Below are 55,004 nucleotides of genomic sequence, written 5' to 3' on the forward strand. Positions count from 1 at the left end.
CCTCGGCGGCGGCGGTGATCATGATGACCCCCGCGCGGTGCCCGGCCGCGCGCAGCCGCTCCAGGACGTCGACGCCGTTCGCGTCCGGCAGGTGCACGTCCAGCAGGATCAGGTCCACGGGCTCGGCCGCCAGGAACGGCTCCACCTCGGCCCCGCGGCCCAGCGTCCCTGCGACCTCGAATCCGTCGGCCGCCTCGACGAAGAGCCGGTGCATGCGCACCACATCGGGGTCGTCGTCGACGATCAGCGTCCTGATCGTCGACTCGTCCTCCGCTCCGGTCACTGCCGCTCACCCGCTTCCCCTGGTCCGTTCGAGATGCCGCCGGTCGGCCCGCCCCCGGTCCGTTCGCTCTCGGCCGGGGCGTCGCCCCAGCGGGCGGTCAACCGCGCCCCGCCGAGCTCGGAGCGGTCGACCTCGATGCTCCCGGACCGCCGCTTGATCATACGGTCCACGAGCGCCAGGCCCACCCCGCGCCCGGCCGCCTCCTCGCTGGGCTTGGTGCTGACGCCGCGCTGGAAGACGCGCTCGACGTCCTCCGGGGCGATGCCCGGCCCGGAGTCCTCCACGCGGATCAGGAAGGCGTCGCCCGTCCCGCGCACCAGGACGCGCACCTCCCCGCCGTCGCCCGCGGCGTCGATGGCGTTGCTGAGCAGGTTCCCGGCCACGGTGAGGACGTCGTCGTCGGCCTCGAAGCCGCTCCCGGTGACGGACTCCGGTGCGACGGCGAAGCCCACGCCCCGCTCGCGCGCCACCGCCGCCTGGGCGGCGAGGACCCCCGCGAGCCCAGGATCGGAGACGACGACGGCCGAGCGGTCCGTGGGCCCGGCGATCCGCTGGATGTACTCGAGCGCGGCCTCGTGCGCGCCGACGGACAGGTACCCGGAGAGGACGTGGAGCCGGTTGGCGAACTCGTGGGTCTGCGAGCGCAGCGCGTCGGTCAGGCCGCGCTGGCCGTGCAGCTCGCGCAGGGTCGCCTCCAGCTCGGTGCGGTCCTGCAGAGTGAGGGTCTGGCCGGCCGAACGGCCGTCCGCGAGCGTGGCGGCCCGGCGGGCCGCCAGCAGCATCCGCTCCCCCACCAGCACCAGTCGCGTCTCCTGGTGCTCCGGCGGCAGGCGCAGCAGCTCCAGCAGCTGCGGGTCGAGGACCTCGGCGGCGGGCCGGCCGGTCAGGGCGGCGAGCTCGTCGTCGTCGGGCTCGGCGAACCCGAGGAGCCGCGCCGCCTCCCGGTTGAACAGCGTGATCCGGCCCTCCGGGTCCACGCCCACCACGCCGTCGCGCACGCTGTAGAACAGGGCATTGCTGGACTGCAGCAGCCCGGCGACCTCCTCCGGCTCCACCCCGTAAATGCGCCGGCGGATGGACCGCGCCGCCCACAGGCTCAGCACCGTCCCGACGGCGGAGGCGCCCAACACCCAGGGCGCGAACCCGAGGACCAGGCCCGCGAGCTCGCCGCGCACCTTGTGCTGCAGGATCCCGACGGAGACCGTGCCCACCACGGCGTCGCCGTCGTACACGGGCTCCTTCACGCGCAGGGTGACGCCGATGGTGCCGCGCTCGACCCCCTTGAAGGACTCGCCCTCGAGGACCAGGGAGTGGTCGGTGGAGACGGGTTCGCCGATGCGCTCCGGGTCCGGGTGGGCGACGCGCAGCCCGTCGAGGCCCACCACCACCACGTAGTCGACGCCGGAGGTCTCCTGAGCGAGGCGGGCGAGCGGCGCGATCACCTCGACGTCGTCCTCGGTGTTGAGCGCGGCGGCGACGTCGGGCTCGTCGGCGATCTCGAGCGCGACGGTCCGGGCGCGGTCGTAGGCGCGGTCCTGGATCCGCTGGTCCTCGAAGACCATCACCACGCACGCGACCAGGACCATCAGGCCGATCACGATCGCCACCTGCATGGCGGCCAGCCGGGCGCGCAGGGGCGCCCGCGCCGGCCTGCGGCGCCGGGCGGCGCGGGAGGCGGCGTGGGCGTCGGAGCCCTCGGGGCGGGCGCTCGGCATGGTCCCTCCGGCCGTTGCGTTTGTTTTTCTTTCGTTGCTTATGACCCAAACCCGGATTCCGGTGTGCCCGGGGTCACAGCGCTGTCATCGTAGTGAGTCAAGCACGCACCCAATCTACGGAATGCGATGAGGAACAACACAGTGAAACGCATACTCTTCGGCGGCGCCGTGGCGGTCGTGACCGCCCTGGCGCTCGTCAACGCCGCCAGCACCGGCGGGGAATCGACCGCCCGCAGCAAGCTGGTGCTCATGGCGCCGGCGTCGCCGGGCGGCGGCTGGGACGGGTTCGCCCGCGAGTCCCAGCAGGCCATCAAGTCCGAGGGCATCAGCAACAACGTCCAGGTCGTCAACGTGCCCGGCGCGGGCGGCACCATCGGGCTGAGCCAGTTCGCGCAGATGGAGGGCCGCTCGGACATGTTGATGGTCACCGGCGGCGTGATGATCGGCGCGGTCGAGCTGGCCGACTCCGGCGTCGGCCTGGACGACGTCACCCCGCTCGTGCGCATGTCGGACGACTACTCGGTCATCGTGGTCCCCGCCGACAGCCCGTACGAGGACCTCGGCGACTTCATCGAGGCCTGGAAGGCCGACCCCGGCGGCACGTCGATCGCCGGCGGGTCGCTCGGCGGCATCGACCACCTGCTCATGGGCCTGGTGGCGGAGAAGGTCGGGATGGACCCGCGCGACGTCAACTACATCCCCTACTCCGGCGGCGGCGAGGCGATCACCTCGGTGCTCTCCGGGACGACGACGGCGGCGGTCTCCGGCTACAACGAGCTCTCTGACCAGATCGAGGCCGGCAACCTGCGGGCCCTGGCGATCTCGTCCGCGGAGCCACTGGAGGGCATCGACGTGCCGACCTTCAAGGAGGCCGGCGTGGACGCCTCGATGGCGAACTGGCGCGGCCTGGCCGCCGCACCGGGCATCAGCGACGCCGACAAGGCGGAGCTGGTCGAGATCATCGAGGAGTACCGCCAGACCGACCACTGGCAGGACGCGCTCGAGCGCAACGACTGGACGGACAGCTTCATGGTGGGCGAGGAGTTCGACCGCTTCCTGGAGCAGGAGACCGCGACCACCAACGAACTCGTGGAAGGACTGGGACTGTGAGCGCCACCGACACCGCACCCGTGGAGCGGGAGACCGTCAAGATCACCGGGTTCTGGTCCGGCCGCAGCGAGCTGGTCGTCTCGGGCCTCGTGCTCGCCCTGGCGACCGCCGTCGTCGTCGGGATCCTCACCATGGACGTCAAGGGGGACACGGTCCCCGGACCGCAGTTCTTCCCGACCATCGTCGCCGTGGCGCTCTACGCCATCGGCGTCCTGCACGCGATCAGCGTCATCCGCACCCGGCGCTTCCCGCACGGCGGCGGCTCGCAGAGCCCGGACGTCTCCTCGGACATGCTCGCCGAGCTCAGCCACGCCGAGCGCGCCGAGGTCTACGGGCGGCGCGGCGACCGGCCGCGCGCGGCCGGCCGCGTCCGCCTCTACTCGGACTGGAAGACCATCGGCCTGGTGGTCGGCGGGGTCGTCCTCTTCATCCTGGCCCTGCCGGTCCTCGGCTGGGTCATCACGGCGGCAGGTCTCTTCTGGGTGATCTGCAAGGCCTTCGGCAGCAAGCGTCCCGTCTTCGACGTCGGCGTCTCCCTGCTCTTCTCCTCGATCACCCAGCTCGCATTCGGCGCCGGCCTCGGCCTGAGCCTGCCGTCCGGCTTCCTGGGAGGGATGCTCTAAATGGATCAGCTTTCGCACCTGATGGAGGGTTTCGCCGGCGCACTGACGCTCGCGAACCTGGTCTGGGTCATCGTCGGAGCGCTGCTCGGCACCGCCGTCGGCGTCCTGCCGGGCCTCGGCTCCTCGATGGCGGTGGCCCTGCTGCTGCCCGTGACCTTCAGCCTCGACCCCACCGCCGCGCTCATCATGTTCGCCGGCATCTACTTCGGCGGCATGTTCGGCGACTCCACGGCGGGCATCCTGCTCAACACACCGGGCGCCTCCTCGGCGATCGCGACGACGTTCGAGGGCCACCGGATGGCCAAGAGCGGCCAGGCCGCCCGCGCCCTGGCCACGGCTGCGATGGGCGCCTTCATCGGCGGGCTCCTCGCCAGCACCCTGGTCGTGTTCTTCGCCCCCACGCTGGTCAAACTGGCCACCGAGTTCGGGCCGGCCGAGTACTTCGCCCTGGCGGTGTTCGCCTTCGTGGCGATCTCCTCGGTGGTGTCCGACTCGATCATCAAGGGCCTCACCACGCTGTGCATCGGACTGGTGCTCGCCATGATCGGCGTGGACGACTCGTCCGGCACCACCCGCTTCACGCTCGGCTCCCAGCAGCTCTTCGACGGCCTCTCGATCGTCGTCATCACGGTCGGCCTGCTGGCTCTGGGCGAGGTCATCCACGTGGCCTCCCGCGTCCACCGCGACCCCAACGCCGTCAGGATCCCGGCGAGCGGGCGGGCCCGGCTCAGCCTGCCGGACTTCCGCAAGGCCATGCCGGCCTGGCTGCGCGGCACGGCGTTCGGCGTCCCGTTCGGCATTATCCCCGCTGGCGGTGCCGAGATCCCGACCTTCCTGGCCTACGGGACCGAGAAGCGCCTGGCCGCGAAGCGCCGCGACCAGGAGTTCGGCACCACGGGCTCGATCAACGGCGTCGCCGCCCCGGAGGCGGCCGGCAACGCCACGGCGGGCATGGCCATGGGCGCCCTGCTCGCCCTAGGTCTGCCGGTCTCCGCGACAGCGGCCCTGATGCTCGCCGCCTTCCAGCAGTACGGCATGCAGCCGGGCCCGCTGCTCTTCGAGCGCTCCGGCGACCTGGTCTGGACGCTCCTGGCGTCGCTGTTCGTCGGCCTGATCATCCTGCTGATCATCAACATGCAGTTCGCGAGCTTGTGGGCCAAACTGCTCCTGGTGCCGCGCCAGTACCTGTACGCGGGCATCACGGTCCTGTCGATGCTCGGCGTCTACGCCGTGAGCTCCTCGCTCGTGGACCTGTGGTTCCTGCTCGCGATCGGCGTCCTCGGCTTCGTGATGCGGCGCTATAACTTCCCGGTGGCACCCGTGCTGATCGCGGTCATCCTGGGCCCGCTGGCCGAGACCTCGCTGCGCAACGCGCTGACGGTGTCCGAGGGCGACCTGGGGTACCTCGTCTCCTCGCCGGCGACGATCATCATGTACGCCCTGCTGGTGGTGGCCGTGGTCTACGCCGCGGTCAAGCACTCGCAGACGCGCAGGGCGGAGCGGGAGGAAGCGCGCCTCCTCGAGGACGCCTAGCGTCCGACGCACTGAAGAGAACACCCGCGAGAGGTGGCGGCCCGTACGGGCCGCCACCTCTTCTGCTGCGCGGGGCCGCGCGGTGCGGCGCGGCGCGGGCGAAAAATGTCTGAGATCTCAGACACCTTCGGGTCGGGTTCAATCATTGAAGTCCACACCAATTTTGCCGCTGAACGGGCGGTCAGGCCGCACGTGCCGGACCTGCTGCGGACAGCACCACGCCCGGTCCGGCGGCGCCCTGACGGCCGACACGGCGCGACCAGCCTGTGACGTGTGTCATCATCATGGGTGATCATTCGTACTCCCCTGGAGGTTTTAACATGAGCGACGTCTTAGGTGCCATCAATGACGTCATCTGGAGCGACTGGCTCGTCTATCTGTGTCTGGCGGCCGGCGTCTACTTCTCCGTCCGTTCCCGGTTCATGCAGGTCCGCCACTTCAAGGGCATGATCAGCCAGCTCGTCCGTGGAGAGACGTCGCCGTCCGGCGTCTCCTCGTTCCAGGCGCTGGCCATGTCGCTGTCCGGACGCGTGGGCACCGGCAACATCGCCGGCGTGGCAACCGCGATCGCCTTCGGCGGCCCCGGTGCGATGTTCTGGATGTGGATGGTCGCGTTCCTCGGCGCGTCGACGTCGTTCGTCGAGTCCACGCTGGGCCAGATCTACAAGACCCGCGATCCGCTGACCGGCGAGTACCGCGGCGGCCCGGCCTACTACCTCAGCCGCGCCCTCGCGCACACCCGCGCCGCAGGGGTCTTCAAGGTGTACGGCTACGTGTTCGCCGCCGTCACCGTCCTCGCCTGCGGCGTCCTGCTGCCCGGCGTGCAGGCCAACTCGATGGCCACCGCCATCGACGGTGCCTGGACCGTCAGCCCCTGGATCGTGGCGGTCGGCGCCGTGATCGTCCTGGCGTTCGTCATCATCGGCGGCGTCAAGCGCATCGCCACGTTCGCGTCGTTCGTCGTGCCGTTCATGGCGCTGGCCTACATCATCCTGGCCCTCATCGTGGTGCTCATGAACGCGTCGGTCCTGCCCGAGGTGCTGGGCATGGTCTTCCGCAGCGCCTTCGGCCTCGATTCCGCCTTCGGCGCCGTCGTCGGCCTGGCGGTCATGTGGGGCGTCAAGCGCGGCGTCTACTCCAACGAGGCCGGCCAGGGCACGGGCCCGCACGCCGCTGCGGCCGCCGAGGTCTCGCACCCGGCCAAGCAGGGCCTCGTCCAGGCGTTCGCGGTCTACGTGGACACCCTCTTCGTCTGCTCGGCCACCGGATTCCTGATCCTGTCCACCGGTGCCTACCGCGTGTTCCACGGCGGCAGCGAGGACGGCGGGGTGCTCGCCGAGGGCGGTCTGCTCTCCGCCACCGCCGTGGTGGGGCCGCAGTTCGTCCAGGAGGGCTTCGACTCCGCTTTCTCGGGCTTCGGTGCCTCGTTCATCGCGTTCTCGCTGATCTTCTTCTGCCTGACGACGATCATCGCCTACTACTACATGGCGGAGACCAACCTCCGCTTCCTGGTGGGGACGTCCTCGACCACCCTGATCCCGGGGATCAAGGCGAGCATCGGCCGAGTCACCACCATGGCGCTCCAGGTCGCGATCCTCATCGCCGTCGCCTACGGCACCGTGAACACGGCCGCCGACGCGTGGCTCATGGGCGATATCGGTGTGGGCCTGATGGCCTGGCTGAACATCATCGGCATCCTGATCCTGCAGCAACCGGCGTACAAGGCGCTGCGCGATTTCGAGCGCCAGAAGAAGCTCGGCATTGACCCGGTGTTCGACCCGAAGGCCCTCAACATCGTCGGCGCAACCTTCTGGGAGTCCTACGACCGCGACCGCTCCAAGGAGCCTGTGGCCTAGTCAGCGTCGATCGCCCGCGGCCAGCCCGGGCACCGTCCGGAAGCAGCCCCGTACGCACGAAGCCGCCGGCCCCCTCATCGGGGCCGGCGGCTTCGTCGTTCTCAGAGCGGGGAGCCGATGATCCGGAACTTGAACCCTCCCCGGTTCCCAGTCAGCAGCGGCATCGCCTCACTGATCGCCGAGCGGATCGAGGTCCGTTCGAGCGCCTCGCGGTGCGCCTCCTCGCTGGTCCACTGCTCGATCACGAACACCGTGCTGGAGTGATCGTCGCTCACCCCGACGTCGTAGGTCAGACAGCCCGCATCGACCAACTCGGGACGATGGCGCGTGAGGATATCGATGAGTTGATCGCGCTTGCCCGGTTGCGCTTCCAGTGTTCCAACGGTGACGAAGCTCATGGCTCGACGCTACGACTCTCCGCGGGCCGGGGCAAGACCTCGGTCGCTCCGCAGGTCTCGGCCCCGCCCGAACCGCGTGCTACTTTGTGCTCGACGGTCGTCCCGCTCCCCCACGAGAAAGAGTCGTCATGACGCAGATCAACATCAGCCGTGCGGTCGGGATCAACGCGACCCCGGACCAGATCCGCCCCTTCCTCACCGACTTCCGCTCCTGGCGCGACTGGTCCCCCCTCGACGAGCTGGACCCCGCACTGCACCGCGAGTACCGCGGCGCGGAGACTGGTGTCGGCGCCGTTTACGAGTGGTCGGGCAACAAGAGCACGGGCAGCGGCGTCATGACGATCACCGCGGTCACCGAGGACCACGTCCAGATCCACCTCGAGTCCCACGAGCCCTTCAAGGGCTCCAGCGACCACACGTTCAGCCTGGATCCGGTCCCGGGGAAGACCGGTCCCGGTCCCAAGGAGACCACGGAGGTCACCTGGACGATGGTCGGTTTCCCGCAGGGGGTGCGCGGCCTCGTCGCCAAGCTGTTCGGCAGGCTCGAGCCGCGCATGGCCGAGGCGATCACGCAGGGCCTGCTCAATCTGAAGGACCGGATGGAAATCGAGCCACCGGTCGGCGGGACGGAGCGGGCTGGAGCCTCGCTCTGACGCAGCGCCCTCTGGGCATCTGCCCGGACAACGCAACGCGCCCGCGCCGCACTGGCGCCGAGACGGACGGAGCGGGTGCGGACCGCGCTGGATCGCGAGGACCGCACCCGCTCCGTCGTGTGGCCGAGGCAGTCCCCGCTACTGGACGTTCCAGACGGCGGGCTCGCCGTTGACGTCGAACGTGGCGCCGACGCGGAGCATCGCTCCCTCGATCGCCTCGGCCGGGACATCGAAGCACGTCTGGTAGGACGAGGTTCCGCCGGCGGTCAGGTTCGGCTGCTCGATGCCGTTCCTCTCGAGGACCGCGGTGCAGGTGCTGCTGGAGTAGATCCGGGCGTCCGACCCCACGAGCTCCGCGGTCAGGTCGAGCCACGGGGTGCCCTCCTCCGTACCCTCGTAGGCGACGGTGAGGTCGACGAGGACGTGCTGGCCCGTTGCCGGCTCGTTTAACTCGTTCACGGCGGCGATGTCCTCGCCGGCGTCCAGGTTCACGGCGTCCACTGTCACCTGGTAGTCGCCGACGGCCGCGGCGGTGCCGAGCTGGTTCGCCTCTGTCGCGGCGGCGGCTGACTGCTCCTCCTCGGTGGCCGCGCGTTCGCCGGTCTCGGCCTGCTCGATCGTCTGGTCCACGGCGTCCTCGGCGCCGTCGAGGACGGACACGTAGAACGCCTGCGTCGCGAAGACGACCACGATGGCCATCACCGCGATCACGGTGGACGCGATGCCGAAGCCCTTGCCGCCGTTCCGCCTGGACGCCATGACCAGGGAGGCGATGCCGAGGCCCAGCGCGATGACGCCGAGGACTGCGGCGACGTTGTTGATGATCGGAAGCGCCGAGAGGCAGATGGCGACGAGCGCCACCACGAGTGCGGTGATGCCGAGTCCGCGGCCCGCGCGCGTCCTCGGCTTCGCCCCCGTCGGCGCGGACGGAGGCTGGGTGGTCTGTTCCGGATGGCTCATTTCTCCCCCAAGAGGTCGGTGATGATGTCGGTCCCGAGAGTGCTCGGGACCCAGCTCGAACAGTAGGCAGTGCCACCCACAGGATGGCGTCGAGGATCCTCGAGGGGACCTCACGGCGGCCCGCACCTAGATCGGGGCGGGTACGCGAGCACCTTCCAGCGAACTCCAAGGAGCTGTCCCTGTTCTTTCAGGAAGCGCTTGTTAGGTTCGGGGAACAGGCGGCCGGACGGCCGCCGCACCTCAGTTCCCTTAGGAGGATCTCAGACCATGCAGATCAAGAACTCGGAAGAACTGTTCGTACGCCTGCTCTCGCTGGCCAACAGCGCGGAGCAGCAGATGACCAAGGCGCTGCCCAAGCTCGCGCGTGCGGCTGAGAACCCCAAGCTCGTCGAGATGTTCGAGCACCACCTCGAGGAGACCGAGGGACAGCTGGAGCGCATCGACCAGGTCGCGAGCACCCTGGACATCACGCTGAAGCGGATCAAGGACCAGTCCATGGCCGCCCTCATCGGCGACGGCGAGGAGTTCATCGAGGCCACCGAGAAGGGCGCGCTGCGCGACGCCGCCCTCGTGGGCGCGGCCCAGCGCGTGGAGCACTACGAGATCGCCGGATACGGCACCCTCTGCGCCTTGGCCTACGAGCTGGGCTACACGGAGGCGAAGAACATCCTCGCCGAGACGCTGGCGGAGGAGAAGTCGACCGACGAGAAGCTCACCTCCGTGGCCGAGTCGAAGGTCAACAAGCAGGCCTAGCGGCCCCTCCGTTCCGGAGAACCGGAGGAGACGAACGGCCTCCGGTTCTCCGCAGGACAGACGAAGGCCCCGGGAGAGACGAACGGCTCCCGGGGCCTTCGTGCGCGCGGCCGGGGTCTCGACCCGCCCCAGACGAGGCGCCGGGGAGACGTCAGAGCCAGCGGGTCATGAAGACGCTGTTCTCATCCTCGACGTACGTCCCGAACGGCTCGCAGGGAGCGAACCCCTCCGACGCGTACAGGCCGCGCGCGGCGGCGAAGTAGTCCTCCGTGCCCGTCTCCAGGGAGATGCGCCGGACCCCGCGGGCCGCTGCGTCGCCCACCAGGAGGCGCACCATGGCTCGCGCGAGCCCGCGGCCGCGGTAGCCCGCGTGGGTGCGCATGCTCTTGAGCTCCTCGTGACCGGCCTGCGGCTCGCCGCCGGGGCCGTGCACGACGGCGATGCCGCCCGTCGCGATGAGGGCGTCGCCGTCGTACGCCGTCCACAGGCGGACGGACGGCCGGTCCAGACCGGCCAGGTCGAGCGCATGCACGCTCTCCGGCGGTGACGTGGCCGCCATGTCCGCGAGGTGCTCGCCGAGGAACGCCTCGAGGCGCGGGTCGGCGAAGTCGGCGCGTCGGACGGCGAAGCCGACGAGGCCAGGGGCGGATGACGTTGCGGTCACGACGGCGATTCTACGGGCCGCGGCGTCCCGCCCGCCGCGGACGGGTCGCGCGGTGGAGCCGGTCAGAGGTCCTGCTCGGCGAGCCATTCGTCGGCGATGGTCGCGGCCGGCAGCTGCTCGTCGACGCTGCGCCCGTTGAGCTCGAGGAGCTCCTCGGAGGTCAGCGCCGCGCTGACGCCGTCGATCACGCCGGCGGCCTCGTCACTCACGTTGTCGCTGGCCAGCGGCACCAGGTGCGAGGCCAGGAACAGACCCTCGGTGTCCTCGAGCACCTTGAGTCCGTTCTTGCTGATCGACGGATCGCCCGTGTAGACAATCGCGAGCTGGATGTCGCCGTCCTTGAGCGCCTTCACGGTGAGCGGTCCGCCGCCGTCCTCGATCGGGGTGAACCCCACCTCCACCCCGTACGCCTCCGCGAGGCCCTCGGGGCCGTTGGGCCGGTTCTCCGCCTCGGAGTTGGCGCCCATGGTCATCGGCACGTCGATGTCCTGCAGGTCCTCGATCGTCTCGAGGCCGTGCTCGTCGGCGAACTCCTGCGTGACCGCGTAGGCATCCTGGTCCGTGGCCGGGGCCTGGTCCAGCACCCGCAGTCCCTCGGGCGTGGCCTCCTGGAGCTCCGCGTAGACGTCCTCGCTCCGGGTCGCCTGGCTGTCCGGTACCCAGTACTTCAGCAGCGGCCCCGTGTACTCGGGGAACAGGTCGATCGAGCCGGACTCGATCTCCGGCAGGTATGCCTCGCGCTGGCCGATGCGGAACTCGCGCTCCACCTCGTGCCCGGCGTCCTCGAGCGCCTGCGCGTAGATCTCGGCGACGATCTCGTTGGAGTAGTAGTCCTGGGATCCGACGACGATCGGTCCGGACGCGGCCGAGCCGCCGTCGTCGGTGCCGCCGGACCCGGAGTCCAGCGGGTCGCCGGACCCGCAGGCGGTCAGTGTCAGGGCCGCGGCGGCGAGCGCGCCGGTCAGGCCGGTCAGGCGTCGGAGGTTGCTGTCCTTCATGCGTGCGCCTTTCGGTTCGTTGTTGTCTGGAGCCTAGCGGCCCGGCGGGCCCGGCGCTGCAGTTGCGCCAGGAGGACTTCGGCCAGGAGGGCGAGCGCGGCCACCAGCAGCGCCCCCGCGAGCATCTCGGCGTAGTCGCGGGACTTGAGCCCGGAGAACAGGTAGCGGCCGAGGCCGACGTCGGCCAGGTACGCGGCGAGGGTCGCCGTCGCGATGACCTGCAGGACCGCCGCGCGCAGGCCGCCGATGATCACCGGGGCGGCCAGCGGCAGCTCGACCCGGGTGACGATCTGCCATTCGCTCATGCCGACGGCGCGGGCCGCGCCCGTGACGTTCGGGTCGACGGCCTGGACGCCGGAGTAGGCGCCGGCGAGCAGCGAGGGGACGGCCAGGACCACGAGGGCGAGGATCGGCGCCTGGACGCCGATCCCGAGCCACAGCCCCAAGAGGGTCAGCAGGCCGAGCGTGGGCACGGCCCGGGCGGCCCCGGCGATCCCGACGACGGCGGTGCGCCCGCGCCCGGTGTGCCCCACGAGCACGCCGGCCGGGAGGGCGACGACGGCCGCGGCCGCGACGACGGCGGCGGTCACGAGGACGTGCTCGCCGATCCGGCCGCCGATGGCACCGGGCCCGGACCACTGGGCCGGGTCCGTCAGCCAGGCCCAGGCCTCCAGGAGCAGGCTCATGCGCGGCCCCCGTTCCCGCGCTCGCCCCGGACGGCGGGCTGCAGGGCCGACGGCGGGAGGAGCGACGGCGTCGTCCCCGCCCCGACGGCCGAGGCGCGTGTCCACGGGGTCGCCGCGCGGGCGGCGAGCACCACGAGCCCGTCCAGCACGAGCGCCAGGAGCACGGTGGCGACGACCCCGGTGACCACCTCGGCGACGATGCCGCGCTGGAAGCCGTCCGTGAACAGGGTGCCGAGGTTGGCGACGCCGATGAGCGCGCCGATGGTCACCAGACCCACGGTGCTGACCGTGACGACGCGCAGTCCGGCGGCGATCACGGGGACGGCCAGCGGCAGGTCCACGGCCCAGAACATCTGGCGGGGCGAGTGCCCCACGGCCACGGCGGCCTGCCGCACGGCCGGATCGACCGAGGCGAAGCCGTCCGCGACGCTGCGGACCAGCAGTGCGACGCCGTAGACGGTGAGGGCGATGATCATGGTCGCCGCCGAGCGCAGCGGCACCCCGAAGACCGCCGGGACCATGATCAGCAGGGGCAGTGCCGGGATGGCGTAGAGCAGGCTCGCACCGGAGAGCAGAGCACCGCCGAGCCGCGGGCGAGCGTGGGCCAGCCAGCCGATCGGCACCGCGATCAGCAGGCTGAGCAGGATCGCCGGGAGGCTGAGCAGCAGGTGCGCCCACGTCAGCTCCAGGACCAGCCCCCACGAGTACTGCAGCCAGGTCACGCGCTGCCCTCCAGGACGCCGATCGGCCGGCCCGCGGCATCCACCAGGATCCGCCGTCCGCCGACCTCCTGCTCGTGGATCCGGCGCTCGTGGCGGTCGGCGCCGATGAAGCGCCGGACGAAGTCGTCGGCGGGCGCGGCGAGCAGTTCGGCCGGAGTTCCGGCCTGGGCGATCCGCCCGCCCTGCTGGAGCACGACGACGTCGTCGCCCAGGCGGAAGGCCTCATCGACGTCGTGCGTGACCAGGAGGACCGTCTTGCGCAACTCCCGCTGCAGGCGGCTGAGCTCGTCCTGGAGCTCGCAGCGGACGATCGGGTCGACGGCCCCGAAGGGCTCGTCCATGAGGAGGACCTCCGGGTCGGCGGCGAGCGCGCGGGCGACGCCCACACGCTGCTGCTGGCCTCCCGAGAGCTGGCCCGGGTACCGGCGGCCGAGCTCGGAGTCCAGGCCGACGCGCTCCAGGAGCTCCGAGGCCGCGTGGCGGGCCTGCCGGCGGCCGGCGCCGTCGAGCACCGGGACGGTGGCGATGTTGTCCAGCACGTCGCGATGCGGCAGGAGCCCGCCGGCCTGCAGGACGTAGCCGATCGAGCGGCGGAGCCGGACGGGGTCCGCACCGGCGACGTCGCGGCCGTCCACGAGGACGGTGCCGGAGGTCGGATCGACCATGCGGTTCACCATGCGCAGCAACGTGGTCTTGCCGCATCCGGACGAGCCGAGGAGGACGGTGATGCTCCCGGCGGAGACCGTACGGCTGAAATCCTCGACGGCCACGGCGCCGCCCTTGTAGGTCTTGCTGACGGATCGGAATTCGAGCATCGAGACTCCTCCACTCCCCTGGGGTGCTGTCCAGCCTATACGCGGGCCCGCCCGAGCGGACCGACGGTCCGGGCCGTTCCGAGGTTCGACGCTGAGGCGGTTCGCCCGGGAGGGAGGTTCGCCGCAGAGGAGACCGTGCAGGAATTCGGACGGTTCCTGAGAGCTTCCTGGGAACTACTGCCGGGCTGGCTCCCGTCGGTTCGCGAGCTGTTAGCTTGACGCAAGGGCTGACATGGGAAGACACGAGCGCGAGGAGCCACCGATGGACTTGGAGATCGGCCAGCACAGAGAGTTCCAGAAGAAGGAGTGGCTCGCCACGCGGATCGGCTGGGTCCTGATCGCGCTCTTCCTGCTGGCCGGCCTGCTCGGGTTCCTCGGCCCGGGCCCCTTCAGTCAGACCACCGCCACGAGCGATTCGGGCTACGTCGCCGTCGAGTTCCAGCGCATCGGGCACAACAACGCCGACGACAACCTGACCCTCGACCTGTCCAACGAGACCGTCACCGACGGCAAGGTGACCGTCCATCTGACCGGGACCTGGCCGGAGAGCGTGGACATCACCGGCGTCTCGCCGCAGCCCAGTGCGGAGTACGCCGTGCCGGGCGGGACGGCGTACGAGTTCGAGGTGCTCGACGGTGCGGACGTCTCCGCATCCTTCGCCTTCCGCGCCACCGGCTACGGCCCGCTCGATGCGACCGCCTCCGTGGACGGCGACTCCGTCGACTTCACCCAGTTCGTCCTACCGTAGGGAGCCATCATGGACGCCGTACTCCGCGCCCTCGCCATCTACCTGATCCTGCTGCTGCTCTTCCGGCTCATGGGGAAGCGGACCATGAGTCAGGTGACGACGTTCGACTTCGTCCTGCTGCTGATCGTCGGCGAGGCCACACAGCAGGCGCTCCTCGGCGAGGACTTCTCGATCGTGCAGGCGGCGCTGGTCGTCGCCACGCTCATCGCCTTGAGCCGCTTCTCCGACTTCCTCGGCTGGAAGTTCCCCACGTTCGGTCGCGTCACCGAGAGCGTGCCGCTGGTCCTGGTGCAGGACGGCAAGGTGCTGGACGACGTCCTCACCAAGGAGCACCTCACCGCGGACGAGATCATGGACGCCGCCCGCGAGACCCAGGGGCTCGAGCGGATGGACCAGATCAAATGGGCGGTGCTGGAGCAGTCCGGCACCATCAGCGTGGTCCCGCGGGAGAACGCCGCGCCGAAGTCCTGACGGGATGGCCCGTCAGCAGGCTTCCAGAACTGGCCGCCCGGCGCGTAGCAACGCGGACCGGTGTAGCCGGGGTAGCCGCCGCCACCCGACGACTCACTACTCGACGGCGACAGTGGTGCGGACCGGCGTCGGATGGTCCTGGGCTGGACGAGGAGGTGCACTAGTCTTCTATGCCATGGGCGCTGGGCGACGGCTGGCGCGCGAGCAAGGAGGTCGACCTTGGAGTCGCCTGAGACGACTGCCGCCGTGGAGACGACGGAGCAGGAAGCCGCCAGAGTCCACCGGCGGACGCTGACCGTGGTGATCCTCAGTCAGATCCTGGGCGGCGCGGGTCTGGCGGCCGGCGTCGCGGTGGGCGCCCTGCTGGCCCAGGACATGCTCGGCTCCGACGCCCTCTCCGGGCTGCCGACTGGCCTGTTCACCCTCGGGTCGGCGCTGGCGGCGTTCCTCGTGGGCCGCTCCACGCAGAGCTTCGGCCGCCGAGTGGGCCTCGCCTACGGTTTCATCGCCGGCGGCATCGGCGCCCTCGGCGTCGTGATCGCAGCCACCACGGGCAGCCTGCCGCTGCTCTTCGCCTCGCTGTTCGTCTACGGGGCCGGCACGGCGACCAACCTCCAGGCCCGCTACGCCGGCACCGACCTGGCCCCTGCGGACCGGCGGGGGTTCGGCACCAGCATGGCGATGGTCGCCACCACCGTCGGTGCCGTCGCCGGTCCGAACCTGATCGACCCACTCGGGCGGTTCGCCGACTCGCTCGGCGTCCCGACCCTGGCTGGGCCGTTCATCCTCGCCGCGGCCGCCTACAGCGCGGCCGGACTCGTGCTGTTCGTCTTCCTGCGCCCGGACCCGTACCTGCTGGCGAAGCGCATTGCAACGGATGCCGCAGCGCGGGAACCGGTCGGGTCGGCGCCCCGGACGGTGCCGAAGGTCGGGATCGGCGCCTCGGTGGGTGCCACGGTGATGGTCCTGACCCAGATCGTGATGGTCGCGATCATGACCATGACGCCGATCCACATGCGCGCCCACCACCACGAGATGGCCGCCGTCGGGCTCGTCATCGGCATGCACATCGGCGCGATGTGGCTGCCCTCCCTCGTCACCGGCACCCTCGTCGACAAGCTGGGGCGCACGCCGATGGTCATCGCCTCCGGCGTCACCCTGCTGCTGGCCGGGCTGCTCGCCGCCACCGCTCCGGGCGACTCGCTCGGCCTGCTCATCCTCGCCCTCGTGCTGCTCGGCATCGGCTGGAACCTCGGCCTGGTCTCGGGCACCGCCCTGGTCGTCGACGCCACCGTCCCGCAGAACCGCCCCCGGACCCAGGGCACCATCGACGTGCTCATCGCCCTCGCCGGAACCGGAAGCGGCGCGATGTCCGGTCTGGTTATGTCCGCGACCAGCTACCAGATGCTCTCCCTCGGCGGCGGCGTCCTAGCACTGCTGCTCATCCCCGTGCTGATGTGGGCACGAGCCAAGCACCCCCTCCGCGTTTGACGAGCGGACCGGCGGCCGGTGTCCCTACGGAAGCGGGGCGGGCTCGTCGATGCGCTGGTGACCGGGGGTCGTGTCGATCCCGAGATCCTTGGCGAACAGGGTGCGCGTGCCGGTGTAGACGCCGTCGGCGTTCTCGTCGAGCTCGAAGACGCGCGTGCCGCGCAGCCGGTGCTGCTCCGCGCCGGGCAGGCCGTAGGTGCCATACCCGGTGCCGGGGCCGTAGCCCAGCTCGATCCCGTAGTAGTCGCCCATGTAGGTGTTGATGTGGTCGTGGCCGACGTAGACGCCGCGGACGTCGCCGCGCTCCTGCATCGCCGCGTAGAGCCCGGAGTTCCAGGCGCCGACGTAGACGTCCTCGTGCTTCTCGCCGACGATGCCATGCTTCTTGGCGGCGGCCGCGTGCGTGGCCGGATCGGAGCCGAACTGGCTGCCGAACCACAGGTGGTGGTGCTCCCAGAGCGGGATGTGGAAGAACGCCAACGACGGGATCTTGCGGCCGTAGCGCTCCTCGGTGGCGAGCGAGGCTTCGCGGTACCAGTTGACCTGGTCCGCGTGGATCCAGTCGTAGTTCTTCAACCCCTCGCGGCTCTGGCCGCCGATGGTGCCCGGAGCGTAGCGGTTGGAGTCGAACAGCCAGACGCCGAAGGCCGGCTCGTTGGCCCGGGAGGAGCGGATGAGGAGCTGCCCGTTGGAGTGGCCGTACAGCTTGGGGTCGATCGCCGGGTTGAGGTTGTTCGGGTAGACGTCGTGGATCCAGTCCACGATCTTCTGCTCCGTCATGCCCGTGTCGTTGCCGAGCGAGTCCTCGTCGTGGTTGCCGAAGACCATCGCCCACTTCACGCCGCGCTCCTCGATGGGGCGGATGATGTTGTTGTAGGCCTGCTTGACCTGCTGCTCGGTGGCCGGGCCGCCGTTGATGGTATCGCCGTTGAGCACCACGAGGCCGGGCTTCTCGGTGTCGAGCGACGTCTCGATGAGCTCGATGGTGCGCCGGTCCGTCAGGTGGGTGTCCTGCGTGTCGTTGATCTGCAGGATCTTCAGCTTGCCGTCGTCGTTGAACCGCACCGGCATGGAGGTGGCGGGCTTGGCAGGCTTCGCGGCCGCCGGGGCGGCGCCGGCGGCCGCGCCGAAGAGCCCGGCGACGGTGGCGAGCCCGGCCCCGGCGAGGACGCCGCGGCGCCCCACGCCGTTCGGGCCGGTGCTCTGGCGGGCAGGGGTGACTGGGGTATCGGAAGGGTGGGAATCCATACCCGGAACGGTAGGGCGGCCGCGTGAACCGGCGGTGACGCCGCGGGAACTTCAGGGTATCCAGCATCCGACGACGATTGTCGGGCACTGCTCGGCATCACAACATGATCACTTTCCGGTTGACGCGCTCTCTTCGTCCTCACCCGAGGTACGGTCCCGAGGCGGAGCCTCGCGCGTCGCGGAGTAGAGCAGCATGTCCCGCGGCTCCCCCGCGATGACCTGATAGGCCGGCAGCAGTTCCTCGAAGCCGTAGCCCGCCCGTTCGGCCGTGCGGATCGAGGCCGCGTTCCACGGCTCGATGTAGAGCGCGATGCGCTCCAGCCCCGGGACTGTCCACCCGAACTCGGTGAGAGCTGTCAGCGCCTCGGCAGCGTACCCGCGGCCGCGCGCCGACGGCACGACGGCGTATCCGGCGGTGGCGAGCCCCGTGCCCAGTTCCCGGAGCCAGAGTCCGCAGTGCCCGACCGCCTTCCCGGTCGACGCCTCCTCCATCGCGAACGAGAATCCCGATCCCTCCGCATGGCGGCCCTGCTGACGCTGCACCCACGCGTGCGCCTCGGCTCGGTCCGCGTGCGCTGGAAGCGTCCCGATGTGCGGGATGTAGGGATCGGTGGACAGCTCCTGCGCCATCGCCGCGTCCGTCTCCAGGACCGCACGCAGGCGGATCGCTCCGCGGGTCGGAGCCCGGCTCGGCCAGGGCGGGAGGGGAGACGGTGTCATCACCCCATCATGCAGCGCCAAGCCCCAGCGCGGTACCGGTCGGACATCCCGCTTCGGACTGACGACCGGCCGGGCGAGAAGTTTTCTGCCGTCCCTCCAATCCACTTCCCCCCTCGGCTCCGAATGACCTGTGTGACCGCGCAAGAGCGGTAGCGACCACCAGAATCAAGGAGCACCTCATGAGCACCTCTCACACCCAGGGCCGCAGCGGGGTCACGCTCGCCGCGCGGACCGTCGGAGCGGTCTTCCTCCTGGTCGGCGTCCTCGGCTTCGTGCCGGGGATCACCAGCAACATCGGCGACCTGTCCTTCGCCTCGCACCACTCCGGAGCGATGCTGCTCGGCCTGTTCCAGGTCTCCGTCCTGCACAACGCGGTGCACCTGCTGTTCGGCGTCGTCGGACTCATGGCGGGCCGCAGCCCGGCGGGCGCCACCCGCTACCTGGTCTGGGGCGGCGTGATCTACCTGGTCCTGGGCGTCTACGGCGTCCTGGTCCCCCACGGCAGCCCCGCGAACTTCGTCCCCGTGAACGGCGCGGACAACGTCCTGCACTTCGGTCTCGGCATCGGCATGGTGGCGCTCGGCGTCCTCCTCGGCCGCGCCGTGAAGGCCACGGCCCGCACGGCCTGACCCCCCCTCGACAATCCACATCCGCACAGCACGTCAACCATCAAGGAGATCGTCATGAAAACCACCAAGCTGCTTCCCGTCCTCGGCGTCCTCGCCACCGCCACGCTCGCCCTGGCTGCCTGCTCCGGCGGCGGCTCGGAGGAGACCATGGAGCCGAGTTCCTCGGCGCCGGCCAGCGCCTCCTCCAGCCCCTCGGCCCCGGCCAGCGAGTCCGCGGACACCATGGACCCGGCCGCCAACCTGGTCGGTCCCGCCTGCGCCTCCTACGCCGAGCAGGTCCCGGATGGCGCCGGCTCGGTCCAGGGCATGGCCCAGGATCCCGTCGCCGTCGCGGCGTCCAACAACCCGCTGCTGACCACGCTGACCAAGGCGGTCTCCGGCGAGCTGAACCCGGACGTGAACCTGGTGGACACGCTCAACAGCGACGAGTTCACCGTCTTCGCCCCGGTCGACGAGGCCTTCGCCGCGATCCCCGAGGCCGACCTCAACGCGGTGGTCTCCGACGCCGACATGCTCACCAGCGTCCTGACCTACCACGTGGTGCCGGGCCAGATCGCGCCGGACGAGATCGTCGGCGAGCAGGAAACCGTCCAGGGCGGCACCGTCGAGGTCGCCGGCGAGGGCGACGAGCTGACCGTCAACGGTGCCAACGTCCTCTGCGGCGGCGTCCAGACGGCCAACGCCACCGTGTACCTGGTGGACCAGGTGCTGATGCCCGCCGCCGAGGAGAAGTAGACGGCGCAGCAGGCGGCCCGGTAGCCGGCATGAAACCGTCGGGCCCCGGAGTCCTCAGGCAGTGATCTGCGGCCCCGGGGCCCGACGCCACCGGCACCGCAGCCACCCGGCAGCACCGGGGACGGACGGCCCCGCGAGGGCCACGGGAAAGTTTTCGAGAGGAGGCGGGTGAAGTGGAACCGGACTATGGAAGCATGTGGATCGTGAACCTGCCCGGCAGCGCTCGGTCCAAAGCCGACCCCGCACCCCTCGACGCGATGCTCGCCCGCGTCGCCCTCGGCGACGAGGCCGCCTTCGAGGCCCTCTACGACGAGGCGTCCGGCATGGTCTTCGGCCTCATCCGGCGCGTGGTCCGCGATCCGGACCTCAGCGAGGAAGTCCTCCAGGAGGTCTTCGTGGAGGTCTGGCAGCAGGCCACCCGGTTCGACCCCGCTCGCGGCAGCGCCCGCTCGTGGATGTTCACGCTGGCCCACCGCCGCGCGGTGGACAAGGTCCGCGCCACGTCCTCGAGTTATCGGCGGGACCTGGTGCAGGGCATCAAGGACTTCCAGGAGTCCACGGACGACGTCCAGGAGACGGCGGTCCTGCGGGCCGACGTCGAACGGGTCCTGAAGGTCCTGGAGACGCTCACCGAGGTCCAGCGGGACGCGATCCGGTTGGCCTACTACGGGGGCTACTCCCACCAGGAGGTCGCGGCCCTGCTGCACGTCCCGCTGGGGACTGTGAAGACGCGGATACGCGATGGGATGATCGTTCTGAGAGACAGGCTGGGGGTGGCGTGATGAGTGACCACAAGCATTCGATGACCGGGCTCTGGGCGCTCGACGCCCTCGACGACGCCGAACGCGCCGAGGTGGAGCAGTACCTCGCGGAGAATCCGGAGGCCGCCGAGGAGGCGCGCACCCTCCGGGAGACCGCGGCCCATCTGGGAGCGGCCGCCGGACCCGCGACTCCCCCGGCCCGCGCCAAGGCGGACATCATGTCCGCCATCAAGCAGACCCGCCAGTTGCCTCCCCTGCCCCATCAGGAGGCGGCGGCACCGGACACGAACTCTGCGGAGTCCACGTCCGGGAACCAGGACGACGACGGCGCGGACTCGCGCTCCAGCGTCCGCGGGTCCGACCCCGCGGGCGGCACGGCCCCGGCCGATGCCGCAGCCGAGGCCGTCGGCGGCGAGGCCGACCTCGGGACCAACGTGGTCCCGCTGGCGGCGTACCGACGCAAGCAGCGCTCCCAGCGGCTGCTCGCGGCCGCCGCGGCGGTGCTGCTGGTCGCCACGGGCGTCCTGACCGGCGTCGTGATGGTCCAGCAGAACGAGCTCGACTCCACCCAGGAGCAGTTGGCGGACTCCGCCCGCTACCGGCAGGTGGTGGACGGGATCCTCGCCTCCGCCGACGCGACCACGGCAACCGTCCCCTCGGAGAGCGGCGGCGCGGTCCACCTGACGTACTCGGCCTCCGAGGGCGCGATGCTCCTGAAGTCGTCCGGCCTGCCCGAGCTGCCCGCCGACCGCGCCTACGAGCTCTGGCTCATCTCCGCCGACGGCGCCGAGCCCGCGGGTCTGCTGACCCCGGAGCAGGCGGCCGGCAGCGAACCCAAGATCCTCCAGAGGTCCATGGAGGGCGTCACCCACTTCGGCATCACCGTCGAGCCCGCGACCGGTTCCGAGCAACCGACCACCGACCCGATTGTGCTCAGCGAACTCTAGCCAGTTCGGTGCCGACCCACTCCTGAAGTAGAGGTCAGATCATGGCACACCGCACACGAGCCATCCGTTACATCGTCGCCGGACTGGGCGCGGCCCTGGTCCTGCTGGGGGTCGCCGAGGCCGTCTCCGCCTTCTTCTCGGCGGCGTCCGCACCGCTGGTCGCGATCGGCGGAGCCTTCATCGACGTCATCCCGCCGTGGGTGAAGGACGCGGCCATCGCCCTGTTCGGGCTGTATGACAAGCTCGCCCTGTTCGCCACGATGGCCCTCGCGGTCGCCGTCCTCGCCGCCGGGATCGGGCTGCTCGCCCGGCGCCGCCGCGGCGCGGCCCTGACCGCCGTCGTGATCCTCGGCGTGGTGGTCGGCGCCGTGGTGGTGAGCCGTTCGGGCACCACACCCGTCGACGTGATCCCGACGCTCGCCGGTACGGCCGCCGGGCTCGCGGTCCTCGCCTGGCTGGCCCGGCTCGCCGATGCGGCCGAGGGCGCACCAGCCCCCTCCGGTACGACGGCGGGCGGTCCCGACCGGCGCCGGTTCCTCCGGGCCGTGGGGCTCAGCGCCGTGGCGGGCGTGGGCCTCATCGTCGCCGGCCGCGCCGTCGCGGGGATCCGCCACGGCGTGGACGCCGCCCGCGAGGCGCTCAAGCTCCCGGCCGCGGCGCGGAAGGCCCCGCCGCTTCCGTCCGGTGTGCAGGCACCGGTGGAGGGCATGCCGCCGTTCACCACCCCCAACGGGGAGTTCTACCGGATCGACACGGCGCTGGCCGTCCCCCGCGTGAACCCGGCCGACTGGCGGCTGCGGATCACCGGGCTGGTGGAGCGCGAGATCGAGATGAGCTTCGATGAGCTGCTCGCCGAGGACCTGGTGGAGGCGGACGTGACGCTGACCTGCGTCTCCAACCCGGTCGGCGGGGACCTGGCCGGCAATGCCCGGTGGTTGGGGGTGCCGGTGCGACGGCTGCTGGAGCGGGCCGGCGTCGACCCCTCGGCGGACATGGTGCTCTCCCGCAGCGTCGACGGGTTCACGGCGGGCACGCCGCTCTCCGCGCTGACGGACGAGCGGAACTCCCTGCTCGCGATCGGTATGAACGGCGAACCGCTGCCGGAGATCCACGGGTTCCCTGTGCGCATGGTGGTGCCGGGCCTCTATGGGTACGTCTCCGCCACCAAGTGGCTGGAGGAGCTGAAGGTCACCCGCTTCGCCGACGACACCGCCTACTGGACCGATCGCGGCTGGAGCGCCGAGGGGCCGATCAAGTTGGCCTCGCGGGTGGACGTGCCGCGGTCCTTCGCGAACGTCCCGGCGGGCCAGGTGACGATCGGCGGCACGGCGTGGGCGCAGCAGCGCGGCATCTCCGCCGTCGAGGTCAAGATCGACGACGGCGACTGGGTGCCGGCCGAGCTCGCGGCGGCCGCGAACGAGGACACCTGGCGGCAGTGGTCCTTCGCCTGGGACGACGCGTCGCCGGGCCGGCACGAGGTGTCGGTGCGGGCGACGGACGGCGACGGCGTGCTGCAGACGAGCGACCGGGCGGACCCTGTGCCCAACGGGGCGAGCGGCTGGCACCGCATCCAGTTCACGGTGGAGGGGTGAGCGCTCTGCCGCCTCGGACGAGGTGCTACTCGCCGCCTTCGTTTGGCCGGCTCCAGACCTCAACGAGCAGTTGCTGCGCCTCCTCGAGGCCGAGACCTTCGATCTCTTCAGCCGTCATGTGCCGCGTCTGTTTCAGTCCCTCGACGATCCATTCAGGAAGGTTCGTGTGGGGGCTGGGCTCGGCTTGCGCGTGAATCTCGCGATAGAGCGGCCCCAGCGCTTCGACTACCTCTGCGAGGGGTTTGGCTAGTGGGCTGCCAGACCGGCCGAGCGCTTCCACGCGCTGCGCCATCTCATCGTAGATCTCCCTGTCGGCGCGCACCCCGGCCGCCCAGACCTCGGCGATCTCAAGGACCGGATCATGATTTTCGTCGCGGGTCTCACGCCAGACGATCCTCCAGTCCCGATCACCGACAACGAGCTTGCGAAACCCGAGTAAGTTGCCCAGCAGCGGCTCGCCAGCCTGTGGCGAGCGCTCTAGGAGAAGCATCTTCTTGAAGACCTTCCGGACAATCTCCGGATCTTTTCTCTGCAGACGATGGAGGTCCTGGACAGCATCCTCGGTCAGCCGAACGCGACACTTCCGCTCGTTGGAATTCACTGCAGGGCGTCAGTGCTCGAAGCGCTCGGCGTCGAGTTCGACCTCGAGCTCCCCGCGGTCTATCCCGAAGGCCGCCATGGCACTGTCGAGATCGGTCCGTACGCCAGAGTCGGTCGCGATTCTCGTCATCAGCAACGCAGCGTCTCGGAGCGACTCCCTGTCCCGTCGAAGCCCTTCGATCTCACGTGCGGAAATGACTTCTGCGACTACCCGCCCATGCTTGGACAACGCGATCTCGCGTCCCGATTCGGCGGCGTTGACAAGATTCGAGATGCCAGCCCGAGAAGCCTCCGTGATGCTCATGGTCTCCATGGCTCAAATCTACACAGATTTCTACATAGATTCAAGGAGGGCAAGAGGCTGCGCTTTGTGCCGCCCCCGAGTGCGGGAGGCTTTTGCGTCCACCTTTGGGCGCTGGTGGTGATGGCGAGGAGGGATGCCGCCAGCTCGAGCACTTCGCGGAAGTCCCCATCCAACAGTTGAATCTGCGAGCTCGACTCCCAGTTCCATGGCAGCCCTTCACGCCTCCTTACGGTAGACGTGCACTTCAGTGAGCTGCCGCAGGTCCAGCACCTGACGGCCGCTCGTCTCCGGGTCACCGTCGAGAATGCCCTCGATGCGTTCCGTCATCGCCTCCCCTGTCGGCCGATTCGGCGGCCAGGAAGGTGCTGACGGTCTGCCAGCGCCGCAGATAGTCGGCGCGTGAGATCTGCTCGGTCCAAGGGATTCTAATCCCGCGGACGGTTTCGAAACCGGGCAGGTCCTGGGGCCGGAACGCCGTCTCAGCGCGTCCGACTTGGGCAGTGGTGCCCGGATGGGCGATCTCGTGGGCTGCCAGATCCCACAGGCAGGTCGGGTCGGGCCCGTTCCAGATCAGGCCGAGCATTCCCCCATCCGTGAGTACGCGTGAGATCTCCCGGCAGGCGGCCGCCTCGTCAAACCAGTGGAAGGCCTGCGCCACCGTCACCGCGCCCTGACTCTCGGCAGGCACCGGAATCGATTCGGCCGTGCCCACTAACGCCTCCACATCGGGATAGCGGCGTCGCAACTGCTCGAGCATGGCGGACGACGGGTCGACGGCGAGCACGGCATCGGCGCGGTCGAGCAGCAGTCCCGTGAACTTGCCGGTGCCGGCTCCCAGATCGAGCACGCTGGCGACCTGCTCCGGGAGGATCTCCTCCGCCGCCTCACGCGGGAAGCCCGGCCGGAACCGCTCGTAGTCCTCTCCCGCGGAGAGGAACGTCTGGGCCAACGTCTCGCGCATCATGCCAGCACCCTACGCGGACACGCTTCACAACGGCAGGGATCGGCTGCCGCAGCGTCAAGGGGTCTCGCCGATACTGTGGACTCATGCTTCGCTGGGGGAAGAAATCCGCATCAATCCTGTCCGCATCAATCCTGGCCGTCGGCGCCCTGCTGGGCGTCGATGCCGCGGGCCCGACGGCGCCCGCGGCACACGCTGCCGAGACGATCACGGCCGACCGCCTCGCCGGCGCCGACCGCTACGCGACGGCCGTCGCCGCCTCCAGATCCGCGTACCCGGGCGAAGCCGACACCGTCTATCTGGCCACCGGCCTGGACTACGCCGATGCCCTCGTCGCGGCCCCCGCCGCCGCTCACGAGCAGGGCCCGCTCCTGCTCACTCGACCTTCCAGCCTGAATGCCGCCGTCGCGACGGAGATCGACCGCCTGAACCCCGCGCGGGTCGTGGTGGTCGGCGGGACCGGCGCGATCGGGGCGGACGTCGTCCGATCCGTCGAGGAGCTCGGCCCGCAGGTCGAGCGGCGCGGCGGGGCGAACCGCTACGAGACCGCCAACGCCGTCGTACGCGGCGCCTTCGATGCCGCCGACCAGGCGTACATCGCCACGGGACTGAACTACGCTGACGCGCTCTCGGCGTCGGCCGTCGCGGCCTCGCGGAACGCGCCCGTCCTGCTGGTCAAGGGCACCGCGTCGAGCGTGCCCGCGGCGACCGCGCAGACCCTGCGCGACCTCGGCGCCGCGAGCACCGTGGTGGCCGGCGGCCCGGCGGTCGTGAGCCACCCGATCGTCAGCGAGCTGGGCGAGTTCGGACCCCGCCGCGTCTACGGGCCGGACCGGTTCGAGACCAACCGCAGGCTCAACGCGGACCTGGTGCAGGCCTCCACCCGCGCCTACCTCGCCACCGGCTTCGACTACCCGGACGCGCTGGCCGGCGCGGCGATCGCGGGCGCGCAGAGGTCCCCGCTGTACCTGGCGCGGCCGCAGTGCGTGGCCGACGCCATCTCCGCGGACCTCTACGCCTCGCCGGTCACGCAACTGACGCTGGTGGGCGGCCCAGGCGTGCTCTCCGACGACACCGGCCGGCTCGTCTCCTGCACCCCGAAGTGGCAGTTCAACGCGGACCTGCCGAAGAGCAGCCAGACCGTCCTGCAGCAGCTCGAGGCGATCCCGGTCAAGGGGCGCGCCCCGAAGACCGGATACACGCGCGCGGAGTTCGGGCCCACCTGGGCGGACGTGGACAACAACGCCTGCGACACCCGCAACGACATCCTCCGCCGGGACCTGCGCAACATCGTCCTCGGCAGCATCAGCGGCTGCCGGGACTACACGGTGATGTCCGGCATTCTCGACGATCCCTACACGGGGACCACCATCGACTTCCAGCGCGGGGTCGGCACCAGCAACGCCGTGCAGATCGATCACGTGGTGGCCCTGTCCGACGCCTGGCAGAAGGGGGCGCAGCAGATGACCGAGCGCCACCGCACCCTGTTCGCCAACGACCCGTTGAACCTATTGGCCGTGGACGGCCCCGCCAACGGGTCCAAAGGCGATTCCGACGCCGCCACCTGGCTGCCGCCGAACAAGGTGATCCGCTGCGACTACGTCACGCGGCAGACCGCCGTGAAGGCGAAGTACGGCCTCTGGGTGACGCAGGCCGAGCATGACGCGATCGAGACCGTCGTGAGCACCAAGTGCCCGGGCCAGAAGGCCCTCGCCGTCACGCCGGTGAAGTAGCGGGACGGTCAGGCGCCGGCGGGGGTAACTGGCGGCTCCGCCGACCACGGGAAGACGATCCACTCGTCGGTGCGGCGCCAGACGAAGTCCGGGTCCACCACGGACGCCGACTTCGCGTAGAGCACGGCACTGCGCGCCTCGGCGCCCTGGCCGCGCAGCAGATCCAGCACCAGGGCCAGCGTGCGGCCGGAGTCGGCGACGTCGTCGACCACCAGGAGCCGCTTCCCGCGGATGGCGTCCTCGTCCAGCAGCGGGGCGAGCAGGACCGGGTCCGGCAGGGTCTCGTGCACGTCGGTGTAGAACTCGACGTTGATGGCGTCGGCGAGCTTCAGGCCCAGCGCGTAGGAGAGCGAGCCGGCCGGGAGGAGCCCGCCGCGGGCGACGGCGATGACGATCTCCGGGCGGTAGTCGCTGTCGGCGATCTGCTGGGCGAGCTCGCGCGAGGCGGTGCCGAACAGGTCCCAGCTCAGGATCTCCTTCACGGGCAGATCGGCGGAGTCGGCGTGGTGGGCGAGATTCATCGGGGTCCTCTGTGGATAGTGGGCCGCGCCGGTGGCGCGGCGGCTGCGCTTCGGGATGGCGTCGATACTACCGGCGCGGACGGCTCCTGCGCGGGGACGGTCTCCGGGGCGCAGACGGGGAACGACGACGGTGCTCACCCCGCGGGGGCGAGCACCGTCGTCGTGGGGGCAGGGCTCCTGCCCGCCGCCGGTGCCTGCCGGCGGCAGGCACCGGCGGGCCCGCAGCAGACCGGGCGGCCTCAGGCGGTGACGGCCTGGGCGTCGATCTCGACGAGCATGACCTCGTGCGGCAGATCCACGAAGACCGTGGTGCGGCACGGGAGCTGGCCGCTGGGGACGTTCTCGCGGATGAACTCGCCGTAGACCTCGTTCATCGCGGGGAAGTCCTCGCGCTTGGTGAGGTAGACGCGGAACATGACGACGTCCTCCACGGAGGAGCCGCCGGCCTCGAGGATGGCCTTGACGTTCTCCAGGGTGCGCCGGGTCTGGACACGGACGTCGCCCTCGCCGATGTACTTCTCGGTCTCCGGGTCCATGGGGCCCTGGCCCGAGACCTGGAGGATCGGGCCCTTCTTGATGCCCTGCGAGAACGTGTGCGCGGGTGCCGGAGCATTCTGGGTGCGGATGATTTCCTTGGTCATGCCGGGTTCCTTTCTTGGGGGTTCCAGCCGAGATCGGCGGAGATGGCTTCGGTGGTGGACAGCAGGGAGGGCACCAGGCCCAGGAGCCCCTCGAAGTCGAGGAGGACCACGGGCACGGAGGTGGATGCGGCAGCGACGACCCGGCCGGATGCGTCCCGGATGGGCGCCGCGACGCAGTGGACGAACTCCTCGTGCTCGCGCTCGTCGAGGGCGTAGCCCCGCTCGGCCACCTCGGCGAGGGCCGCGAGGTACTCCTCCGGGCTGGAGACGGTGTTCTCCGTGTAGCGGTGGTAGTTCAGGGAAGCGGCGATGTGCTCCTGCCGCTCCCGGGGCAGGTCGGCGACGAGCACCTTGCCGACCGCGGTGGCGTGCAGCGCCGCGGTGAGACCGACGCGGGAGTACATGCGGACGGCGTGATGGGACTCGAGCTTGTCGACGTAGACGACGTCGGGCCCCTCGAACGCCGCCAGGTGCACGGTCTGCCCGGTGGCACGGTTCAGCTCCTCCAGGTGGGGGCGTGCCACCGACACGATCCCGCGCTGCTCCATCGCCAGCGCCGAGAGCTCGAAGACCTTGGAGCCGAGCCGGTAGCGGCCGCGGCTGTCCCGCACCGCGAAGCGGCATTCCTCCAGCGTGTGCAGCTGGCGCATGACGGTGGTCTTGTGGGCCTCGGCGCCGGCGGCGATCTCGTCCAGGGTGGCCGGCTGCCGGGAGATCTGCTCGAGCAGTCCGAGCGCCCGCTTCAGGGTTTCACTCATGCGGTCCACTTTCGCACGCCGGATCCGGGCCCACGGCCCCCGCGACGGGCCCGGTCGCCTCGGATCCCTCGCCCGCCCCGGGGCCCGGCAGCTCGAAGCCAGCGGCGCTCACCCGGATGGCGCTCCAGTGCTCGTCCGGTGCCGCGAGGACGCGCTCGAGGACCCCGGCCGGTGGCAGCGGTCCGCGGTCCGTGCGGACGGTGAGGGTGCAGGCGGCGGAGACGTGGCCGTGGCGCAGCGCGGAGCGCTGGTCGGCACCACGGAGAACCTCGGCCAGGTAGCCGGAGGCGAAGGCGTCGCCGGCACCGACGGACTCGACGACGTCGACCCGCAGCGCGGGGACCTCGGTTCGCGTGCCGTCGGCGGCCAGTGCGACGGCGCTCGTCGAGTCGTTCTTGACCACCAGGACCGCGGGGTCCGGCAGGAGGGCGCGCAGCTCCTCCTCGGTGCGGACACCGAAGGCGGTCTCGGCCTCGTCGCGGCCCACGAGGACGATGTCGGCGCGGTTCGCCAGCGCGGCGAGCCCGGCGGCATCGCCGTGGTCCTCCCACAGGGCAGGGCGCCAGTTGACGTCGAAGGAGACGAGCCCGTCGCCGGGCCGGTCGGCGAGCAGCGACTCGACCATGGCGTGGCAGTCGTCCGAGAGTGCGGGGGTGATGCCGCTGAGATGGATCAGCCGGGCCTCGCCCAGCGCCTCGCGGATCCCGGCGCGGTCCAGGAAGCCCGGGCTCATCGCGCTCGCAGCGGAGCCGGCGCGGTAGTAGACCATCTTCGCGGTGTCTTCGGCCGCGGGGTCCTTCAGGTACAGCCCCGTACGCCGGGCCGGGTCGAGCTCCACGTGGGACACGTCGACGCCGCCGTCGGCCAGGGCCTTGCGGATCCGCTCGCCGAAGGCATCGTCGCCGAGGCGGCTCACCCAGGCGGTGGGCACGCCGAGCGCGGCGAGGCCCAGGGCCACGTTGGACTCGGCCCCGCCGACGGAGACCTGGAGCTCACGCGTCCGGCCGAGGGGCTCGCCCGCGGACGGGGTCAGCATCGCCATCGTCTCGCCGAGGCAGACCGCTTCCGCCATGAGTTCCTCTTCCCCTCGTACCGCCGGCACGGCGGCCACCCCTGAGCGGGTGGCCGACTGTGCGGTGAATCACCGAAGCCATTGACGGCCTCTGCCAGCAATGCTAAACATGATCTCATCATTCTTGCAATAGCCGTTGCAATATTTGCAATCTAGGAGTTTTCACGTGAACGGATCGACTGACGCGGTCGCCGGCATCGACGCCGCACGCCTCGCGGGCCTCAAGGACGAGGTACTCGACTGGCGCCATCAGGCCGTCCCGAGCCGCTTCCACGGTTCCACCGCGGCCGAGTTCGCCGCCGCCCGCCCGTCGCTCGGCGACCTCCAGACACCGCTGCTGACCCTCGACCGGGCGGCGCTGTCCGGCAATATCCGCCGGTTCGAGCGGTGGTGCTCGGAGCGCGGAGTCCTCTACGCGCCGCACGGGAAGACCACCATGTCGCCGACGCTCTGGGCGGAGCAGCTCGCCGCCGGCGCGTGGGGCATCACCCTCGCGAACGCGCAGCAGGTCCGGGTGGCGCTGCAGTTCGGCGTCCGGCGGATCATGGTCGCGAACTCCCTGACCGACCCGCAGGCCGTCACCGACGCCGCCCGCGCCGGCCTGGCGGGCACCCGGATCGTCTCCTGGGTCGACTCGGAGCGCACGGTCGCGCTGCTGGCCGGCGTGCTGGCGGAGCTCCCGGAGGCCTCCCTCGACGTCATCGTCGAGCTCGGGGCGCCCGGCGGCCGGACCGGAGCCCGCACGGACGAGGAGGCGCTCGCCGTCGCACGCGCCGTGGCGGCCGAGCCGCAGCTGCGCCTCACGGGTACGGGTGGGTACGAGGGCAGCCTCGCCCACAGCAGCGACGCCGACGCGATCGCCGCCGTCCGCGGCTACCTGGAGCGCATCGGCGGCCTGCACGCCCGGTTCGAGGCCGAGGACCTGTACGGCACGGACCAGGTCCTGCTCACCGCCGGCGGCAGCGCGTACTTCGACGACGTCGCCGACGTCCTCGCCCCGCCCTCGCGCGACGCGGACGCCGGCCGCCCCGAGGTCCGCGTGCTCCTGCGCAGCGGCGCGTACATCGTCCACGACGACGGCTTCTACCGCGGCATCTCCCCGCTGAGCCGGAGGGACCCCGACGATCCCGGCGCGTTCCGTTCGGCGATGCACGCCTGGGCGCGCGTGGTCTCCCAGCCCGAGCCCGGCCTGGCCATCCTCGACGCCGGCAAGCGCGACCTGCCCGTGGACGAGGGCCTGCCGGTCCCCCAGCTGATCGGCCCAGCCCTCGGCGCGCCGATGACCGCGCTGGAGGGCGCGAGCATCACCGCCGTAAACGATCAGCACTGCTTCCTCGCCTTCGATCCGCAGCTGGCGGTCGCCCCGGGCGACGTGGTGCGCCTGGGCCTGTCCCACCCGTGCACCGCCCTGGACAAGTGGCAGCTGATCCCGGTCCTCGACGACGTCCGCTCCCCCGAGTCCGCCCAGGTGGTCTCGACCGTCCGCACGTTCTTCTAGGAGGCCGGCCGCATGACAGCTGCATCGATACTCATCACGCGGGCCACGGTGGTGGACGGCACCGGCGCGGACCGCTACCCGGCGGACGTCCGGCTCGCCGACGGCGTCATCGCCGAGGTCGGCGCGCCCGGGACGCTCAAGGCCTTGCCGGGCGAGGAGTGCGTCGACGCCGAGGGTCTGGTGCTCAGCCCCGGGTTCATCGACATGCACGCGCACTCGGACCTGTACCTGCTCACCCATCCGGAGCATGCGGCGAAGCTCTCCCAGGGCGTCACCACCGAGGTCCTGGGCCAGGACGGGCTCTCCTACGCCCCCGTCACGGACGCGACACTGCCCGTGCTCCGGGAGAAGATCGCCGGCTGGAACGGAAACCCGGAGGACTTCGACTTCTCGTGGCGCTCGGTCGGCGAGTACCTGGACCGGCTGGACGCACCGGACGCCGACGGGCAGCGGATCGCCACGAACGCCGTCTACCTCGTCCCGCAGGGGACGGTGCGCGCCGCGGTCCTCGGCTTCGGCGAGCGCCCGGCCGACGACGACGAAATCGCCGCCATGCGCCGAATCGTCGCCGCCGCCATGGAGGAGGGGGCTGTCGGCATGTCCAGCGGACTCACCTACACGCCGGGCATGTATGCGACGACGGCGGAGCTCGGCGCGCTGTGCGCCGAGGTCGCCGCGCACGGCGGGTTCTTCTCACCGCACCACCGCTCCTACGGCAAGGGCGCCCTGGAGGCGTACCGCGAGATGATCGAGCTCAGCCGGGCCTCCGGCTGCGCCCTGCACCTCGCGCACGCGACGATGAACTTCGAGGAGAACCGGGGCCGCGCGCCGGAGCTGCTGGAGATGATCGACGCGGCCCTGGCCGACGGCGTCGACATCACCCTGGACACGTACCCCTACCTGCCCGGCGCCACCACGCTCTCCGCCGTGCTGCCGAGCTGGTCCTCGGCCGGGTCGGTCGACGACACCCTGGCACGGCTGGCCGATCCCGCCTCGCGCGAGCGGATCCGCCGCGCCCTGGAGGTCGAGGGCTCCGACGGCTGCCACGGCGTCACCGCCGACTGGTCCACGCTGGAGATCTCCTCCGTCCAGAACCCTGAGCTCACGGACTGCATCGGCCGCACCGTCGCGGACATCGCGGCGGCCGCCGACGAGGACCCGTTCGAGACGTTCTGCAGCATCCTCACCCGCGACCGGCTGGCCACGGGCATCCTGCAGCACGTGGGGCACGAGGAGAACGTCCGCGCCATCATGCAGCACCGCGTGCACACCGGCGGCAGCGACGGGCTCCTCCATGGGGCCAAGCCGCACCCGCGTGCCTGGGGCACCTTCCCCCGCTACCTCGGGCAGTACTGCCGCGAGCTGGGGCTGCTGTCGCTGGAGGAGATGGTCCACCACCTCACCGGGCGACCCGCCGCCCGGCTCAAGCTGGACCGCCGCGGCGTGATCGCCGAGGGCCACGCGGCCGACGTCGTGCTGTTCGATCCCGAGACGGTCGACGCCGCCGCCACCTTCCCCGATCCCAAGCAGCCCGCGCGCGGGATCGAGAGCGTCTACGTCAACGGTGCCCTCGCGTGGCACCGGCAGGAGGCCACCGGCGCCCGTGCCGGCCGGGCCCTGCGCAGAACCGAGAAAGGCACCAAGGCCAATGACTGAACTACTCGAGACCCGCCTGCGGGAGGACCGCGCGCTCGCGGTGGTCCGTGCCGACAGCATCGCGGACGCCGCCGGGCTGGCCGCGGCGCTGGCCGAGGGCGGCATCAGGTCCGTCGAGCTCACCTTCACCACCCCGGACGTCGCCCGGCACATCCGCCGCATCGCGGACACGGCGAGCGACCACGGGGCCGTGGTCGGGGTCGGAACGGTCATGACCGCCGACCAGGCGCGCGAGGCGATCGACGCCGGCGCCCAGTTCCTCGTCACCCCGGGCCTGCGCCCCGAGGTCGCCACGGTGGCCCGGGAGGCGGGCGTGCCGTTCTCGCTCGGGGCGCTGACCCCCACGGAGGTCGCGCAGGCACTGGACCTGGGCTCGGACATCGTCAAGATCTTCCCCGCCCGGGCCCACGGCCCGCAGTACCTGAAGGACCTCCAGGGGCCGTACCCGGGCGTGAAGCTGCTGCCCTCCGGCGGCATCAACGACGCGAACGCGAACGAGTTCCTCGACGCCGGCGCGCTGGCCGTCTGCTGCGGCACCTCCGTGGTGCCGCCGCAGCTGGTCCAGGACGCCGAGTGGGACCAGATCTCGGCCCGCGCCGCAGCCTTCACCCAGGGCATCGCCGCCCACCGCCGCTGACGCGGAACGCGCGAGCCTCCGCAGTCCCCCGCACCACCCGTATCGCTCACACCTCTCCTCAGAACATAGAAAGGAGGTCGGCCTGCCATGGCTGATTTCCTCGACTGGCTCCGGTCAGACACCCTCGGCCTGCTGCTGCTGGCCGCGGCCGGCATCGCCGTGCTGCTCTTCCTCATCATCCGGGTCAAGATCGAGCCGTTCATCGCGCTCGTCGGCACCGGCGTCCTCGTCGCCCTCGTGGGCGGCATCTCGATCGAGGCACTGGTGGGCTCCCCGCTGGGCGCCTCCGATGCGCTGATCGAGAAGGGCTTCGCCGGGATCCTCGGCCACATCACCCTCATCATCGGCCTCGGCACCGTCCTGGGCTCCATCCTCGAGCACTCCGGCGGCGCCCAGGTGGTCCTGGACCGCCTGGTGAGGATCTTCGGCGAGAAGGGCACGCCGGTCGCCATGGGCGTCACCGGCTTCGTGCTCGGCATCCCGGTCTTCTTCGACATCGGCATCTTCGTGCTGGCCCCGCTCGTCTACGTGGCGGCGGCGCGCGGCGGCAAGTCGCTGGCGCTCTACGCGCTGCCCCTGCTGGCCGGCCTGTCGGTGACGCACGCGTTCCTGCCCCCGCACCCGGGCCCCGTGGCCGCCGCCGGCTTCTTCCAGGCCTCGCTGGGCTGGATCATCATCATGGGTCTCGCCTGCGGCATCCCCGCCTGGTGGGCCTCCGGCATCGTCTGGGGCCGCTGGATCGGCAAGCGCGTCTTCGTCGAGGTGCCCGCCATCCACCGCGAGGCCGCCCAGGACGATCTCGGTGGCCCGGCCCCGTCGCTCGCCGCCGTCGCCACGACCATCGGCCTGCCGATGCTCCTCATCCTCGGCGCCACGTTCGGCACGGTCTTCCTGCCGGCGAACCAGCTGCAGCAGACGCTGATCTTCTTCGGCAACCCGGCGATCGCCCTGACCGTCGCCGTGCTGATCGCCATGTACATCCTGGGCATCCGCCGCGGTGTGACCACGCAGCAGCTCTCCTCCATCGCCGCCGAGTCCCTCCGCCCGGTCGGCATGATCCTCCTGGTGGTCGGTGCGGGTGCCTTCTTCGGCGCCGTCCTCTCGGCCACCGGGGTGGGCGACGCCGTCGCCGGGACCCTCTCGGCGGCGGGCCTGCCACTGGTCGTCTCCGCCTACGTCATCTCCTGCGGCATGCGCATCGCCCAGGGCTCGGCGACGGTCGCAATCGTCACCACCAGCGGCATCCTCGCCCCGGCGGTGGAGTCGATGGACCTCTCGCAGCCGCAGCTGGCGCTACTGGTCATGGCGATCTCCTCGGGCTCGATCATCGCCAGCCACGTCAACGACGGCGGCTTCTGGATCGTCGCCAAGTACTTCAACATGTCGGTCAAGGACACCTTGAAGACGTGGACGGTCCTGGAGACCGTGCTCTCGGTGGTCGGCTTCGCCGTCGCCGGCACCCTGTACGCGATCGTCTCCTGACGGAGCCGGAGGACGCGGACGACGACGTCGCGCCCCTCCGTCGCGCACCACTCCAGCGCACCAGCGACGAGCCGCCCCGGACACCCGGGGCGGCTCGCGCTGCTTGGCCGACGGAATAGGCCCCGTCCCCGCGACGTTGATGCCGACCGTGAAGAACATCGGATTCCTGTCCTTCGGTCACTGGACCGACTCGCCGCATTCGGCCACCCGCAGCGCCTCCGACGCGCTGCTCCAGGCCATCGATCTAGCAGTCGCCGCCGAGGAGCTGGGAGCCGACGGCGCGTACTTCCGCGTCCATCACTTCGCCCAGCAGTATGCGTCGCCGTTCCCGCTGCTCGCCGCCATCGGCGCGAAGACCAGCCGGATCGAGATCGGCACGGGCGTGATCGACATGCGCTACGAGAACCCGCTCTACATGGCGGAGGACGCCGGCGCCGCGGACCTGATCTCCGGCGGCCGGCTCCAGCTCGGCATCAGCCGCGGTTCGCCCGAGCAGGTGATCGACGGCTGGCGCTACTTCGGCTTCGAGCCCGCCGAGGGCCGCTCCGACGCCGATATGGGACGCCAGCATGCCGAGCGGTTCCTGGAGGTCATCGAGGGCGAGGGGTTCGCCGAGCCCAACCCGCGGCCGATGTTCCCGAACCCGCCCGGCCTGCTGCGCGTGGAGCCGCACTCCCCCGGTCTGCGTGACCGCGTCTGGTGGGGCTCCGGCTCCACGGCGACTGCGAAGTGGGCGGCGAGGCTCGGCATGAACCTGCAGAGCTCCACGCTCAAGGACGACGAGAACGGCAAGCCCTTCCACGTCCAGCAGGCCGAGCAGATCGAGATCTACCGCCAGGCGTGGAAGGAGGCCGGCCACGCGCGCGAGCCGCGCGTCTCGGTCAGTCGCAGCATCTTCGCCCTAACGGACGAGCGCGACTGGGCCTACTTCGGCCGCGACCGCTACAGCTCGGACCAGGTCGGCAACATCGACGAGAAGACGCGCGCCGTCTTCGGTCGCAGCTACGCGGGCGAGCCCGACGAGCTCGTCGCCAAGCTCCGCGAGGACGAGGCGATCGCCGCGGCGGACACACTCCTGCTCACCGTGCCGAACCAGCTGGGCGTGGACTACAACGCGCACGTGATCGAGTCGATCCTGGAGCACGTGGCACCGGAGCTCGGTTGGCGTTGACCGTGCCCGGAGCACCGGCACGAGGTTCCCTCTTTCCGTGCCCCGGGGCTGCGGCTAGGGTCGAAGGGGGGGTGTCGATTCGACGATTCGTCTCCTGACGTTTAACTTTCCTGCTCAGGAGGGGAAATGACGCTTCACGAAGCGATCAACGAGATCCTGCTCGAAACAGGACGGCCGATGACGACTACGGAGATCGCGGCGGAGGTCAATGCGCGCGGGGCCTACAAGAAGCGAGATGGCTCTCCGGTGACACCATTTCAGATCCACGGCCGAACGAAAAACTACCCCCGTCTATTCAGCCGGTCGGGGAGCACTGTCTCGCTCTGCGCGTGGGGCGATGATGCTGCTTTCCTGTGCTCCCACGCTACACAACCTGATAGGGAAGTCGGGGGCCCGATCACCGTCTCCGCTGTTGAACGGCCCGCTGCTGTAGGCCGGCTCGAATCACTGCTCCTGGAGGAGCGAGCCTTCCGGCCGGCCGGGTCAATTGACCCCGAGGTTCCAAATGAACCGGGCCTGTATGCGATTCGGATCCACGAAAGGTCTTCACTGCCTGAGCCATTCGCGGCGCTCAGTCAGTTGAGAGGGCACGACTTGCTGTATGTCGGCATCGCGCGGCAGAGCCTGAAGCGGCGCCTCCTGGGGCAAGAACTCCGTGGGCGGGGACACGGCACTTTCTTCCGGAGCATCGGCGCCGTCCTCGGATACAGACCGGTGGCAGGCAGTCTCACGGGCCGCGGCAATACACGGAACTACTCGTTTCCTCCCACCGATACTGACGCCATCGTTCATTGGATCAACCAGCACCTCCTCGTAAATTGGATCAGCGCCTCGACTGACCACGAGGCCCAAGAGCTGGCGCTCATCAGAAAGCATCGTCCCTTGCTGAACCTCCAAGGGAACCCGGCTCGACTCGGGGAACTTGCCGCTCTCCGGGCGGAGTGCGTCCGGATCGCCAATTCGCCACTGTGACTCGGCCGCTTGGACTGCGGGTGTTCGTCCGACAATGCTCTCTGGCCAGCCCGCGCTTGCGATGGTCCTTATTGAGGCGCAGGGGAACCCACCCACCGACAAGTTAACTCAAGCTGATCGTCGCGCGGGTTGCGATCACGCTGATCAGTAGTGCACTCCGGTTCGCGTCCGAAGAGGCGACGGCGGCCCGGAGTCTGCGGATCACCGGAATCGTGGTCGCCCTGATCCCTCTGATGGCGCTCATCATCGCCCACGTCTTCTTCCGCTTCGTCCCCTTCGACGAGTGGCAGCACGGCGAGGACTTCTCCTACTTCGTCCCCTTCGTCTCGGTGGAGCAGGAGTTCACGTAGGAGCCCCCTGCCCGGCCCCGGGCACAGCTCGAGCCGTCGATCCGGGGGATCAATTCGCGCATTGGTCCCTCGAAACGACGGCTCGCTGCGCCCTCGCAAGCGTTGCGCCGGAGTCCTACCGGGCAGCGAGCGCCTTCTGCCGGCGGTAGGAGACCACGGTTCCGATCACCACGATCGCCAGGGCGATGAGGAAGATGCCGGAGCCGATCACGTTGGCCTGTGCCGGGATGCCGCGGGTGGCGGCGACGTAGATGAACTTCGGGAACGTGTCGAAGCTGCCGGAGTTGAAGTTCGCGATGATGAAGTCGTCGAAGCTCATCGCGAAGCTCAGCAGGGCGGCTGCGACGACGCCCGGCAGCAGCAGCGGGAACGTCACCTTCCAGAAGGTCGTCCGCGGCGACGCGTACAGGTCGCCGGCGGCCTCCTCCAGCCGGCCGTCCAGCGCCGAGACGCGCGCCCGGACGGTCACCACCACGAACGCCATGCAGAACGTGACGTGGGAGAGGACCACGGTCCAGTACCCCAGCTCCCATCCCAGGTTCAGGAACTGCGCCAGCAGCGAGGCGCCCAGCACCACCTCCGGCGTCGCCAGCGGCAGGATGATCAGGATGTCCGCGAGCTTCCGGAACCGGAACTTGTACCGGGCCAGGCCCAGCGCGATCGCGGTCCCCAGCACGGTCGCGATGATGGTCGCCACGAACGCCACCGAGAGCGAGTTGCCCAGCGCGTCGCAGATGTTCGGCGCCCCGCACGGGTTCTTCCAGTTGGCCAGCGTGAAGCCCTGCCACGTCAGGTTGGTGCGGGCGGCGTCGTTGAAGGAGAAGACGAAGATGTACGCGATCGGCACCAGCAGGTAGACGAACGCGAGCCCGCCGATGACCGGGACCAGCCAGCGGCCCATCCGTTGCTTCAGGCCCATCTAGAACAGCTCCTTCGTGCCGAACTTGCGGATGTACAGCATGACCAGGATCAGGATGACCACCATCAGCACGGTGGAGAGCGCCGCGGCCATCGGGTAGTCGACGATCTGGAAGAACCGCGAGTCGATCACCTGGCCGATCATCGACGTGTCCCGGTTGTTCCCGAGGATCGCGGCGTTGATGTAGTCGCCGGAGGCGGGGATGAACGTCAGCAGGGTTCCCGCGAAGACGCCCGGCATGGACAGCGGCAGCGTCACCCGGCGGAACGCGGTCATCGGCGACGCGTACAGGTCGCCGGCCGCCTCCAGGAGGCGGGTGTCCAGCCGCTCCAGGCTCGCGTAGATCGGCAGGGTCATGAACGGCAGGAAGTTGTAGGTCAGGCCGGCGACGACGGCGATCGAGGTCGCCGTGAGCCGCCCGTCCTCGGGCAGGATCGCGACGAACCGCAGGGCCTCCACCACGAACCCCTCGTCGGCGAGGATCTGCTTCCACGCCTGCGTGCGGAGCACGAAGCTCGAGAAGAACGGGGCGATCAGGATGACCAGCAGGATCGAGGCGAGCAGCTTGTGCTGCCGCAGCCGGACCGCCACCAGGTACGCCATCGTGTACCCGATGAGCAGCGCCAGCACGGTCGCGATGCCCGCGAAGAGGAAAGACCGCACCAGCGGCTCCCAGTACTGGCTCAGCGCGACGGCGTAGTTGGAGATCTCGAACGCGGGCACGAAGACGCCCGTCTCGGCGCCGGGCGGCTTCGCGTACAGCGACATCGCCAGCAGCACGAACACCGGCGCCGCGAAGAACAGCAGCAGGTAGACGAACCCGGGGACGATCAGCCCGACGCCGATCCGGCCCCGCGCCTTCTCCGCCCTGCGCTCGGTGGCGGACAGCTCCGCGGCCGGCTCCGGGCGCTTCGGCTCCGGCCGTCGCACGGCGGGGGCGCTCATGCGTCCCGCTCCGCCGCCCCGGCGGCGACGTCGTCGTCCCCCGCCAGACCGAACGTGAAGTCCGGGTCCCAGCACATGACGGCCGGGTCGCCGGCGCGCCCCGTGGCCTGGCCCATGTTCTGGGTGAAGGTGCCGACCGTCCCGACGCCGGGCACGTCCACGAGGTACTCGGTGGAGACGCCGGTGAAGGACGCGTCGATGATGGTGCCGTCGAGCCGGTTGTGCCCGGCCGGGACGGTCTCCTCGCCGGAGGTGAAGATGCGCATCTTCTCGGGGCGCACGCCGAGCACCACGGCACCGTCGTGCGCCACGGCGCGGTCGGTCCGCAGCCGCTGGACGCCGCCGGCGGCCTCGACCAGCAGGTAGTCGCCCTCGCGGCCCACCACCGTGCCGTGCATGAGGTTGGACTTGCCCAGGAAGTTCGCCACGAACGCCGTGCGCGGCAGCTCGTACAGCTCCCGCGGGGCGCCCATCTGCTCGATCCGCCCCTCGTTCATGACGGCCACGACGTCGGCCATGGTCATGGCCTCCTCCTGGTCGTGCGTGACGTGGACGAACGTGAGCCCGAGCTCCGTCTGGATCTGCTTCAGCTCCACCTGCATCTGCCGGCGCAGCTTCATGTCCAGGGCGCCGAGCGGCTCGTCGAGCAGCAGGACCTGCGGCTTGTTGACCACCGCGCGGGCCAGGGCCACGCGCTGCTGCTGCCCGCCGGAGAGCTGGGCCGGCCTGCGGCCGGCCAGGTGCCCCAGTTCCACCAGCTCCAGGGCCTCCTTGGCGCGTGCGACGGCGTCGCGCACCTTGCGCTGCTTGAGGCCGAACGCCACGTTGTCCAGGACGGACATGTGCGGGAACAGCGCGTAGGACTGGAAGACCGTGTTGACGGGCCGCCGGTGGGAGGGCAGGTCGGTGACGTCCTCGTCGCCGATGCGCAGGCGCCCCTCGGAGGGCTGCTCGAGGCCGGCGACCATGCGCAGCGTCGTCGACTTGCCGCAGCCGGACGGGCCCAGGAGTGCGAAGAACGAGCCGGACGGGATGGTCAGCGAGAGGTCGTCGACCGCGGTGAACGCCGCGAACCGCTTGCTGACGTGCTCGATCACCAGGTCCGCTCCCCCGGAGGCCCCGGGGACGACGGCGCCACCGTCCTGCTGGTCGGTCGCGGCCGTGGTGGTTGCTTCGGTGCTCACTGGTGCGGCTCCCCTGCGGTCTGCTGCCGGTTTCGGTGCTGTGTGGGTCAGGTGCTGCGTCGTCATGCTCAGACGCCTATCGCCTCGGCGAACATCGAGGAGAACTCGGTCTCCTCCTCGGGATCGAGCGTCCGGATGATGCTGACGTTGGCCAGGAACTCGTCAGTCGGGAAGATCAACGGGTTGTCCACCAGCGTGGGGTCGATCCCCTCCATCGCCTCGCGGGCGCCTTCGACCGGGCAGATGTAGTTCACGTAGGCGGCCACGGTCGCGGCGACCTGGGGGTCGTAGTAGTAGTCCATGAGCTGCTCGGCGTTGGACTTGTGCGGGGCGCCGATCGGCACCAGCATGCTGTCGCTCCAGAGGGTGCCGCCGGCCTCAGGGATGGCGAACTCCCACTTGTCGCCCTCCTCGAAGTTCAGCTGCGTGATGTCGCCGGACCAGCCGATGACGGCCAGCGCGTCCTCGGAGACGAGGTCCTCCTTGTAGGAGTTGCCGCGCACCTGGCGGATCTGGCCGTTGGCGATCTGCTCGGCGAGCAGGTCGGTCGCGTTGCCGAACTCGTCCGCGCCCCAGTCGCCGGTGATGTCCACGCCCTGCTCGAGCATGATCAAGCCGATCGTGTCCCGCTTCTCGTCGAGGACCTCGACGCGTCCCTTCAGCTCGGGGTTCCAGAGGTCGGAGATGGACTTGAGCCCGCCCGGGACCTTCTCCTTGTTCCAGGCGATGCCGGCGAAGCCGGACTGCCAGGTCAGGGAGTGCTTGCGGCCCGGGTCGAAGTCCACGTCCTGCAGGGTCGCGAGCAGGTTCTTGGCATTGGGGATGTTCCCGTGGTCGAGTTCCTGCGTGTAGCCCTGGCGGATGAGGCGGGCGACCATGTGGTCCGTCAGGGTGACGATGTCCTGGCCGATGTCCTGCCCGCGGGCGAGCTGGGCCTGGACCTTGCCGTAGTAGGAGTCGTTGCCGTCGACGTCCTCGGAGTAGTTGACCGTCAGGCCGGACTGCGCCATGAACTGCTCCAGCGACGGGTACTTCTTCGTCTGCTCGTCGTAGTCCAGGTAGAGCGTCCAGTTCGCCCAGTTCACCACGGGCTCCTCGGCGGAGACGTCCTTCGCGGGTGTCAGCGCGGCCGCGGAGGATCCGCCGCCGGTGCTCGCGCCGGAGGTTCCGCAGGCGGCGAGCAGGCCGGCCAGGCCCAGGCCGCCCGCCCCGCCGAGGAGGCGGCGGCGGCTGAGCTGGGCGGAGACCAGCCGGTCGAGGCGGGGATCGTTGGACGGGCGGCGGCGGTTGAAAGGCTGCGGTGCCATGGAGCGGCTCCTCGTGGTGCGTCGTTGCGGGACGGCCCGGCGATACGGCCGGATGTGATGTGCCCCACATCCTGCCATCGTCCCGACGCGCAGACAAGGGTTTCGTGTGTAAATTTTCAATTTCGCAACTGATTCAGTCGAGATTTTCGATTCCGACGTCGTTTTCCCTTCCCAAGCGCCCGCCCCGCCACTATGGTCGACATCACACACCGGCGGTTCCCGCCTCCCCGCGGCGGACGACGGCCGCTCAGCACAAGAAGGTGATACTGACGTGACTCGCGACGCCGTGCAGTCCAATGCCGAGTTCCTGGTCCAGGACGAGATCTCCCGGGCCATCATCGAGGAGCTCCAGCGCAACGGGCGCCAGTCCTACGCAGCCGTGGCCAAGGAGGTCGGGCTGAGCGAGGCCGCCGTGCGGCAGCGGGTCCAGAAACTCATCGACGCGCAGGTCATGAAGATCGTCGCCGTCACCGATCCGATGCAGCTGGGCTTCACCCGGCAGGCCATGGTCCTCATCCAGAGCCACGGCGACCTCACCGCCACCGCCGACCGCGTGGCCGAGCTCCCCAACGTGGACTACTGCCTCGTGACCGCCGGCCGCGTGGACATCCTCGCCGAGGTCGTCTGCACGGACGACGAGGACCTGCTGCAGACCATCAACACCATCCGCCAGATCGAGGGCGTCGCGTCGTCGGAGACGCTGACCTACCTCTCCCTCCGCAAACAGGAATACGACTGGGGTACCAAATGACCATCGCAGACACCACCCACAGCACCACCAGACCCGCGACCGCCGGACCCGCGCCCGCCGGCGCCACCACCGCCGCGGCCACCCGACCGGGCACCACGCCCCGGGGCACGGACCGGCAGCAGGCTGCCCGCGACCACCTGTGGATGCACTTCGCCCAGCACTCCCGGCTGATCGAGGGCGGCAGCGTGCCGACCATCGTCCGCGGCGAGGGCCACCACGTGTACGACGACGCCGGCCGCCGCTACATCGACGGCCTCGCCGGGCTCTTCGTGGCCCAGGTGGGCCACGGGAGGGAGGAGCTCGCCGAGGCCGCCCGGAAGCAGGCGGAGAAGCTCGCGTTCTTCCCGCTCTGGTCCTACGCGCACGAGCCGGCGATCGACCTCGCCGAGCGCCTGGCCCACTACACGCCCGGGGACCTGAACCGGGTCTTCTTCACCACCGGCGGCGGCGAGGCCGTCGAGTCCGCGTTCAAGCTGGCCAAGCAGTACCACAAGCTCACCGGCAACCCGGGCAAGTACAAGGTCATCTCCCGCGCCCTCGCCTACCACGGCACGCCGCAGGGCGCCCTGGCGATCACGTCCCTGCCGGGGATGAAGACCCCGTTCGAGCCCCTGGTGCCCGGCACGTTCCGGGTGCCGAACACCAACTTCTACCGCGGGCCGGAGCAGTTCGCCGACGACGAGGAGGCCTTCGGCCTGTGGGCCGCCGAGCGCGTCCGCGAGGCCATCGAGTTCGAGGGCCCCGACTCCGTGGCGGCGGTGTTCATGGAGCCGGTCCAGAATGCCGGTGGCTGCTTCACTCCCCCGCCGGGCTACTTCCAGCGGATCCGCGAGATCTGCGACGAGTACAACGTGCTCATGGTCTCCGACGAGGTGATCTGCGCGTTCGGCCGCATCGGCTCGATGTTCGCGTGCCAGGACTTCGGCTACACCCCGGACATCATCACGTGCGCCAAGGGCATGACCAGCGGCTACTCGCCGATCGGCGCGATGATCGCCTCCGACCGCCTCTTCGAGCCGTTCTCCCGGGGCGACACGACGTTCCTGCACGGCTACACGTTCGGCGGGCACCCGGTCTCGGCCGCCGTCGCAATGGCCAACCTGGACATCATGGAGCGCGAGGGCCTGAACCAGCGGGTCAAGGACAACGGCCCCGCCTTCAAGGCGACGCTCTCCAAGCTCACCGACCTGCCGATCGTCGGCGACGTCCGCGGCACCGGCTACTTCTACGGGATCGAGCTGGTCAAGGACAAGAAGACCAAGGAGACGTTCACGGAGGAGGAGTCGGAGCACCTGCTCGCCGAGTTCCTCTCCCATGCGCTCTTCGACGCGGGCTTGTACTGCCGCGCCGACGACCGCGGCGACCCCGTCATCCAGCTGGCGCCGCCGCTGACGATCGGCCAGGGCGAGTTCGACGAGATCGAGCAGATCCTGCGCGGCGTGCTCACCGAAGCCTGGACCCGGCTGTAGGGGACGGCGGAGTGGCACAGACAGAGGCAGCACGGGCGGACGGGACACGGACCGACACCGGAGGGTCCGGCACGGCGCGGGCCAGCACAGAGCGCCCTGCCGCAGGACGAACTGGTGCAACGCGAGCCGGGTTGCGCGGGCTCGGCGCGTGGCTGCGCGGCCCGCACGAGACGGCGTTCGACGCCGCCGAGCGGGACGTGCCGGCCGGCCTGGCCGCGCGCAACCTCGCCGGCGTCCGCGAGGCCGTCTACTGGTGGGACACCGCCGACGCACCCGAGGCGCTGCCCGCGTTCGGGGAGCCCGGCGCCCTCGCCGGCCCCGGCTCCCACGCCACGGACCTCGCCGTGGTCGGCGGCGGCTACACCGGGCTCTGGGCCGCCCTGATGGCCAAGGAGCGGGACCCGGACCGCGACGTCGTGCTCCTGGAGGGCGCTCGCTGCGGCTGGGCGGCGTCCGGCCGCAACGGCGGCTTCCTGGAGGCGAGCCTCACGCATGGCGACTCCAACGGCGAGCAGCACGCGCCGGCGGAGAACGCGCGGCTGAAGGAGCTCGGCGCGGAGAACGTCCGCGAGATCGCGGAGACGCTCGAGCGCTACGGGATCGACGCCGACTTCCGGGCCACGGGCGAGATGATCCTGGCCTCCGAGCCGCACCAGGTGGACGAGCTGCGCCAGGAGGCCGCCGAGACCGGCCGCGAGCTGCTGGAGGGCGCGGACCTGCGCCGGCGCCTGGACAGCCCGCTCTACCGCGCGGGACTGTTCGACGCCGACTCGACGGCGATCGTCCACCCCGCCCGGCTGGCGTGGGGCCTGCGCCGGGCTGCGCTCGACGCCGGGGTCCGGATCGTGGAGAACACGCCGGTCCGCTCGCTCGAGCACGGGGGCGGCTCCCGGGGCGAGCCGTCGCGCGGCAGCATCCGGGGCCGCGTCCGCGGTGCCGGCGACGGGCCGCCGGTGCGCCTGCGCACGGACGGCGGCGACGTCGTCGCGCAGCAGGTGGTGCTGGCGACCAATGTGTACCCCTCGCTGATCAAGCGCCTGCGCTGGTACACGGTGCCGGTGTACGACCACGCGATCGTGACGGAGCCGCTGACGCCGGAGCAGGAGGCGGCGATCGGCTGGGACGGGCGCGAGGGGCTGGCGGACATGAACAGCCGGTTCCACTACATCCGGCCGATCGACACCCCCGAGGGGCTGCGCATCCTGGTGGGCGGGTACGACGCGCTCTACCACTTCGGGCGGAGCCTGCGGCGGGAGTACGAGCACTCGCCGGCGACCGCGCGGCGCCTGGCCCAGCACTTCGCGGCGATCTTCCCGCAGCTGGCCGACGTGCGGTTCACGCACAGCTGGGGTGGGGCAATCGACACTTGCAGCCGCTTCTTCAGCTTCTTCGACCTGACGTGCGGCGGGCGCGTGGCCTCGGCCGCGGGCTTCACGGGCCTGGGCGTGGGCGCCACCCGGTTCGCGGCCAACGTGATGCTGGACCTGCTCTCCGGCGAGCGCACGGAGCTGACGGAGCTGGAGATCGTGCGGAAGAAGCCGCTGCCGTTCCCGCCGGAGCCGCTGGCCTGGCTGGGGATCCGCACGACGACGGCCGCCATGATCCGCTCCGACCGGAACCGCGGGCGCCGCGGGCCGTGGCTGCGTGCGATGGACGCGGTGGGCATGGGCTTCGACTCGTAGCCGGCGGTCGCCGACTGCGGGCCCAGAGCGGACACAGCAAGGGAGGGTGGGTTGCCGGTTCCCCGGCGACCCACCCTCCCTCGTGTGGCGATCCGTCCTGCGACGAAACGTCGTTTCGGGGGACGACCGGTCACGGCCGTCCCCCGAAACGACAGTTCGCTGCGGGGACGGGCCGGCCCCGCGGCGCGTCAGTCGGCGATGTAGAGCAGACGCTTGTTGACGAATTCGTCCATGCCCAGCGGGCCCAGCTCGCGGCCGAAGCCGGAGCGCTTGACGCCGCCGAACGGCATCTCGAAGGACTCAGCGCCCGGGGCGTTGACGTTGGTCATGCCGACCTCGAGCTTCTCGGCTACCTTGCGGGCGCGCTCGACGTCGGTGGAGAAGACGCTGCCGCCCAGGCCGAACGCGGTGTCGTTGGCCAGCTTCAGTGCCTCGTCGTCGTTCGCGACCTTGTAGACGGCGGCGACGGGGCCGAACAGCTCCTCGCTGTAGGCACGCATCTCCTTGGTGATGCCCGTGAGCACGGCCGGCGAGTAGTAGCTGGCCGGGCCGTCGAGCAGCTCGCCGCCGACGTGCAGGGTGGCGCCCTTGGACACGGCGTCCTGGACCTGCTCGTGCAGCTTCTCCGCGGCGGCACGGGAGGACAGGGGCGCGAACGTGCCCTCCTTCTCCTCGGCGGGGTCACCCGGGACCAGGCCGTTGGCCTTCTCCACGAGGCCGGCGACAAAGTCGTCGAAGATCTCCTCGGTGACGATCATGCGCTTGTTGGAGTTGCAGGCCTGGCCGGTGTTCTCGATGCGGGTGGCCCACGCGGTCTCGACGGTCTCGGAGACGTCGGCGCTGTCCAGGACCACGAACGGGTCGGACCCGCCGAGCTCCATGACGGACTTCTTCAGGTGCTTGCCGGCCAGGGAGGCGACGGCGGAGCCGGCGCGCTCGGAGCCGGTCACCGAGACGCCCTGGATACGCGGGTCGGCGATGATGTCGGCGATCTGCTCGTGCGTGGCGAACAGGTTCTGGTAGACGCCCTGCGGGACGCCGGCGTCGTCGAGCAGCTTCTGCATGGCCAGGGCGGAGCCCGGAACCGTCTCGGCGTGCTTGAGGATGATGGTGTTGCCGAGCATCAGATTCGGGGCCGCGAAGCGGGCGATCTGGTAGTACGGGTAGTTCCACGGCATGATGCCCAGCAGCGGGCCCACGGGGCGGCGCTGGATGATCGCCTTGCCGCCGATGAAGGACTCGATCTCCTGATCCGCCGTGAACTTCTCGGCGTTGTCCGCGTAGTACTTGAAGATGTCGCCGCAGAACTCGGCCTCGCCGATGCTCTCGGAGAGGGGCTTGCCCATCTCGCGCGTGGCGATCCGGCCGAGCTCCTCCTTGCGCTCGTAGAACAGCTCCGCGATCTTCTGGCCGATGGCGACGCGCTCGGCCATGGGGCGTGCGCCCCATTCGGCGTAGGCGGCCTGGGTGGTGTCGAGGGCGGCCGCGACGTCGGCGTCGGTAGCCGTCTCGAAAGTCTCTTCGACCTGGCCGGTGGCCGGGTTCAGGATCTGGTACCGCAGGGCGGACGATTCCGTCATGTGTGTTCCTCTCTTGCTGCCGGGCCGGCCGCGATCACGGGTGAGATCTGGTGGCGTGCCGTCCGGCATCGAGCCAACGAAATGAAGGCGATTCATTTACTGCTACGAATGTACCGCGCCCACGGGCTCCCTGTGAAGAGCCACCGTGAACCGGCTCACTCCATCGTAGGGGCTCGGGCCCGCGCACCGCCCGGATGCCGACGCCGAGCGCAAACGGGGCGAGGTGCAGCCGCAGCCCGTGCGGTCGGGGTGAACTCCGGTTACTCATGATCCGCAGGCGATCCGTTATGACTAACGGCCCGCTGCGCGATCTGCTGCGGAGGCCAGCGCAGGCTCGGCCGGGGCTGCCGCGCTCGCCCCGACCAGCTCCTCCAACAGGAACCGTGCGCCCTTCTCGCCGATCAGGATGGACGGCGCGTTGGTGTTGCCGGTGGTGACGGTGGGCATGATGGACGCGTCGATCACGCTCAGCCCCGCCACGCCGACGACGTTCAGCCGCGGGTCCACCACGGCGCCGTCGTCCGTTCCCATCCGGCACGTGCCTACCTGGTGGTGGTAGGTGACCGCGTTCCTGCGGATGTAGTCGACCAGCTGCTCATCGGTCCGCACGTCCGGGCCCGGGTAGACCTCTACGGCGCCCCAGCCCTCGGCGAGCGCCGGCTGGCGCATGATGTCGCGGCACTGCTTGAGGGAGAACAGGAACGCCTCGAGGTCCGCGGGATCGGAGAGGGCGCCGAGGTCGATCGCCGCCGGGTCATCCAGGCCGGGCCCGGTCAGCCGGATCTCCCCGCGGCTCCTCGGCGCGACGATCCCGGAGTGCAGCGTGAACGCCGAGCCCTCCACCGGCTCCATGCCCGGGGAGTACATGGGCACGGAGAAGAAGATGGGCTGCGTGTCCGGGGCGTCGAGGTCCGGCCGGCTCCGCGCGAAGAGGTGGGTCTGCGTGACGGACACGCCGGCCAGCGGCGCCTCGATGTCGCGGGCGGTGGTCCGCCCGATCACGGGTGCCAGCAGGTGGTCGTGGAGATTCTTGCCGACGCCGGGCAGGTCGTGGACGGGTTCGACGCCGGCCTCCGCCAGCTCGGCCGCCGGGCCGATCCCGGAGCGCAGCAGGATCTGCGGCGAGCCGAGTGCGCCGGCGGCCAGCACCACACGGTCCGCGCGCGCCTCGGCCGTCTCGCCGCCCAGCCGGTAGCGGACGCCGACGGCTGCACCGTCCTCGACGATCACCGAGTGGACCTCCGCCCCGGTGACGATGCGCAGCCGGTCCCGGACGGGCTTGAGGTAGCCCTTCCAGGTGTTGATCCGCTCGCCGTCGCGGATGTTGACCTGCTCCTTGGAGACGCCGTCCAGGTACTCTCCGTTGTAGTCCGGGTTGTAGCGGACGCCGGACTCGACGGCGGCGTCGAGGATCGACTGGTGGATCGGCGCGAGCTCGTAGTCGTTGTCCACGGGGATGGGCCCGCCGACGCCGTGGTACTCGTCGGCCCCGCCCGAGTAGTCCTCGATCGCCCGGTAGACCGGCAGGACGTTCTCCCACGCCCACTCGGGTCCGCACTGCTCGGCCCAGCCGTCGAAGTCGCTGGGCGCGCAGCGGACCCAGATGGTCGCGTTGAGCGCGTGCGAGCCGCCGAGCACGCGGCCGCGCGGGAGATGGATGGCCTGACCGGCGGTGCCCTCCATGGGCACGGTGTAGTAGTCCCAGTCGTCGGGGCCGTGCCAGAGCTCGCCGAGGCGTCCGACGTCGTGGATCGCCGGGTTGGTGTCCTCGCCGCCGGCCTCGAACAGGACGACGTCGACCCCCGCGTCGACGAGCCGCCGCGCCACCACGGATCCGGCCGAACCGGCTCCGACGACGATCACGCTCTGCTGCTGCTCTTCCATGCCGTGCCCTCCGCTGTGCTGGGTGATGTTCCCTCGACTCTCCACCGGAGGGCGCGCCCCGACCTAGTGATTCAGGGCACAGAGCTTGGACGCCGGCGCACACCCGGCGCCCGCTCCCGGGAGCTGGCCGACGGCCTCGACCGGGCGGCTGGTGATCGGGCGGCTCGCGATCAGGCGGCTCGCGGCGCTCGGCGGCTGCTCGGCGCCCGCCTGCAGATCCATCCGGCGGATCCCGCAGTGCGCGCAGCGCACGTAGAGCAACCGCCCCTCCAGCGTGGTGTGGGCCGACTCGGTGATCCAGGCGTGTTCCCTCATGTCCCTCACCATGCTGTAATGCCCTTATGCAACTCAACCCTTACGGCGAGTATGCGGTCCTGCTCGCCGCGTCGCTGGCGAACGACTGGCCCGCGGACCGCGACGCGCTGGAGGCGAGGACGCGGCGGTTCGGCATGACCATGGCGTTCCCGGTGCGGGACGACGATCTCGCCGCCACGCGCGCCGTGATCGACGAGTGGCTGGCCGTCGTCGACGCGGCCGAGGAGTCCCGGCGGGCCGGCCTGCTGAACGCCATGATGGCCGCGGCCACGGCCTACCCGCGGCTGACGGACCACGACGACGAGGGCTGGCACCTCCACTACCGGGACGACCACCAGGGCCTGCCCCACGTGCTCCGCGCGGTGATCAGCGTCGGCACCGCGCTGCACCTGACCACCCGGGGCATGCACCGCCTGTCCCGGTGCGCGGCGGGCGCCACGGGCGAGGACCCGTGCAGCGCCGTCGTCGTGGACGTCACGCGCAACGGCCGCCAGCGCTACTGCTCCGTGCGCTGCGCCAACCGGGACGCCGTCCGCCGCCACCGGGCGCGCGCCGGCCGGCGCGGCAGCGAAGCGCGGGCCGCCGGATGAGCGATCGGCCGCACGATCCCGCGCTGGCCTCGCCCCGGCTCCACTGGATGGACTTCCTGCGCGGCCTGGCCGTGCTGCTCGTGGTGGTCATGCACTCCAACGAGCACGGCGGCGTCGCGCTGCCGTGGTGGACGGACGCCAACGAGTACCTGGCGCCGTACCGCATGCCGCTGCTGATGTTCCTCTCGGGCTTGCTGGTGGAGCGCTCCGTGGCCAAGCCGCTCCCCCAGTACGTGCGCGGGAAGATCACCGCCATCGCCTGGCCGCTGGCGGTCTGGCTGGTCCTGTACGGGCTGCTCGCCCGGGACGGATTCGGGATCCCCGCCGATCCCTTCCGGTACCTGACCAGCGGGGACTACCTGTGGTTCCTCATCGCCCTGCTGGCCTGCTACGGGCTCACCGTGCTGTTCAAGCCGCTCATCGCGGCGCTGCCGGAGACCCACCACTGGGGCTATCTGCTGGTCTTCGCCGCGGCGGTGCTCCTGGCCACCGCGGTGGCGGTCGAGCCGGGGCTGAGGGGGAACACGCTCTGGTACGGCGCGTTCTTCTTCCTCGGCGCCTGGGCCCGGCCCTCTCTGCGGCGCTGGCTCGACGCGCCCTGGGCCGCCGTCGTGCCCGTCCTGCTCCTGGTGGCCGCGGCGTCCTACGCGACGGTGCGGGCCGGCGTCCCCAGCTTCGCGTCGCTGATTGGCGCGGGGCTGTCCGCCCTGGGGATCGCGGTGATCGTCTGGATCGCGCCGCGCCTGCCGCAGTCGGCGTTCCAGCGCTTCGTGACCTGGTGTGGGCGCAGCTCGATCGTCGTCTACGTGGTGCACTTCCCGGTCCTGGTGCTCCTGCGGGACCGGGTCCTCCCGGCGGGTGCCCTGCCGGACACGGCCCACGTGCTGGTCCTGACCGCGGCGACGCTCGCGATCACCGTGCTCTTCGTCTGGGCCCGCCCGTGGACGCCGTGGCTCTACACGATGCCGCAACATCTTCAACAGATCGGCCGGCGCGGGACCTAGGATGAACCCCTGACGGGGCCGGCCAGCGGTCCCTGCGAGTGGACCGAGGGAGCACCATGACACGGCGCCTGAACGTGGCCTTCATCAAGGCCGGATGGCATGCGGAGATCGTCGACCGGGCCCTGGAGGGCTTCGTCGCGGACATGGACGCCGCAGGGCAGGAGCACCAGCTGGAGGTCCTCACGGTGCCCGGCGCGTTCGAGATGCCGCTGCAGGCGCAGCGCCTCGCCGCGTCCGGCCGGTTCGACGCCGTGGTCGCCGCGGCGCTGGTGGTCGACGGCGGCATCTACCGGCACGACTTCGTCGCCCAGGCCGTGGTGGACGGGCTCATGCGCGTCCAGCTGGACACCGGCGTCCCGACGTTCTCCGTCAGCCTGACGCCCCACCACTTCCAGACGGCGGAGCACGAGACGTTCTTCTACGACCACTTCGTGAAGAAGGGCGCCGAGGCGGCCCGCGCCGTGCGGATGGTCGCCGCCCTCGACACCGAGACGACCGGCGCTGCCGAGTAGGGGGCCCTCAGTGAACGACGCCGTGGACTACGCCGTCGTCGGGGCCGGTCTCGCCGGCGCGGCGACGGCCTGGCGCCTGGCACAGGCGGGGCACCGGGTGGCCCTGCTGGACGCCTCCGGGCCGGCGAACGCGAGCGGCTCGTCCCACGGGTCGGCCCGGATCTTCCGCTACGGCTACCCGGATCCGCTCTACACACGGCTGCTGCGCGAGGCCGAGGAGGGCTGGGCCGAGCTCGAGCGGCTCCACGGCGCCCCGCTGATCACGCGCACCGGCTGCCTCGACGCCGGCGAGCGCCGCGACCCGCGCGGCCTGGCCCGCCTGCTGGCCGAGACCGGGGTGGAGCACGAGCTCCTCTCCCCCGCCGCGGCGGCCGAGCGCTTCGGCGACCGGTTCGCCTTCGGGACCGAGACGCTCTGGCACCCGTCCGCCGGGGTGCTGGACGCGGAGTCGACGGTGAACGCGATGGTCGCGGCCGCCGTCGGACAGTCCGCCACGCTGCTGACGGACTGGCCCGTCGCCGCGGTGACCCGCCGGGGCGCCGGGTACATGCTGGAGTCCGACGACGGCCGGCGGCTGTCCGCGCACCGCGTGGTGGTCGCCGCGGGCGGCTGGCTGCCGCGGATGCTGGGCCGGCTGGACCTGCCGACGGCGTTCACGCGGGCGCTGCCGGAGTTCACGGTGATGCAGGAGGCCGCCTTCCACTTCCCGTACCGCAACGAGTCCTTCGCGGAGAACGCGTCGCCGTGGCCGACCAGCATCCACTACCTGCCGGAGATGATCGTCTACACGCTGCCGGGCGGTCGGGACGCGGGCTTCGCCGGGCAGAAGGTCGCGGAGTTCAACGGCGGCACGCCGGTCCCGGATGCCTCCGCGCAGACCGGCCGGATCACGGACGAGCAGCGCCGGCGCATCACCGACTACGTCGCCGCGTACCTGCCCGGCGTCGAGCCCGAGCCCTACGCCGAGACGACCTGCCTGTTCACGAACACCCCGGACGAGGACTTCGTGTTCGACCGGCACGAGGGGCTCACGGTGGTCTCCGCGTGCTCGGGCCACGGCGGGAAGTTCGCGCCGCTGCTCGGGACGTTGGCGGCCGGCCTGGCCACCGGGGAGCGCGAGGTCCCGGCGCAGTTCCGCCCCTCGCGGGGGTAGCCACCCGTGTCGGCTGCGCAACCGTGACTCATAGAGTGCGCAAGATCAGGGGTCCTGATGCGCTCGAACTTTCTAGGTACTGACGAGTCGTCTGGCCGACGATTGCAGCGCTTGTAGTTGCGTCACAAATCAAGCAGCTTGATCGCCATCGCCAAGCGGACCGCCGCACGGAGGCCGTTGTTTGCCTTACTGGAGTTCTTCGACTCGAAGCCGAGTGCGCATTGCAGGGCACGAAGACGGCAGAGACGTACGTCAAAATGTTTCAAGCCAATGAGCTTTTTGTGAAGGCAATCGCTCTTCTCGCTTCGCAGAACGACGGGGTCACCTCGTGGATTGGGCAAGTTAGAATGAAAGTCTACGAAGAAGTCGACAAGGCAATTGCCGAAGACGAGATTTCCTCGGAAACAATAGGTATTCACACCTCTTCGGCAACCAAGCTGGTAGCCGAGGCAATGGAAAACCTCCTGAACTGGCACGCGGGCAAGATCGATAGCGAGTGGTTCTCCGCTCAACAGGTCCAACGGACGGACTAGACGAGCCGCCTCTGTAGTTCGCTCGGGGGTTTATAAGGAAACCGCCTCTGCCGAGGGCTCATCCTTCTGAAACCACGCGTGGGGGCGGCTTGTGGAGGCGCTCCATCTGCCCTGTTGCCCAGCCCAAAATCCTGGCACGGGTGACGTGCCGGGCGTGGACGTGTTCCAGCGGATCGTGGGCGTGCTCAGCGCCAAGGCGCTGGAGCGCGGACTCGCCCCCATGCTGGTGCCGGACCTGACAGGCCGGAGCATCCCCATCATCTCCTTCATGCTGGACGGGTACATCGTCCTGAACCCGCACCGGAACGATCCGGTGGTCGAGCTCCTGCGCAACCGGGGCATCCCGTACGTCACGCAGGGCGCCGACCCGCAGCGCCCGGACTTCCAGGCCTGGGCTTCGGAGGACGACGCCGCGAGCTGCCGCACCGTGCTGGACCATTTCGCCGCCGGGGTCCAGTCAGGCCTGCAGGCCGGCGGTCTGCACGTGCCGGACGACGTCCTGGTGGCCACTGGCTCCGATTCGGAGCACGCCGCCACGTGCGCCCGCCGATCAGCGCCATCCATCTCAATCCGGCGGCCACGTGAAACGATCTGCTGGACCTGCTGGAGCAGTGCATGACCGACCCGCCTACCGTGGCGCACCGCCGGACGACGACCCGTTTCCGGCCGCGCAGCTCGTCCCGCCGCAGCGGCTGACGTCTCAAAGCGCGTCGACCGCGCCGGGTACGCAAACCCCACTCTGAATGTCCAACAAGCCTTGCCCCAGTGGGGCGGACTTTGCTGGTTGGACGTTCTGGACGTCCCCATGGTATGGGTCTCACTTCTTGAGACACGCCGGCCCTGGCGCAGTGATTCGGCGTCGCCACACCGCGGGCAGGATTTTTGCGCTCAAGTCGCGAGCCAGCCGTCCTGCCTCAGCAGCAGCGCTCGTCGCCGTGGCAGTGATCCTCGGCGGCGTCGTCGTCCTCGAGGATCATGCCGACGGACATGCCGCACGTGTCGCCCTGCCAGGCCTCGATCCCCTCGCGGATCGCGAAGGCCACGATGACCAGACCGGCCACGGCGTCCGCCCACCACCAGCCGAGGAGGCTGTTCAGGACCAGCCCGGCGAGGACGGCCGCCGAGAGGTACGCGCAGATCAGCGTCTGCTTGGAGTCCGCCACGGCGGTCGCCGAGCCGACCTCCCGGCCCGCCCGGCGCTCGGCGTAGGACAGGGCGGGCATGACGATCAGACTCAGCGCCGTGAGCACGATGCCGACCGTGCTGTGCTCCGGCCGGGCCTGCGTGACCAGGGTGAGCACCGACGTCGTACCGACGTAGGCGGCGAGCGCGAAGAACGCGACGGCGATGACCCGGAGGGTGGGCTTCTCCCAGCGCTCGGGATCGCGGCGCGTGAACTGCCAGGCGACGGCGGTCGCGGAGAGGACCTCGATGGTGGAGTCGAGCCCGAAGCCGATCAGCGCCACCGAGGATGCGATGGCCCCGGCGGAGATGGCGATGACGGCCTCGACGAGGTTGTATCCGATGGTCCCGGCCACGATCAGCTTGATCCGGCGGTGCAGGGTGCGGCGGCGTTCGTCGGTGAGCGTGCGGGCGGCCATCAGCAGGTGCACCCCGCGCCGTTGCAGCAGTCCGGCTCGGCCGCGACCACCACACTCATCAACTGCTCCAGCGCCGGGGCGAGGTGGCCGTCGGCCAGGCGGTAGAGC

At 70.4% G+C, this 55,004-nt stretch carries 57 protein-coding genes (2 of these 57 cut by a window edge); 30 read left to right on the forward strand and 27 right to left on the reverse strand.

All coding sequences use genetic code 11. From position 1 onward, the window contains the following. Both RIN46_RS00455 and RIN46_RS00460 read right to left on the reverse strand, forming a co-directional pair. A protein-coding gene (locus RIN46_RS00455) for a response regulator (protein WP_309080754.1) crosses the window boundary here: on the reverse strand, positions 1 to 283 show its start. The gene continues 536 nt to the left of window position 1, outside the view; 283 of the gene's 819 nt are visible here — the first part of the coding sequence; its start codon is at positions 281 to 283; its stop codon lies beyond the left edge, outside the window. Further along, positions 280 to 1,998, reverse strand: a complete 1,719-nt coding sequence (locus RIN46_RS00460; protein ID WP_309080753.1) for an ATP-binding protein — start codon at positions 1,996 to 1,998, stop codon at positions 280 to 282. The genes RIN46_RS00455 and RIN46_RS00460 overlap by 4 nt, the downstream gene beginning before the upstream one ends. A 141-nt stretch (positions 1,999 to 2,139) precedes the next feature. Between RIN46_RS00460 and RIN46_RS00465 the strand changes: the two genes are divergently transcribed. The 4 genes from RIN46_RS00465 to RIN46_RS00480 all read left to right on the forward strand — a co-directional run bounded on the left by RIN46_RS00465 (position 2,140) and on the right by RIN46_RS00480 (position 7,120). After that, positions 2,140 to 3,108 (forward strand): tripartite tricarboxylate transporter substrate-binding protein, encoded by a 969-nt coding sequence (locus tag RIN46_RS00465; protein ID WP_309080752.1) that lies wholly within the window; start codon positions 2,140 to 2,142, stop codon positions 3,106 to 3,108. Next, entirely contained in the window at positions 3,105 to 3,731 is a 627-nt protein-coding gene (locus RIN46_RS00470) for a tripartite tricarboxylate transporter TctB family protein (protein WP_309080751.1), read from the forward strand. Before RIN46_RS00465 ends, RIN46_RS00470 begins: the two co-directional genes overlap by 4 nt. Beyond that, the gene (locus RIN46_RS00475) at positions 3,732 to 5,264 is read left to right on the forward strand and encodes a tripartite tricarboxylate transporter permease (protein ID WP_309080750.1); all 1,533 of its coding nucleotides are present in this window, start codon (positions 3,732 to 3,734) and stop codon (positions 5,262 to 5,264) included. It begins immediately after the preceding gene. A gap of 320 nt (positions 5,265 to 5,584) precedes the next feature. Continuing rightward, a complete protein-coding gene (locus RIN46_RS00480; protein ID WP_309080749.1) occupies positions 5,585 to 7,120 on the forward strand; it encodes an alanine/glycine:cation symporter family protein in 1,536 nt (511 codons plus the stop codon). Positions 7,121 to 7,221: 101 nt separating this feature from the next. Here the strand turns inward: RIN46_RS00480 and RIN46_RS00485 are convergent, their stop codons facing one another. Beyond that, positions 7,222 to 7,518 (reverse strand): antibiotic biosynthesis monooxygenase, encoded by a 297-nt coding sequence (locus RIN46_RS00485; RefSeq protein ID WP_309080748.1) that lies wholly within the window; start codon positions 7,516 to 7,518, stop codon positions 7,222 to 7,224. A gap of 128 nt (positions 7,519 to 7,646) precedes the next feature. Between RIN46_RS00485 and RIN46_RS00490 the strand changes: the two genes are divergently transcribed. Further along, entirely contained in the window at positions 7,647 to 8,171 is a 525-nt protein-coding gene (locus RIN46_RS00490; RefSeq protein ID WP_309080747.1) for an SRPBCC family protein, read from the forward strand. A gap of 138 nt (positions 8,172 to 8,309) precedes the next feature. Here the strand turns inward: RIN46_RS00490 and RIN46_RS00495 are convergent, their stop codons facing one another. Next, complete coding sequence (locus RIN46_RS00495; RefSeq protein WP_309080746.1) at positions 8,310 to 9,131, reverse strand: hypothetical protein; 822 nt, start codon at positions 9,129 to 9,131, stop codon at positions 8,310 to 8,312. A 267-nt stretch (positions 9,132 to 9,398) separates the two neighbouring features. Here RIN46_RS00495 and RIN46_RS00500 point away from each other — a divergent pair, with 267 nt between their 5' ends. Further along, entirely contained in the window at positions 9,399 to 9,884 is a 486-nt protein-coding gene (locus RIN46_RS00500; RefSeq protein WP_309080745.1) for a DUF892 family protein, read from the forward strand. 151 nt (positions 9,885 to 10,035) lie between these two features. Here RIN46_RS00500 and RIN46_RS00505 read toward each other — a convergent pair whose 3' ends face one another. From RIN46_RS00505 to RIN46_RS00525, 5 genes are all read right to left on the reverse strand, one after another. Beyond that, the gene (locus RIN46_RS00505) at positions 10,036 to 10,548 is read right to left on the reverse strand and encodes a GNAT family N-acetyltransferase (protein WP_309080744.1); all 513 of its coding nucleotides are present in this window, start codon (positions 10,546 to 10,548) and stop codon (positions 10,036 to 10,038) included. A gap of 62 nt (positions 10,549 to 10,610) precedes the next feature. Beyond that, on the reverse strand, positions 10,611 to 11,546 hold the full coding sequence (locus tag RIN46_RS00510; protein ID WP_309080743.1) for an ABC transporter substrate-binding protein: 936 nt from the start codon (positions 11,544 to 11,546) through the stop codon (positions 10,611 to 10,613). Continuing rightward, on the reverse strand, positions 11,543 to 12,232 hold the full coding sequence (locus RIN46_RS00515) for an ABC transporter permease subunit (RefSeq protein WP_309080742.1): 690 nt from the start codon (positions 12,230 to 12,232) through the stop codon (positions 11,543 to 11,545). The genes RIN46_RS00510 and RIN46_RS00515 overlap by 4 nt, the downstream gene beginning before the upstream one ends. Beyond that, positions 12,229 to 12,954, reverse strand: coding sequence for an ABC transporter permease (locus tag RIN46_RS00520; RefSeq protein ID WP_309080741.1), 726 nt, complete (start codon positions 12,952 to 12,954; stop codon positions 12,229 to 12,231). Before RIN46_RS00520 ends, RIN46_RS00515 begins: the two co-directional genes overlap by 4 nt. Then, positions 12,951 to 13,769, reverse strand: coding sequence for an ATP-binding cassette domain-containing protein (locus RIN46_RS00525; RefSeq protein WP_309080740.1), 819 nt, complete (start codon positions 13,767 to 13,769; stop codon positions 12,951 to 12,953). The genes RIN46_RS00520 and RIN46_RS00525 overlap by 4 nt, the downstream gene beginning before the upstream one ends. A gap of 262 nt (positions 13,770 to 14,031) precedes the next feature. Between RIN46_RS00525 and RIN46_RS00530 the strand changes: the two genes are divergently transcribed. From RIN46_RS00530 to RIN46_RS00540, 3 genes are all read left to right on the forward strand, one after another. After that, positions 14,032 to 14,517, forward strand: coding sequence for a hypothetical protein (locus RIN46_RS00530; RefSeq protein WP_309080739.1), 486 nt, complete (start codon positions 14,032 to 14,034; stop codon positions 14,515 to 14,517). A 9-nt stretch (positions 14,518 to 14,526) separates the two neighbouring features. Further along, a complete protein-coding gene (locus tag RIN46_RS00535) occupies positions 14,527 to 14,988 on the forward strand; it encodes a YetF domain-containing protein (RefSeq protein ID WP_309080738.1) in 462 nt (153 codons plus the stop codon). 219 nt (positions 14,989 to 15,207) lie between these two features. Next, on the forward strand, positions 15,208 to 16,479 hold the full coding sequence (locus tag RIN46_RS00540; RefSeq protein ID WP_309080737.1) for an MFS transporter: 1,272 nt from the start codon (positions 15,208 to 15,210) through the stop codon (positions 16,477 to 16,479). Between the two features lie 24 nt (positions 16,480 to 16,503). Here RIN46_RS00540 and RIN46_RS00545 read toward each other — a convergent pair whose 3' ends face one another. Further along, positions 16,504 to 17,727 (reverse strand): metallophosphoesterase family protein, encoded by a 1,224-nt coding sequence (locus tag RIN46_RS00545; protein ID WP_309080736.1) that lies wholly within the window; start codon positions 17,725 to 17,727, stop codon positions 16,504 to 16,506. A 108-nt stretch (positions 17,728 to 17,835) separates the two neighbouring features. Then, positions 17,836 to 18,447, reverse strand: a complete 612-nt coding sequence (locus tag RIN46_RS00550) for a GNAT family protein (RefSeq protein WP_309080735.1) — start codon at positions 18,445 to 18,447, stop codon at positions 17,836 to 17,838. A gap of 179 nt (positions 18,448 to 18,626) precedes the next feature. Here RIN46_RS00550 and RIN46_RS00555 point away from each other — a divergent pair, with 179 nt between their 5' ends. The 5 genes from RIN46_RS00555 (at position 18,627) to RIN46_RS00575 (ending at position 23,111) form a co-directional block, all read left to right on the forward strand. After that, positions 18,627 to 19,076, forward strand: coding sequence for a DUF4383 domain-containing protein (locus RIN46_RS00555; protein WP_309080734.1), 450 nt, complete (start codon positions 18,627 to 18,629; stop codon positions 19,074 to 19,076). 54 nt (positions 19,077 to 19,130) lie between these two features. Beyond that, positions 19,131 to 19,811, forward strand: a complete 681-nt coding sequence (locus RIN46_RS00560) for a fasciclin domain-containing protein (protein ID WP_309080733.1) — start codon at positions 19,131 to 19,133, stop codon at positions 19,809 to 19,811. 194 nt (positions 19,812 to 20,005) lie between these two features. Beyond that, positions 20,006 to 20,593, forward strand: a complete 588-nt coding sequence (gene sigK / locus RIN46_RS00565; RefSeq protein ID WP_309080732.1) for an ECF RNA polymerase sigma factor SigK — start codon at positions 20,006 to 20,008, stop codon at positions 20,591 to 20,593. Continuing rightward, a complete protein-coding gene (locus tag RIN46_RS00570; RefSeq protein ID WP_309080731.1) occupies positions 20,593 to 21,519 on the forward strand; it encodes an anti-sigma factor in 927 nt (308 codons plus the stop codon). Before sigK ends, RIN46_RS00570 begins: the two co-directional genes overlap by 1 nt. 41 nt (positions 21,520 to 21,560) lie before the next feature. Beyond that, positions 21,561 to 23,111: a molybdopterin-dependent oxidoreductase gene (locus RIN46_RS00575; RefSeq protein WP_309080730.1), complete on the forward strand. Its 1,551-nt coding sequence runs from the start codon at positions 21,561 to 21,563 to the stop codon at positions 23,109 to 23,111. A gap of 25 nt (positions 23,112 to 23,136) precedes the next feature. Here RIN46_RS00575 and RIN46_RS00580 read toward each other — a convergent pair whose 3' ends face one another. The 3 genes from RIN46_RS00580 to RIN46_RS00590 all read right to left on the reverse strand — a co-directional run bounded on the left by RIN46_RS00580 (position 23,137) and on the right by RIN46_RS00590 (position 24,979). Then, the gene (locus RIN46_RS00580) at positions 23,137 to 23,712 is read right to left on the reverse strand and encodes a type II toxin-antitoxin system RelE/ParE family toxin (RefSeq protein ID WP_309080729.1); all 576 of its coding nucleotides are present in this window, start codon (positions 23,710 to 23,712) and stop codon (positions 23,137 to 23,139) included. A gap of 9 nt (positions 23,713 to 23,721) precedes the next feature. After that, positions 23,722 to 24,024 (reverse strand): type II toxin-antitoxin system prevent-host-death family antitoxin, encoded by a 303-nt coding sequence (locus RIN46_RS00585; RefSeq protein ID WP_309080728.1) that lies wholly within the window; start codon positions 24,022 to 24,024, stop codon positions 23,722 to 23,724. A gap of 283 nt (positions 24,025 to 24,307) precedes the next feature. Further along, a complete protein-coding gene (locus tag RIN46_RS00590) occupies positions 24,308 to 24,979 on the reverse strand; it encodes a class I SAM-dependent methyltransferase (protein WP_309080727.1) in 672 nt (223 codons plus the stop codon). Positions 24,980 to 25,062: 83 nt separating this feature from the next. Here RIN46_RS00590 and RIN46_RS00595 point away from each other — a divergent pair, with 83 nt between their 5' ends. After that, positions 25,063 to 26,709: a cell wall-binding repeat-containing protein gene (locus tag RIN46_RS00595; RefSeq protein WP_309080726.1), complete on the forward strand. Its 1,647-nt coding sequence runs from the start codon at positions 25,063 to 25,065 to the stop codon at positions 26,707 to 26,709. A gap of 8 nt (positions 26,710 to 26,717) precedes the next feature. Here the strand turns inward: RIN46_RS00595 and RIN46_RS00600 are convergent, their stop codons facing one another. The 4 genes from RIN46_RS00600 to RIN46_RS00615 all read right to left on the reverse strand — a co-directional run bounded on the left by RIN46_RS00600 (position 26,718) and on the right by RIN46_RS00615 (position 29,701). After that, positions 26,718 to 27,230, reverse strand: coding sequence for a phosphoribosyltransferase (locus RIN46_RS00600; RefSeq protein WP_309080725.1), 513 nt, complete (start codon positions 27,228 to 27,230; stop codon positions 26,718 to 26,720). 239 nt (positions 27,231 to 27,469) lie between these two features. Beyond that, entirely contained in the window at positions 27,470 to 27,871 is a 402-nt protein-coding gene (locus RIN46_RS00605; protein WP_309080724.1) for a RidA family protein, read from the reverse strand. Beyond that, a complete protein-coding gene (locus tag RIN46_RS00610; protein WP_309080723.1) occupies positions 27,868 to 28,629 on the reverse strand; it encodes an IclR family transcriptional regulator in 762 nt (253 codons plus the stop codon). The genes RIN46_RS00605 and RIN46_RS00610 overlap by 4 nt, the downstream gene beginning before the upstream one ends. Beyond that, the gene (locus RIN46_RS00615) at positions 28,622 to 29,701 is read right to left on the reverse strand and encodes a sugar kinase (protein WP_309080722.1); all 1,080 of its coding nucleotides are present in this window, start codon (positions 29,699 to 29,701) and stop codon (positions 28,622 to 28,624) included. Before RIN46_RS00615 ends, RIN46_RS00610 begins: the two co-directional genes overlap by 8 nt. A 166-nt stretch (positions 29,702 to 29,867) precedes the next feature. On the opposite strand from RIN46_RS00615, the gene RIN46_RS00620 reads away from it, so the two are divergent. The 6 genes from RIN46_RS00620 (at position 29,868) to RIN46_RS00645 (ending at position 37,117) form a co-directional block, all read left to right on the forward strand. Next, the gene (locus RIN46_RS00620; RefSeq protein ID WP_309080721.1) at positions 29,868 to 31,199 is read left to right on the forward strand and encodes an alanine racemase; all 1,332 of its coding nucleotides are present in this window, start codon (positions 29,868 to 29,870) and stop codon (positions 31,197 to 31,199) included. A gap of 12 nt (positions 31,200 to 31,211) precedes the next feature. Next, positions 31,212 to 32,855, forward strand: a complete 1,644-nt coding sequence (locus tag RIN46_RS00625; RefSeq protein ID WP_309080720.1) for a D-aminoacylase — start codon at positions 31,212 to 31,214, stop codon at positions 32,853 to 32,855. Then, positions 32,848 to 33,492, forward strand: coding sequence for a bifunctional 4-hydroxy-2-oxoglutarate aldolase/2-dehydro-3-deoxy-phosphogluconate aldolase (locus RIN46_RS00630; RefSeq protein ID WP_309080719.1), 645 nt, complete (start codon positions 32,848 to 32,850; stop codon positions 33,490 to 33,492). Before RIN46_RS00625 ends, RIN46_RS00630 begins: the two co-directional genes overlap by 8 nt. Before the next feature lie 87 nt (positions 33,493 to 33,579). Beyond that, positions 33,580 to 34,974 (forward strand): gluconate:H+ symporter, encoded by a 1,395-nt coding sequence (locus RIN46_RS00635; protein ID WP_309080718.1) that lies wholly within the window; start codon positions 33,580 to 33,582, stop codon positions 34,972 to 34,974. 148 nt (positions 34,975 to 35,122) lie between these two features. Then, complete coding sequence (locus RIN46_RS00640) at positions 35,123 to 36,145, forward strand: LLM class flavin-dependent oxidoreductase (protein WP_309080717.1); 1,023 nt, start codon at positions 35,123 to 35,125, stop codon at positions 36,143 to 36,145. Between the two features lie 126 nt (positions 36,146 to 36,271). Continuing rightward, positions 36,272 to 37,117, forward strand: a complete 846-nt coding sequence (locus RIN46_RS00645; RefSeq protein WP_309080716.1) for a GIY-YIG nuclease family protein — start codon at positions 36,272 to 36,274, stop codon at positions 37,115 to 37,117. Between the two features lie 465 nt (positions 37,118 to 37,582). On the opposite strand, the gene RIN46_RS00650 is transcribed toward RIN46_RS00645, so the two are convergent. From RIN46_RS00650 to RIN46_RS00665, 4 genes are all read right to left on the reverse strand, one after another. Then, positions 37,583 to 38,380 (reverse strand): ABC transporter permease, encoded by a 798-nt coding sequence (locus tag RIN46_RS00650; RefSeq protein ID WP_309080844.1) that lies wholly within the window; start codon positions 38,378 to 38,380, stop codon positions 37,583 to 37,585. 6 nt (positions 38,381 to 38,386) lie between these two features. Next, positions 38,387 to 39,331, reverse strand: coding sequence for an ABC transporter permease (locus RIN46_RS00655; RefSeq protein ID WP_309080715.1), 945 nt, complete (start codon positions 39,329 to 39,331; stop codon positions 38,387 to 38,389). Further along, on the reverse strand, positions 39,328 to 40,515 hold the full coding sequence (locus tag RIN46_RS00660) for an ABC transporter ATP-binding protein (protein ID WP_375141855.1): 1,188 nt from the start codon (positions 40,513 to 40,515) through the stop codon (positions 39,328 to 39,330). The genes RIN46_RS00655 and RIN46_RS00660 overlap by 4 nt, the downstream gene beginning before the upstream one ends. A gap of 68 nt (positions 40,516 to 40,583) precedes the next feature. Then, positions 40,584 to 41,822 carry a spermidine/putrescine ABC transporter substrate-binding protein gene (locus RIN46_RS00665; protein WP_309080714.1) on the reverse strand — a complete coding sequence of 413 codons (1,239 nt, stop codon included), beginning with the start codon at positions 41,820 to 41,822 and terminating at the stop codon, positions 40,584 to 40,586. A 271-nt stretch (positions 41,823 to 42,093) separates the two neighbouring features. Between RIN46_RS00665 and RIN46_RS00670 the strand changes: the two genes are divergently transcribed. From RIN46_RS00670 to RIN46_RS00680, 3 genes are all read left to right on the forward strand, one after another. Then, positions 42,094 to 42,573 carry an Lrp/AsnC family transcriptional regulator gene (locus tag RIN46_RS00670; RefSeq protein ID WP_309080713.1) on the forward strand — a complete coding sequence of 160 codons (480 nt, stop codon included), beginning with the start codon at positions 42,094 to 42,096 and terminating at the stop codon, positions 42,571 to 42,573. Then, positions 42,570 to 44,042, forward strand: coding sequence for an aspartate aminotransferase family protein (locus RIN46_RS00675; protein WP_309080712.1), 1,473 nt, complete (start codon positions 42,570 to 42,572; stop codon positions 44,040 to 44,042). Before RIN46_RS00670 ends, RIN46_RS00675 begins: the two co-directional genes overlap by 4 nt. A 131-nt stretch (positions 44,043 to 44,173) precedes the next feature. Then, positions 44,174 to 45,724 carry an FAD-dependent oxidoreductase gene (locus RIN46_RS00680; RefSeq protein WP_309080711.1) on the forward strand — a complete coding sequence of 517 codons (1,551 nt, stop codon included), beginning with the start codon at positions 44,174 to 44,176 and terminating at the stop codon, positions 45,722 to 45,724. Between the two features lie 188 nt (positions 45,725 to 45,912). Here the strand turns inward: RIN46_RS00680 and RIN46_RS00685 are convergent, their stop codons facing one another. The 3 genes from RIN46_RS00685 to RIN46_RS00695 all read right to left on the reverse strand — a co-directional run bounded on the left by RIN46_RS00685 (position 45,913) and on the right by RIN46_RS00695 (position 49,503). Next, positions 45,913 to 47,304, reverse strand: coding sequence for an NAD-dependent succinate-semialdehyde dehydrogenase (locus tag RIN46_RS00685; protein ID WP_309080710.1), 1,392 nt, complete (start codon positions 47,302 to 47,304; stop codon positions 45,913 to 45,915). A 291-nt stretch (positions 47,305 to 47,595) separates the two neighbouring features. Further along, complete coding sequence (locus tag RIN46_RS00690) at positions 47,596 to 49,188, reverse strand: GMC family oxidoreductase N-terminal domain-containing protein (protein ID WP_309080709.1); 1,593 nt, start codon at positions 49,186 to 49,188, stop codon at positions 47,596 to 47,598. Between the two features lie 63 nt (positions 49,189 to 49,251). Continuing rightward, positions 49,252 to 49,503, reverse strand: a complete 252-nt coding sequence (locus RIN46_RS00695) for a hypothetical protein (RefSeq protein ID WP_309080708.1) — start codon at positions 49,501 to 49,503, stop codon at positions 49,252 to 49,254. A 26-nt stretch (positions 49,504 to 49,529) separates the two neighbouring features. Here RIN46_RS00695 and RIN46_RS00700 point away from each other — a divergent pair, with 26 nt between their 5' ends. The 6 genes from RIN46_RS00700 to RIN46_RS00725 all read left to right on the forward strand — a co-directional run bounded on the left by RIN46_RS00700 (position 49,530) and on the right by RIN46_RS00725 (position 53,914). Then, complete coding sequence (locus RIN46_RS00700; RefSeq protein WP_309080707.1) at positions 49,530 to 50,093, forward strand: CGNR zinc finger domain-containing protein; 564 nt, start codon at positions 49,530 to 49,532, stop codon at positions 50,091 to 50,093. After that, complete coding sequence (locus RIN46_RS00705; protein WP_309080706.1) at positions 50,090 to 51,097, forward strand: acyltransferase; 1,008 nt, start codon at positions 50,090 to 50,092, stop codon at positions 51,095 to 51,097. The genes RIN46_RS00700 and RIN46_RS00705 overlap by 4 nt, the downstream gene beginning before the upstream one ends. Before the next feature lie 56 nt (positions 51,098 to 51,153). Then, positions 51,154 to 51,609 (forward strand): 6,7-dimethyl-8-ribityllumazine synthase, encoded by a 456-nt coding sequence (locus RIN46_RS00710; RefSeq protein ID WP_309080705.1) that lies wholly within the window; start codon positions 51,154 to 51,156, stop codon positions 51,607 to 51,609. Positions 51,610 to 51,619: 10 nt separating this feature from the next. Beyond that, positions 51,620 to 52,762, forward strand: a complete 1,143-nt coding sequence (locus tag RIN46_RS00715) for an FAD-dependent oxidoreductase (protein ID WP_309080704.1) — start codon at positions 51,620 to 51,622, stop codon at positions 52,760 to 52,762. A gap of 281 nt (positions 52,763 to 53,043) precedes the next feature. Beyond that, on the forward strand, positions 53,044 to 53,295 hold the full coding sequence (locus RIN46_RS00720) for a hypothetical protein (protein ID WP_309080703.1): 252 nt from the start codon (positions 53,044 to 53,046) through the stop codon (positions 53,293 to 53,295). 154 nt (positions 53,296 to 53,449) lie between these two features. After that, positions 53,450 to 53,914 (forward strand): hypothetical protein, encoded by a 465-nt coding sequence (locus tag RIN46_RS00725; protein WP_309080702.1) that lies wholly within the window; start codon positions 53,450 to 53,452, stop codon positions 53,912 to 53,914. A gap of 295 nt (positions 53,915 to 54,209) precedes the next feature. Here the strand turns inward: RIN46_RS00725 and RIN46_RS00730 are convergent, their stop codons facing one another. Next, complete coding sequence (locus RIN46_RS00730) at positions 54,210 to 54,896, reverse strand: cation transporter (RefSeq protein WP_309080701.1); 687 nt, start codon at positions 54,894 to 54,896, stop codon at positions 54,210 to 54,212. Further along, on the reverse strand, positions 54,896 to 55,004 hold the final stretch of the coding sequence (locus tag RIN46_RS00735) for a metalloregulator ArsR/SmtB family transcription factor (RefSeq protein WP_309080700.1). It continues 227 nt past the right edge of the window; the window shows 109 of its 336 coding nt (coding positions 228–336); its start codon lies beyond the right edge, outside the window; the stop codon is at positions 54,896 to 54,898. The genes RIN46_RS00730 and RIN46_RS00735 overlap by 1 nt, the downstream gene beginning before the upstream one ends.

The sequence above is a fragment of the Zhihengliuella sp. genome, from assembly GCF_031178195.1.
Lineage (GTDB): Bacteria > Actinomycetota > Actinomycetes > Actinomycetales > Micrococcaceae > Zhihengliuella.

Excerpts from the sequence above, each read along its gene's own strand:
- RIN46_RS00545 (WP_309080736.1), bottom strand. The coding sequence starts at position 17,727 with ATGGATTCCCACCCTTCCGATACCCCAGTCACCCCTGCCCGCCAGAGC.
- RIN46_RS00605 (WP_309080724.1), bottom strand. The coding sequence starts at position 27,871 with ATGACCAAGGAAATCATCCGCACCCAGAATGCTCCGGCACCCGCGCAC.
- RIN46_RS00575 (WP_309080730.1), top strand. The coding sequence starts at position 21,561 with ATGGCACACCGCACACGAGCCATCCGTTACATCGTCGCCGGACTGGGC.
- RIN46_RS00730 (WP_309080701.1), bottom strand. The coding sequence starts at position 54,896 with ATGGCCGCCCGCACGCTCACCGACGAACGCCGCCGCACCCTGCACCGC.
- RIN46_RS00490 (WP_309080747.1), top strand. The coding sequence starts at position 7,647 with ATGACGCAGATCAACATCAGCCGTGCGGTCGGGATCAACGCGACCCCG.
- RIN46_RS00530 (WP_309080739.1), top strand. The coding sequence starts at position 14,032 with ATGGACTTGGAGATCGGCCAGCACAGAGAGTTCCAGAAGAAGGAGTGG.
- RIN46_RS00460 (WP_309080753.1), bottom strand. The coding sequence starts at position 1,998 with ATGCCGAGCGCCCGCCCCGAGGGCTCCGACGCCCACGCCGCCTCCCGC.
- RIN46_RS00665 (WP_309080714.1), bottom strand. The coding sequence starts at position 41,822 with ATGGCACCGCAGCCTTTCAACCGCCGCCGCCCGTCCAACGATCCCCGC.
- RIN46_RS00570 (WP_309080731.1), top strand. The coding sequence starts at position 20,593 with ATGAGTGACCACAAGCATTCGATGACCGGGCTCTGGGCGCTCGACGCC.
- RIN46_RS00615 (WP_309080722.1), bottom strand. The coding sequence starts at position 29,701 with ATGGCGGAAGCGGTCTGCCTCGGCGAGACGATGGCGATGCTGACCCCG.
- RIN46_RS00510 (WP_309080743.1), bottom strand. The coding sequence starts at position 11,546 with ATGAAGGACAGCAACCTCCGACGCCTGACCGGCCTGACCGGCGCGCTC.
- RIN46_RS00525 (WP_309080740.1), bottom strand. The coding sequence starts at position 13,769 with ATGCTCGAATTCCGATCCGTCAGCAAGACCTACAAGGGCGGCGCCGTG.
- sigK (WP_309080732.1), top strand. The coding sequence starts at position 20,006 with ATGTGGATCGTGAACCTGCCCGGCAGCGCTCGGTCCAAAGCCGACCCC.
- RIN46_RS00635 (WP_309080718.1), top strand. The coding sequence starts at position 33,580 with ATGGCTGATTTCCTCGACTGGCTCCGGTCAGACACCCTCGGCCTGCTG.
- RIN46_RS00600 (WP_309080725.1), bottom strand. The coding sequence starts at position 27,230 with ATGAATCTCGCCCACCACGCCGACTCCGCCGATCTGCCCGTGAAGGAG.
- RIN46_RS00560 (WP_309080733.1), top strand. The coding sequence starts at position 19,131 with ATGAAAACCACCAAGCTGCTTCCCGTCCTCGGCGTCCTCGCCACCGCC.
- RIN46_RS00475 (WP_309080750.1), top strand. The coding sequence starts at position 3,732 with ATGGATCAGCTTTCGCACCTGATGGAGGGTTTCGCCGGCGCACTGACG.
- RIN46_RS00700 (WP_309080707.1), top strand. The coding sequence starts at position 49,530 with ATGCAACTCAACCCTTACGGCGAGTATGCGGTCCTGCTCGCCGCGTCG.
- RIN46_RS00485 (WP_309080748.1), bottom strand. The coding sequence starts at position 7,518 with ATGAGCTTCGTCACCGTTGGAACACTGGAAGCGCAACCGGGCAAGCGC.
- RIN46_RS00705 (WP_309080706.1), top strand. The coding sequence starts at position 50,090 with ATGAGCGATCGGCCGCACGATCCCGCGCTGGCCTCGCCCCGGCTCCAC.
- RIN46_RS00500 (WP_309080745.1), top strand. The coding sequence starts at position 9,399 with ATGCAGATCAAGAACTCGGAAGAACTGTTCGTACGCCTGCTCTCGCTG.
- RIN46_RS00685 (WP_309080710.1), bottom strand. The coding sequence starts at position 47,304 with ATGACGGAATCGTCCGCCCTGCGGTACCAGATCCTGAACCCGGCCACC.
- RIN46_RS00610 (WP_309080723.1), bottom strand. The coding sequence starts at position 28,629 with ATGAGTGAAACCCTGAAGCGGGCGCTCGGACTGCTCGAGCAGATCTCC.
- RIN46_RS00550 (WP_309080735.1), bottom strand. The coding sequence starts at position 18,447 with ATGACACCGTCTCCCCTCCCGCCCTGGCCGAGCCGGGCTCCGACCCGC.
- RIN46_RS00515 (WP_309080742.1), bottom strand. The coding sequence starts at position 12,232 with ATGAGCCTGCTCCTGGAGGCCTGGGCCTGGCTGACGGACCCGGCCCAG.
- RIN46_RS00690 (WP_309080709.1), bottom strand. The coding sequence starts at position 49,188 with ATGGAAGAGCAGCAGCAGAGCGTGATCGTCGTCGGAGCCGGTTCGGCC.
- RIN46_RS00535 (WP_309080738.1), top strand. The coding sequence starts at position 14,527 with ATGGACGCCGTACTCCGCGCCCTCGCCATCTACCTGATCCTGCTGCTG.
- RIN46_RS00625 (WP_309080720.1), top strand. The coding sequence starts at position 31,212 with ATGACAGCTGCATCGATACTCATCACGCGGGCCACGGTGGTGGACGGC.
- RIN46_RS00630 (WP_309080719.1), top strand. The coding sequence starts at position 32,848 with ATGACTGAACTACTCGAGACCCGCCTGCGGGAGGACCGCGCGCTCGCG.
- RIN46_RS00590 (WP_309080727.1), bottom strand. The coding sequence starts at position 24,979 with ATGATGCGCGAGACGTTGGCCCAGACGTTCCTCTCCGCGGGAGAGGAC.
- RIN46_RS00655 (WP_309080715.1), bottom strand. The coding sequence starts at position 39,331 with ATGAGCGCCCCCGCCGTGCGACGGCCGGAGCCGAAGCGCCCGGAGCCG.
- RIN46_RS00710 (WP_309080705.1), top strand. The coding sequence starts at position 51,154 with ATGACACGGCGCCTGAACGTGGCCTTCATCAAGGCCGGATGGCATGCG.
- RIN46_RS00645 (WP_309080716.1), top strand. The coding sequence starts at position 36,272 with ATGACGCTTCACGAAGCGATCAACGAGATCCTGCTCGAAACAGGACGG.
- RIN46_RS00695 (WP_309080708.1), bottom strand. The coding sequence starts at position 49,503 with ATGAGGGAACACGCCTGGATCACCGAGTCGGCCCACACCACGCTGGAG.
- RIN46_RS00495 (WP_309080746.1), bottom strand. The coding sequence starts at position 9,131 with ATGAGCCATCCGGAACAGACCACCCAGCCTCCGTCCGCGCCGACGGGG.
- RIN46_RS00585 (WP_309080728.1), bottom strand. The coding sequence starts at position 24,024 with ATGGAGACCATGAGCATCACGGAGGCTTCTCGGGCTGGCATCTCGAAT.
- RIN46_RS00675 (WP_309080712.1), top strand. The coding sequence starts at position 42,570 with ATGACCATCGCAGACACCACCCACAGCACCACCAGACCCGCGACCGCC.
- RIN46_RS00480 (WP_309080749.1), top strand. The coding sequence starts at position 5,585 with ATGAGCGACGTCTTAGGTGCCATCAATGACGTCATCTGGAGCGACTGG.
- RIN46_RS00595 (WP_309080726.1), top strand. The coding sequence starts at position 25,063 with ATGCTTCGCTGGGGGAAGAAATCCGCATCAATCCTGTCCGCATCAATC.
- RIN46_RS00555 (WP_309080734.1), top strand. The coding sequence starts at position 18,627 with ATGAGCACCTCTCACACCCAGGGCCGCAGCGGGGTCACGCTCGCCGCG.